Genomic DNA, 54795 nt, shown 5'->3' with positions numbered 1-54795 from the left:
GACGGGGCCACCAATGCCACGGCCACCGTGGCCGCGGGAACAAAGCCCATTGCCGCGGCGGTGAACCCGGTGACCAACAAAATATTTGTGGCCAATAATGGCAGCGACAACGTGACCGTGATAGACGGGGCCGATAACGACACCACCACCGTGCCTTCGGGGTCTAACCCCAGGGACGTGGCCGTGAACCCGGTGACCAATAAGATTTATGTGATAAATGACACAAATAATAACTTAACTATTGTTGATGGAATCACAAACGATACTAACGTCGTGATCGTCGGAAACTATCCCGTAGCCGTAGCGGTAAACCCGGTGACCAACAAGATCTATGTGGCAAATTATAATGGCGGCGACGTGTCGGTGATAGACGAAATTAATAAAACTACTGCATCAGTGTTCGCTGGAACCAATCCTTATGCCATAGCGGTGAATCTGGTCACCAACAAGATCTACGTGGCCAATTATTACGGAAACAACGTGACAGTGATCGACGGGGCCACCAATGCCACCACTACCGTGACAGCGGGAACAACCCCCGTGGCCGTAGCGGTGAATCCGGTAACAAACAAGATATACGTAGCCAACTGGGGCAGTAATAACGTTACTGTTATTGATGGAGCAGACAACAGCACTATCAATGTGATTGCGGGAACCAATCCCGGAGCCGTGGCGGTGAACCGAGTAACCGACAAAATTTATGTGCCTAATCAAAATAGCGCAAATGTGACAGTGATAGACGGTATCACCAACCTTACGGCAACGGTGCCGACTGGCAGCAGCCCCAAAGCTGTGGCGGTGAATCCCATGACCAACAAGATATATGTGGCAAATTACGGCACACACAATACGACAGTGATAGACGGAGCCACGAACGCAACAACAATGGTTTCCACGGGATTAGCACCCGGGGCCATAGCGGTGAATCCGGTAACTAATAAAATATATGTAGCCAATAACTCAAGCGTTATGATAATAGATGGTGCAACCAACGACACCACTACTGGGGCCATTGGTAACGATCCTTATGCATTGGCGGTGAATCCGGTTACGAACAAGGTTTATATAACAAATTACATCGGTGAAAATGTTACGGTGATAGACGAGGTGCGGGAGTGGAATACCGGTCTTGAAGCCTTCATGGATCACTACCAGAACAACAGGTGTTATTCGAAACAGCCGGACCTGTACGGCACGGCCATGATGAACTGGAATCCGACCTCGTTACCGGTCACCATGGTACTGAATGATTGGATGACCGGGCAGGACAGCCTTTGGAACCTGGGCACGGTCGGTGTGTCCAAGACCGAATTCACACGATGGCAGTACAACTGGGGCGCTGATTCCCTGCTATGGGGCGAGAACTATATCAACATCGTGCCGCTGGAGACCAACAGCGCCACCACCAACAACCTGGGCCTGGGCACGCCCATGGCCGGCAATATGCTGACCTATCCGATCTATTACATGGACAACGTGGCCCCCTCGACTGTCAGCCTTGTTTCCCCGGCCAATGACACCATCGCCCGGGACAGCCTGTTCACCTTCGTCTGGACCGCGGCCACGGACAATTACGGCATGGGCAGCTACCGCTTCAAAATATGGGCCAGCGACACAGTGGACACGATCGTCACCGGCACCAGCATCAGTCTCAAGTTGGATGTATCCGACACCCTGTATCACTGGCAGGTGAGGGCGATCGACCTGTGCGGAAACGAGGAGCCGTATTCGCAGACTCGAAACCTGCAGCTGGATTTACAGGACCCGGAAATTCCAAACCTTGTTTCACCATGGAACAATGCATGGTGTGCGGATAATTCCATGATCTGCACCTGGACCGAAGTGGCCAAGAAGGCATCGTTTGCGCCCAAAGGCGCGCCGGTAGAATACGTGATCCAATTGGACACTGTTAGTACATTCATATCCCCGATGATCGAGGACACCACAGCCATCTTGCTGGATACTTTTAACCTGACCGAAGGCAAATACTACTGGCGGGTGAAGGCGTTCGACCTGGCCGGGAACTACGGGAGCTATTCCGGCTACAGAACCTTTGGGATAGACACCACTGCACCGCTGTTCCAAAGCGTCAAATCCCTGCCCGAAGACCAGTCCTCGCCTTACGGCCCGTATGAAGTGACAGCCAAGGCGTATGACCTATGCGGCGTTAAGAGCGCGTATCTGTTTACCCGTATCAATGCCGGAACCTGGGACAGTACGGCCATGTTCTTTGCGTCCGACAGCCTGCGTGACAGCATTCCGCAGTTAAGCCCGGCCACGGATGAGACATTGGCGGTCAGCTATTACATCAAAGCCACGGACATGCTGGATCACCAGAGCATCAGTTCTACCTATAGCTTCAAGGCCATCGGGCCATTGGGTGTGGCCGGTAACCCCGGAGCATCGGTGCCAGCGGTCTTTGCCCTCAACGGTGCCTATCCCAACCCATCAAGAGGCCAGACCACCTTCAAATACCAACTGCCTAAGGCCACCAATGTCAGCCTGACAGTGTACAATGTAGCCGGTCAGACGGTCAAGCGCTTTAATCTGGGGACCAAACCAGCCGGGTATCACGCCATCAATTGGAACGGCAGCCAGGTTGCAGCCGGAGTGTATATCTACAGGCTTCAGGCCGGGGAATATTCAGCCACCAAGAAGCTGATGCTGCTGAAGTAAAAGCATTAAAATATCTCAAAGCGGGTTGGTTAAATACCAACCCGCTTTTTTAACTAAATTATGTCATTTATCCCTTGCAAAATAAAATCAATTCTGTTAGAATACTTTTTTAGGTTTCCTTGAAAATAAGACAATAACCAATATTATAAATTCCACAAAATCAGGAGGTTTTAACATGCCCGAAATAAGGGTGGACGAGAACCGCTGCAAGGGCTGCGAGCTTTGCACCAAGGCCTGTCCCAAGGAGTGCATCGCCATGTCCCAGACCTTCAGCGTTACCGGCTATTACCCGGCCAAGCTGGCCAAACAGGACTGCTGCATCGGCTGCGGGCTGTGCGCCCAGATCTGTCCCGACCTGGCCATTGAGGTCTGGAAGTAATAAGGCTAAGGAAGGGCAATTCACGTGTCCTACGAAGTAAGCAAAAAGCAAACGTAGTAGGATGAATTGCCCCAACAGTATCGCTACAAAAACATTTTTTACAGGAGAAAAAATATAATGGGTGAAAAAATCTTAATGAAGGGCAACGAAGCCATGGCCGAAGGCGCGGTCCGGGCCGGGTGCCGGTTCTTTTCCGGATACCCCATTACTCCGCAGAACGAAGTGCCGGAGTACATGTCCTGGCGCCTGCCCGAGGTGGGCGGGGCCTTCATTCAGGCCGAGTCCGAAGTGGCGGCCATCAACATGATCTACGGGGCGGCGGCCACCGGAATCCGCAGCATGACCTCGTCCTCATCCCCGGGCATCAGCCTTAAGCAGGAGGGGATCTCCTACTGCGCCGGGGCCGACCTGCCGTTCTTCTTCGCCAACGTGGTGCGGGGCGGCCCGGGGCTGGGCAACATCGCGGCCTCCCAGGGCGACTACCACCAGTCGGTGCGGGGCGGCGGCCACGGCGATTACCGGACCATAGTGCTGGCCCCCAACTCGGTGGACGAGATGGGCAACTTCCCCATGAAGTGCTTTGAACTGGCCGAGAAGTACCGGATGCCGGCCATGATTTTGGCCGACGGCATTTTGGGCCAGATGATGGAGCCGGTGGAATTCAAGTTCGAAACAGTGGATCCCAAGTCGCGCAAGGAAAAGGGCTGGGAGCTGGGCGTGGCCTCCGGACGCGGTAAAAGGATCGTCAAGTCCTATGATCTGCGGGAGAACGAGCTGGAGAAGATCAACTTCATCCGGATGAAGAAATACCAGGAGATCGAAGCCAGGGAGGTCTTATACGAGACCCGGAACTGTCAGGATGCCGACCTGGTGATAGTGGCCTACGGCACCTCCTCCAGAATAGCCTCGGCCGCCATGAAGATGGCCCGGGACAAGGGGCTTAAGGTCGGTCTGTTCCGGCCCATTACCCTGTGGCCCTTCCCAAGCCGGGAGCTGGCCAAGATGGCCGAAAAGGTGAAGAACTTCCTGGTGGTGGAGATGAGCATGGGCCAGTTCGTGCAGGACGTGCGCCTGGCCATAAACGGGCAGGCAGTGGTTGATCTGTATGCCAGGCCGGCCGGGATCCCCGCCAGCGAAGAGGTCTTTGCCGAGATCGAAAAAGTTTACAAAAAGATCAAAAAAGCAGGGCCCGTCAAAAAAGCGGCGGCCACACCTCGACCTCGCTCGGTGCAAGCACCTGTTAAAAAATCCAAACCGGCCGCCAAGAAAACTGCAACGAAGTCCAAGACCCCCAAAGCCCGGCCGGTTAAACGTTCAACGCCAAACGTCAAACGTGTCAAGGCTGCTAAAAAGAAGGGAGGGCGTAAATAATGGAACTGCTGAATAAAAAACCGGCCGGCCTGGTCGACATGAAAATGCACTATTGCCCGGGCTGCGGGCACGGCATCGTCCACCGGCTGGTGGCCGAATCCATGGATGAGCTGGGAATAAGGGAAAGAACGGTGGGCGTGGCCCCGGTGGGCTGCTCAGTTTTCGCCGATTCATATTTCAACTGCGACATGATCCAGGGTCCCCACGGCCGCGGCCCGGCCATCGCCACCGGCATCAAGCGCTCCAAGCCGGAGTGCATAGTGTTTTCCTATCAGGGCGACGGCGATCTGGCCTCAATCGGCATGGGCGAGACCATCCACTCGGCGGCCCGTTCCGAGAACATCACCATCATCTTCATCAACAACGCCATCTATGGCATGACCGGCGGCCAGATGGCCCCCACCACTTTGGTGGGACAGAAAGCCTCCACCTGTCCGGCGGGCCGCGACACCAAGGTAAATGGGTTTCCCATCAAGGTCTGCGAGCTTCTGACCCCGCTGGAAGGCGCCATCTACCTGGAGCGGACCTCCATCCACAACGCCCAGCATGTGATTAAAACCAAGAAGGCCATCAAAAAGGCCTTTCAGAACCAGATCGATGGCAAGGGCTTTTCTATGGTGGAGGTGCTCTCTACCTGTCCCACCAACTGGGGGATGACCCCGCTGGACGGGGCCAAATTCGTGGCTGAAAAAATGATGCCCCTGTACCCGCTGGGGGTGTTCCGTTCACCGGAAAAGGAAGGAGGTGCCAACTGATGCATCAGGGAATTAGAATCTCCGGATTCGGCGGCCAGGGAGTGATCTCGGCCGGGATCCTTTTGGCCCAGGCCGGCCTGCTGGAAGACAAGCACGTCTCCTGGTTCCCGGCCTACGGAGCCGAGATGCGCGGCGGCACCGCCAACTGCTCGGTGGTGATCTCCTCCGACGAAGTGGCCACCCCGGTGGTCTCCCGGCCCGAGACGGTTATCGTTATGAACGAGCCCAGCCTGGCCAAGTTCGAGCCGCTGGTGAAGCCGGGCGGGCTGATGATCATCAACAGCTCGCTGGTCAACTCCAAGCCCAAGCGCACCGACATCAAAGTCGTTTATGTGGAGTGCAACAAGATAGCCGAAGAGCTGGGCACCACCAAGATCGCCAACATGGTGGCCCTGGGAGCCTTCTCCGGTGCGACCGGGGCTGTGTCCATCGAGGCCATCGCCAAGGCTCTGACCAAGGTCTTCAAGCGGGCCAAGCCGGAGATCATTGAGCTCAACGTCAAGGCCCTGAAGAAGGGGGCCGAGGCGGCCAGGTAACAATCTGTGAACTGCAACAGGCGAGGCGGAAATTTCAGCCTCGCCTGTTTTTATGATTTTGTAATGAACATCAGATATGCCGTACAAACCTGGATATAAAAAAAACATATACTGGATCGTGGCCGAAGACAGGCTTTATCCCTATCAGTTGCGCCGCCGGCAGGCCGAGGTCCTTGTTCTGGCAGGGAACTGGCAGCGGGCCCGGGGATTGACGGAAGAGAACCTTAAGGCAGCCGCCTTGGGCCGCCGGCCTGACCTGGAGGCAGAGAGCAAGATCTTACTGGCCAGGATACTGGCCGACCAGGGACAGTATCAGGCCGCTCTGCCGCTGGCCCTGGAGGCCCTGGAACATCAGATGTCAGCGGAAAACATCCGGGGACAGTGCGAGGCCCTGCTGGCTCTGGCCGAAGCCTACAAACAATTGGGGGAATATCAGGAGGTTATGGGCCACTGCCAAAAAGCGGTTGAGCTGGCCCAGGCCGAAGGGAACGCTGATCTGCTGGCCCGGGCCTTGCGTAACATAGGCATCATCTCCCTGCGCCAGGGCAAATATTCCGCGGCCAAGGAATACTTTGAGAAGGATCTGGCCATCAGTCAGTACCTGGGGGATCTGCAAGGCCAGGCCAGGGCCAACGGCAATCTGGGATTGGTCTATGACTATCAGGGAGACAGACAGCAAGCTATATTATGCCAGCAGAAAAAACTCGACATCTGCAGAAGTATCGGGGACAAACAGGGTTTGGCCTATGCCAATATGAGCATGGGGGTGGTCTATTTCAATCTATCCCAGATGGATGAGGCCCGGCCGTTATTCCAAAGGTCCCTGGAACTGTCGAAGGAACTGGGAGACATCAGGAACATAAGTCTGGCCTGCGGCAATTTGAGCGCCATTTACAACGAAACCGGTGATTATAAAAAGGCCTTGGAATATTCCCGGCAGCAGCTTTTGGGCGCCGAGCAGACAAAGGACAAATACAACCAGCTTTTTGCCCTGGGCAGCCTGGGTGCGATCTATAAAAGGATGAAGCAGGTGATCAGGGCCGAAGAATGTTTTGATCGGGCCATAAATCTATGCCGGGAGACCGGGCAACAGCACGACCTGGCCATCAACCTTTACGACAAAGCCGTTCTCTGTTACTCCCAGGGGATCAACTCCGAAGCGGAAAAACTTAACGGCGAAGCGTTGGAGATAGCCACGGCCATCAACGCCAGGAATGTCCTGTTTCCGGCCCGGCTGCTAATGGCCAAACTGGAGGCAAAAAAGGAACCGGAAAAAGGGCTGGCACAGCTGCAGTCGATGCTCAAACAAAGCCAGGATTACGAGGAGATGGCGCCTTTAAACCTGGAACTGTTCAAATTGACCGGCGAACAGGCATATAAAAAAACGGCGCTTTCGCTGTTTAATCTGCTCAACAGCAAAAGCGCCAGGATGGAATACCGGGAGGCCTTGGATGAATTAAGGGAGAGGTAAATCAGTTCTTGCCATGTTTCGTCCCTTTGTTCTTGTTGGATTTGCTCACTGCGGCGGGTTTGCCGCCCTCTTTTCTGTTCCAATGCTTCTCTTTCTCCCATTGCTTCCAGCTATTCTTGACCTGGGAGTGCTTTAAAGACGGATGACCGGGCGGCAGATTGCGCCAGCTCGAAGGAAGTTTCAGCATCCCCGGCGGCACCCGGCCGGGCTTGACGAACGTCCAGGGCCCGTTGAACCCGTTGGCCCGGTGCCAGCGCCCCTTATATGGCCGCCACCAGTAGCCCTGGTAAAAGAAGATGTCTTCGGAGCTTTCGGTTATAAAGTAGATGTAGGTCCCGGGTATAACCGTCATCAACGGATCCGAAGAAATCCTGACGACCGGGATCCCGACGTTGATGTTGACATTCACCTCGGCCAGGGCCAGGCTCCAGAGGCCCGAAGCCAGCAGCAGCCCCAGCAGCAAGTATTTTTTCATGCAGTTCTCCTTTTCTGAAAAAACATTGATTTGATGATACCTGAAATATCCGGTTCTGTCAAGATGATTTTGTGAAAACCCGATTGACAGACCCTGGTCAAATCTGATAAATTCATTATTATGAACCTACCAAACAAACTGACCCTGGGCCGGGCGCTGGTCAGCCCGGTGTTCATGGCTTTGCTGCTGTACGACAACGTCTACAGCCGGTATGCGGCGCTGGCGGTATTTTTGCTGGCCTCGCTGACCGACCTGCTGGACGGCTACCTGGCCCGGCGCAACGGCCAGCAGACCGGCTTCGGCAAGATCATGGATCCCATCGCCGACAAGCTGCTGATAGCTGTGGCCCTGGTGGCCTTTGTGGCCCTGAAGCTGTCCAGCGTCTGGATGGTGATGGTGATCATCGTCCGGGAGTTCCTGATCATGGGCCTAAGGACCGTGGTGGCCTACCGGGGACACATCATGGAATCAAGTATTTTGGCCAAGCTTAAGACCTCCAGCCAGATGCTGGCGGTGCTGGCGGTGCTGGTTTTCATCTGTTACCGGGATACCCTGGCCGCCGGCGGGACATATATTCCTGAATACCAGCTGGCGAATTATATTTCGGCGCTTGACGGATTGATCTTTTTGGCCATGCTGCTGACGGTGGTCTCGGGGCTGGATTACCTGATAAAAAGCCGGTGGCTTATTTTGGGTTTGTTCAAAGGAAATATGTAACTTCTGAACTTTTACAAAAGCCAAAGTTCAGCATAACCTAAATGCCAAACGTTAAACCCCAAACAAATATAAATGATCCAAATGTCTGAATCTCTAAACAATTTAGTATTTTGAAATTTGCGAATTTGTTTTTGTTTAGTGTTTCGGTATTTGAATTTCGAATTTGCCAAAGTTCAATAATATGAAAAATACAAAAAGCAATTATTTTGTCAAAGCTCTGGCCTCGGCCGGATTTACCGGACATTGTCCCATTGCCCCCGGCACCGCCGGAAGCCTGGTGGGGCTTGTCATCTGGTGGTTCGGGGCGGACCTGAACATCTGGCTGCAGCTTTCCTTCATCATCACGCTTTTCTTTCTGGGGGTCTGGGCCGCCACCCTGGCCGAGAAGGACTGGGGGCATGATGCGGGCAGGATAGTGATCGACGAAGTGCTGGGAATGTGGGTGACGCTGTGGTTGGTTCCCAAGGGCTTTGCGCTCTATGCCATAGGCTTTATGCTGTTCCGGGCATTCGATATCATCAAACCATTGGGGGCCAGACAGTCTCAAAAGCTGCCCGGCGGCTGGGGCGTGATGGTGGATGACCTGTTGGCCGGGATTTATGCCAACGTTGTCCTGCAGGTTGTTTTTAGGGTATTCCACCTTGGCCATTTGATTAAATAAAACTGGTTATGAACCATGAATGAAATAAACCTGTATTCCTTTGGCGATAATGTTAAAGTATTTTTCAATCAGAAAAAAGTATCATTACCGAGGTGGTATAGTGATGATTGTGTGGCGCATTGGGAATCGTTACTGAACAAGGGTAAAAAGTATTTCAGAGGTGACATATTTACGATCAGTGATATAAAACATGTCAGCCAAAGTATCACGATGTCTGTCGAGCTGACGGATTATGCCCATTTTTTGTACACGATCAATAAAAATGTATACGAAGAGCACGATTGCAGAGTGATTTATACCTCGGTATTGGTAGAAACAGCAGATGGCAAATTCGTGATCGGCATAATGGGCGAGGACACATTTGCTCCGAAGAAACTGCAATTGTTCGGCGGCGGCATAGATAAAGGTGATATTCAAAACAATGAGATCGATCTGGCGCATAGTGCAAAAAAGGAAATAGCCGAAGAACTTGGCATAGATGTGAACGATTACAGAACGGTAAGGCAATTCAGGCCTTATTTGTTTAAAGAAGGGGGCCGGTCAAATTTCTATTCCGCTGTTTTTAAGCTAGATCTACTGCTTAATCAAGATGAAGTGAAGAATAATTATATAAAATATGTCAAGCAGTTGAGCCTGCAAGGAATCAAACCGGAAATAGAATCATTGTTGTTCGTGCCGAGGAAGCTGGATGCCATTGAGAAGCTTGCTTCAGATAAACGTGAAAAAGATGAAAATTTAATCCCGGTGTTAAAGGCATCTGTGGGATCGTTCCCTGTAAAAGAACTTTAAATGTTTCAACCGACGAACGTTATTTTTGTGAAATTGAAAGCCGTCATAATCACCATAGGCAACGAGCTCCTCTCTGGGCTTACAGTTGATACCAATTCCTCCCATCTGGGCCGGGAGCTTGCGGCCATTGGGGTTCCGGTGGTCTGGAGAACGGCAGTTGGCGACAATCCCAGCGACATTATCGAAGCCGTAGACCAGGGACTCAAAGCCGGGGACCTGGTGATCTGCACCGGCGGTTTGGGGCCCACCAGCGACGACATCACGCTGAACGTTCTGGCCAAACACTTCAAGAAGAAACTGTTATTGGACAAGAGCGTTCTTGAATCCTTAAAATTCCGTTTTGCCAAGAGGGGAGTGGAAATGCCGGCCTGCAATATTAAGCAGGCCCTGGTTCCGGAAAAAGCCAAAGTACTCTTCAACTCCCAGGGAACGGCTCCGGGTATCTTGTTCGATCTTAAAAACAAAAAACTGATCCTTTTGCCCGGGGTGCCCCGCGAGGTCAAGGCCATATGGCAGGAGAGCATCAGGATCGTCCTGGAAAGATCGCCCGGACGCCGGTTCATCCTGTCCACAGCCCTGCGCACCACCGGCATCCCGGAGTCGGCCATAGCGGAAAAGCTGACAGCATTGGAAAAGACCTTGAAGCCCGGCGTTCTGGCCTATCTGCCCGGGCAGCTGGGGGTGGACCTGCGTGTCACTTTGCACGGCGCTGATCGTGAATCACTGGACAGGCAGGCCGGAGGGATCATCCGGAAGATGAAGCAGGCATTAAAGCACCATATCTACGGCAGCGAAGGACAAACGCTGGAAGAAGTTTTGGGTCTGATACTGAAAAAGAAAAAACTGACCCTGGGTCTGGCCGAATCCTGCACCGGCGGTCTGATCGGCGACAGGTTCACCAACGTTTCCGGCAGTTCCCAATACTTAATAGGCGGAATTGTGGCATACAGCAACCGGATAAAAGAAAAAATGCTGGGGGTCAAACCGCAAACTCTTTTAAAACACGGGGCGGTCAGCCCAGAGACGGTCAGGGAAATGGCGCTGGGGGCCAGGAAGATATTTAAAAGTGACCTCGGGCTTTCCATCTCGGGGATAGCCGGGCCCGACGGAGGGAGCGCTTTGAAACCGGTGGGTTTGGTCTTCATCGGAATTTCCGGACCAAAAGGGATCAAGGTGATCGAAAAAAGATTTCTGGGCCCCAGACGGCAGATAAAGGAAATGGCGGCCCAGACGGCGCTGAATGAATTAAGGCTGTATCTGGGTAGTGGCAGTAAATGAATCTTATCCGATGCTTCATAGCACTGGAGCTGCCATCGCCGGTCCAAGAACATTTGGCCCACGTAATCACCCGGCTCAAAGAGCCGCAGGCCGACATTAAGTGGGTTGAAGCTAAGAACACACATCTGACACTGAAGTTTCTGGGGGAGATAACATCTGAACAGCTCAACTGTGCCAGAGAGTTTCTCTTAAAACAAAGCGGAAAAAATAGAGCCATTTGCTGCCATGTCGGACAAATGGGCGTTTTTCCATCATGGAGTCGACCTCAGGTGGTATGGCTGGGACTTAAAGACGGGATACAAGAACTCTCAGCTCTGCAAATTGCTGTGGAGAACGGTCTGGCTGATTGCGGTTTTGCCAGGGATCCCAAAAAGTTCAAGCCGCATCTTACTTTGGGAAGGGTGCGTTCCCCAAACAAGATGGACAAACTGGCAGAAAAAATAAGAACCTTACCCTTGAAGGAGATGGAGTTCAGTTTTGGGAAATTGGCTTTGATCAAAAGCACTCTTACTCAAAACGGACCAATTTACCAGCCTTTGGAAACCATTAAATTGTCCTGAAGCCAGCAATCAATAGAACCCCGGGATCAGCTTTTGATCCCGGGGTTTGTTTTTTTATTAATTGTTAAGTTTTTGCTTGAATTTAAAGGAGTTTAAGGTTATGATAGATAAGAGTATATGACTGAGATCTATTTAAAAAAAATATCCAACATCTCCCATTTCTCCGGCTGGCTGAACGAATTGCCGTTCAACATACCGCCCGGGAAACCGGTTGTGCTAAAACCCAATCTGGTCTTTCCCGCTCCGGGAACCAGCGGGGTGGTCAGCGATGCCCGCATGGCCGGGATGCTGATAGTTCACCTGAAAGCGCTGGGGGTGAAGGATATCACCATCGCCGAAGGGCCGGGGCTGGGGGTTGATCCTTTGGAGGCCTTTGAAAAAACAGGCTTTGGAGAATTGTCCCGGAAATACAATGTTCCGCTGATAGACCTTAATCAGGCCCCGCGTTATCCGGTGAAGAAGTGGTACGACGGCGAACTTCAGCTTCCCCTGATGTTCAAGGACGCTTATTACATCAATCTGCCCAAGCTTAAGACCCACATCAACACCCTGGTCACCCTGGGCCTGAAGAACCAGAAGGGCCTGCTTTCCTACGCCGACAAGAAACATTTCCACAAGAGCGGCCTGCACCGGCCGGTGGCCGAGCTTTATAAGCTGATCCGTCCCGACTTCACCATTCTGGACGGATTCACCGCCATCGAGGGCGACGGGCCGCTGTTCGCCGGAAAGAAAGTTGATCTCAAGGTTCTTGTGGCCGGGGACGATCCCTTGGCGGTGGATGCCGCCGGCTGCCGGCTGATGGGAATAGACCCGATGGAGGTGGAGCATATAAAACTGGCCGCTGATATGGGACTGGGCAGCCTGGGATCAAACATCAACGGTGACCGGCTGGAGGACTGCGCCCGCAAATTCAAGCGGCCCGAGATGGAGATGCTGAAAATGCTGGGCCTGCACAATCAAAGGACGCCGTTGGCCTGCAGCCTTTGCGGGGGCGCGGCCCGGGAGGGGCTGGTCTCCTCGGCCCGGGATCCCCGGCGCTGGGCCGCCAGCCTGATGCCGGTGCTGCGCCAGATGGTTTTCGGCCGGGTGGACTTTGTTTACGGCCACCAGGCTTCGATCCCCAGGAACAGCCAAAGGGTGATCGCGGTGGGCGAATGCACCAGGCATTTGCAGGGCCGGCCCGGAGTGGTCTGGGTAGAGGGCTGCCCGCCTTCGCCGGAGATGCTGGTGGAGGCATTTGCCAGACTGGGGAAGAAGTAGGATGTCAAAAGTACTGTTGTTCAATCCTCCCGGCGACAAAACATACCTGCGGGACAGCTACTGCAGCAAGGTTTCCAAGGCGGCCTACCTGACGCCGCCTATCGATCTGTTGGTGGTCAGCGGTTACCTGCACACTAAGCATCAGATCACAGTCCTGGACGCCATGGCCCAAAAACTCCCAGCCGGGCAGGCCCTGGACAAGATAAGGGATATCAACCCGGAATACATCATTTCCCTTTTCGGCCAGGCCTCACTAGAGAACGATCTTGGTTTCTTCGCACTTCTTAAGCGGGAGATGCCGGAAGTAAAACTGCTGGTAAGCGGCGACGCCGGATTTGATGATACTGAAAGACTGTTGAGGAGCAATAGTTTCATTGATGCAGTGATCCTGGATTACAGCTCGCCAGGGTGGCTGGGGTATTTGGAGGGGGCACGTTCTGGCCATCAGGACATTGCCTCCATCAACGGAGGGGCATACTCGGCTCCAAGGAGCCCCCTGAAAAAGGAATATTCCATCGGCGTTCCCCGTCACGAACTATTTCCCTATAAAAAATACCGGATGCCCTTTGCCCGGAAACTTCCCTATGCCGGGGTGGTCACCGATTTCGGCTGTCCCTTCAAGTGCGATTTCTGCCTGATCGGCCAAATGCCATACAAACTCCGCCCTGTTCCCGAGGTCATGGAGGAACTGCTGTATCTCAAGAAACTGGGGATAAAATATTTTTCCTTCGGCGACCAGACCTTCGGGGCGGACCGGGAACGGACGGAGAAACTTCTATCGGAGATGATCTCCAAGCGGATAAACCTGCCCTGGGGCTGCTTTGCCCGGGCCGATCTTTTAACCGAAGAGATTCTGCTGTCGATGAAACGGGCGGGATGCGAATTGCTGATGATGGGAGTGGAATCCGGCGACCAGGAGATGCTGGACCGTTATCATAAGAAAACAACCATTGAAATCATCCGCCGGGCCTTTGCCTTGTGCAAGAAGCACGGGATCAGGACCGTGGCCACGTTCATCATCGGGCTGCCGGGGGAAACAGAAACATCCTTCCAAAAGACCATGGACCTTGCGCTGGAGCTGGATCCCGACTTCGCCTCCTTCAACGTGCCGGTGGCCAAGCCGCTGACCCCGCTGACGGCCGAAGCCAGATCAAGGGGCTGGGTCCAGGGCGGAGAACAGGACCAGTCATCATCATCCAATATTCTGGAAGGCGAAACCGACGGGGCCAGGATCGGGGAGTGGCGCCGCAGAGCGATGCATAAATTCTATTTAAGGCCGGGATATATTTTCAAAAGGCTTAAAGGCATCTCCAACCTCACCGAGCTGAAAATAAACCTGGCCGAAGCTATGACCCTGCTGAAAGGACAGTCTTAGAGCATGAAGACCATGATCATGGTCCCGACCTACAACGAGGCCCAGAACCTGGAGCGGCTGACCAGCCAGATATTCAGCTTTTCTCCCGGGGTGGACATCCTGGTGGTGGACGACAATTCCCCCGACGGCACCGGGAGGATCGCCGATGAACTGGCGGCCCAAAACCCCAGAGTCCACGTGTTGCACCGCACCAAGATCCGGGGACGGGGGCTGGCGGGCATCGCCGGCCTGCGCTATGCCCTGAACTGGGGGGCCGAGGCGGTGGTGGAGATGGACGCTGATTTTTCGCACGACCCAAAATACCTTCCGGCCCTGCTTGACGGCCTGGATCAGGCCGACGTGGTGCTGGGCTCCCGCTTTGTGCCGGGCGGTGCCGATGTGGGACGGGGCTGGATGCGCCATGCCATCACGGTCTTTGCCAACTGGTACATCCGCCGGGTACTGGGCATCAGTATCCGCGACTGCACTTCAGGTTACCGTGCCTTCAAACGGGCAGTGCTGGAAACCGTGGATGTGGACACCCTGATCTCCCGGGGGCCGGCCATCGTGCAGGAACTATTATACAGCAGCCTGCTTTCCGGTTTCAGGGTCAAGGAGATCCCAATAGTGTTCATTGACCGGCAGCGGGGCACATCCACCTTCAATTTTAAGATAATGTACGAAGGTTTTGTGATGATCCCGGTGCTGAGATATCTGGCCCGGACCGAAAAATGGGGCGGCCCTAAATGACGGGAAGACCCCTGCCCGAAAATAAATACTGGAACCAGGTCGCCGATTCAGTTGAAGGATATTATCTGCTTCCAGTGCTGGCCCGGTATAAGACGGGTGAGTATCGGAACCTTTTATCGCGCTGGGGGCTGGGAAAAAAAGGAAGGATACTCTATACCGACCTGTACGAGGCGGCTCTGGGCGACCCCGGACTATTTGTATATCCGGACAGTATCTCGGAAGTTTTCGGAATGGACATTTCTTCCGGGATATGCCGGAAATCGCAGGCCAGACTGACGGAAGCGGGGAAAAATGTTAGGATCATCTGCAGTGATGCCCGTTTCCTGGCTTGCCAGGATGAAACCTTTGATCTGATTGTTTCACCTTCTACCTTTGACCATTTTCCTGAGATTGAAAAAGCCATCAACGAATGTTATCGTGTCTTAAAGCCGGGAGGCCGTTTGGTGCTGGCACTCAACTCCGGCAGTAATCCTTTCTTCAAATTGGGTGTAAGGCTGGCCGAACGTTTTAAGAAAAAAGAATACCAGACCGGCTATTTTTACAGGGCCGGCCAGGTCAGGTCGCTTTTAACCAATGCCGGGTTCGCCAACGGCCGTCAGACAGGGGTCATGCACGTTCCTGTCGGAGCTGTTACCATTATGGAATGGCTGGCCAAACATAACGCTCCGGCCAGTCTGGCAAGAACCTTCATCAGTTTGTTCAGCCTGCTGGGCCGCCTGCCTCATCCCTGGCCTCTTTTCACCGGGTGGTGGATTGCAACCGAGGGGGTCAAGCCCGGCAGGCCGGCTTGATGTGTCCTGCTGATACGATTCAAGGGTTCAAGGATACGATACTGGTGTGGGACCACCGCTCATTCGTCCGGTAAGATCAAAAACAAGATCAGACTGCAAGCATAAATGAGAAGCCTCAAACAGAAATTCGCCATGGCCATCAGCATAATGGTGGTGGTGATCCTGCTGGTAAATGCCATAGCCACGGTGTTCACCAGGAGCAGGTATTTGAAATCAGAGATAGAGGCCAATGTCGGTTCGTTTGCCAGCCTGACGGTTTCCCAGATCGGACAAAGCTTCGAAAGATATTATGGCCGGGATCAAAGCAGATTGCGGGAGCAGGTAATTGGGTTGATCAGGCATAACCAGCATATGGAATCCATACAGATCATCAATACCGAAGGGATGGTGCTTTTTGACTCAGCCCTTCCGGAGGCTCCTTCTAATGAGTGGCCAGCGCCATTCGCAGCCGGCCAACAAACAGCTCAGCGGGCCAAGCTCAGGGAATCATCCCAGCAAAAAGCCAAATTGGCTGGTGACACCGAGGGGCTGGATATAATGGTGCCTTATTATGATGAAGGAGGGGATCACAGGATATCTGTCCGTTATCTATCAAACTACAGGTCACTGGGGCAGTTGATCTACAGCATTTTAGGGCAGGTGATCCTTTTGACACTTCTGTTTGTGGTCGTTGGGATATTACTGGCTTTTCTGACTGCCAAGGCCATCACTGATCCCATAACAAGATTGGCCCTGACCATCAGGCAGGTGGGAAAGGGCAATATCGGCCAGCAGGTGGAGATCAACACAAGGGATGAGCTTGGCGAACTAGCCGATGATTTCAACCTGATGTCTCAGCAGCTCAAGGAAAACATGGAGGCCTTGTCCGAGTCCTACGAAAAACTGTACCAGGCCAACCTCAGTTTAAGGGAACTGGACAAGCTTAAAAGCCAGTTTATAGCCAATGTTTCACATGAACTAAAATCACCCTTGACCGCAATCGTCGGTTATACCGAGTATCTGCTGGATGGTAAAATGGGGCCTATCAGCCAGCCACAGCAAAAGGGTCTGGAGGTGATCCGCCGCAACTTAAAAAAGCTCACTCATCAGATCGTGGAACTGGTGGACATCACCAGCATCGAGGCCGGGCACCTGGCGCTTAATGAGACCGTATTCGAGATCAAACCGCTGCTGGAAGAAGCGGCCGCCAACTACCGGGCCGAGGCTTACAAAAAAAAGTTGAAGATTCTTACTTCTTCTCCGGCCAATATCAGGGTCAGGGCCGACCGCGACCGCATCATCCAGGTGCTGGACAACCTGGTGGAGAACGCCCTGAAATTCAGCCAGTCCGGCAGCATCACTTTATGTGCCGAGGCCTTTTCCCCAAAGGTTTTGATCACGGTCAGCGATACCGGGGCCGGCATCCCGGCCGAATTCCTGCCCCGGATCTTCGACCGCTTTTACCAGGTGGACGGATCATCCACCCGCAAATACGGGGGGGTGGGGCTGGGGCTTTCCATCGTCAAGGCGATAGTGGAAGCTCATGGCGACAAGATCGAGGTCGAAAGCAGGCTGGGTGGAGGAACATCCTTCAGTTTTAAGTTACCGGTACCGGAGTAACAAATTTCTCTTATAATATCAACCACAACCCAAAGGAGGGTTTATGAACGGCAAGAACAATCACAAGGTCAAGATCATGGTGATAGACGATGAAGAGGACATTCTGGACATGGTCAAGCTGATCCTGGAGGAGGCCGGGTATGCCGTGCTGCCGATGCTTTCCGGCCACGAGGCCCTGCAGCTGATCTACCGGGAAAGGCCCAGCCTGATCCTTTTGGACATCATGATGCCCGACCTGGACGGGCTGGAGCTTCTGAAGATACTCAAGATCGAGGAAACGACCGCCGGGATCCCGGTGGTGATGCTGACCGCCAAGGTGGAGGCCCGGGACAAGATGGCGGCCTTAAGGGACAAGGCGGCGGACTACATCTGCAAGCCTTTTCAGCCCCAGGACCTGGTGGACAGGGTAAAAGCCGTGCTGGGAAAGGGGAAATGACCTCCAGACAGTCATTTTGATCCCCGGGCTTTCAGCAATAAAAACGATGGTCTTTTGGTTAATACGCTTCGTTCATCTTGACTTTTACCCCTTAAATCTGCTAAAATTACAAATTGTTATTTGATCCCTTGACCCACCAAACTCGGGACGCTTGTTTCAGGATGAATAACCAAGTGGCAAAAGGGCCTGCCACCGTAGCTCAGTTGGTAGAGCAGCGGTTTTGTAAACCGCTGGTCGGGGGTTCAAGTCCCTTCGGTGGCTCCATTGATACATAGAAGATCCTAACCATTGAAGACGGGAAGGTGAGCGCGAAAATGCAGGGTAATATCTCATCTTCTGAACTTCTCAATTTCTACAAAATTTTGGCATACATTATTGGTGAGGTTCCCGAGTGGTCAAAGGGAACAGACTGTAAATCTGTCGGCGAAGCCTTCGGAGGTTCAAATCCTCCCCTCACCACCACTTTGCAAATTTTCAATTCCTAATTTCTAAATCCTAATTTTAGTGTTTAGGAATTAGGTTTTTGAGTTTAATATATGCGGGTGTAGCACAACGGTTAGTGCTCCTGCCTTCCAAGCAGGATACGACGGTTCAATTCCGTTCACCCGCTCCATTTTTTAAGGCGTTCTGGCGATCCCAAAAGGGTCATCAGGGCGCCTTTATCTTTTTGCCCGACCGGTCCCAAAAACAACCATAAATACGGGTTTTATTTGATTGCAAAACTCAATCCGCTATGATAAAATTAACCTTTTAGTATGCATAACTCCAACTTACATAAAATATTGCCTCTGGTGCAGAGGCCGGGACGTTACACCGATAACGAACTGAATTCCATCCACAAAAACTGGGACCAGGCGCAAGTAAAGATCGCCCTGGCCTATCCCGACCTTTACGAGATCGGGATGTCCGGCCTGGGGCTGGCCATCCTGTATTCGGTGGTCAACCGGCTTCCGCAGGCATTGGCCGACCGCAGCTACCTGCCCTGGCCGGACATGGAAGAGGCCATGCGCAAACAGGGGATCCCGCTGTTCGGATGGGAGACCCGGCGCCAGCTTAAGGAATTCGATGTCCTGGGAATCACCCTGCAGACCGAGCTGTGCTATGCCGGGGTGCTGAACCTGCTGGACCTGGCCGGCCTGCCGCTGTATTCCGACCAGCGGCAAGAGGACCATCCCCTGGTGATCGGGGGCGGCTCCTGCTGCGCCAACCCGGCGCCGCTGTCAAAATATTTTGATGCCTTCGTGATCGGAGACGGCGAGGATGCCATCGTTGACATCTGCGGGCAGTTGCAGGAAGCCAAGGCGAAAAACGAAAGCAGAAGGCAGAAAATCGAAAGGCTCTCCCGCATCTCCGGGGTATATGTCCCAGTCATACATAACAAAACTTCGGTCAGGATACGGGCCAGGCACATCTCCTCATTGGACATCAAGGATGCCGCCCACCCGCCGCTGGTGCCGCTGGTGGAGGTGACCCATGACCGGCTGACGGTGGAGATCGCCCGGGGATGCACCCGGGGCTGCCGTTTCTGCCAGGCCGGGATGGTCTACCGCCCCCGGCTGGTAAGGTCTGAAGACGAGGTGGTGAAGCTGGCCAAAGAGGGCATCGCCAAAAGCGGCTGGGACGAGGTCTCGCTGCTTTCGCTTTCCTCCGGAGATTACCCGGATCTTTTGGGGCTCCTGCAGAAACTTAACGGTTGTTTTTCCAATTCCAAAGTGGCCATCTCCCTGCCGTCCCTAAGGCTGGATTCCTTTGACGGGGAGATGATAGAGGCCCTGAAAAAGGTGAAGAAGACCGGCCTGACCTTTGCCCCCGAGGCCGGCAGCCAGCGTCTGAGGGATGTGATCAACAAGGGGATCAGCCAGGATGAGCTGCTGCGGGTGATAGCCCTGGCCAAAAAAGAGGGCTGGATGCAGGTCAAGCTGTATTTCATGATCGGCCTGCCCACCGAGACCGAAGAGGATCTGAAGGAACTTTGCGACCTCTGCCACCAAGCCTCTAAACTGGGTGTCAGCCTGAAAGTGGCGGTCTCGCCCTTCGTGCCCAAGGCCCAGACCCCGTTCCAGTGGGAGGCCCAGGACAGCTGGGAGACGCTGTGCCGGAAGATAGACCTTCTGTCCCGGGGCCTCAAGTCCCACAAGGTCCAGATGAAATGGCACGACCTGCGATCCTCCAAGCTGGAGGGACTGCTGGCCCGGGGCGGCAGCGAAACCGCGGCCCTGATAGAAAAGGCCTGGCAGAAGGGGGCCAGGCTGGACCAGTGGAGCGAGCATTTCGTCTGGGGCCGGTGGGAGGAGTCCCTGAAAGAACTCGGTCTCAATCTCGACGAACTGTGCCGGGCCAGGACCGCCGAGGAAACATTGCCCTGGGATAACATCGATTACGGGGTCTCCAAGAAATTCCTGCTGCAGGAAAAGCAGAAGGCCTACCAGGAACAGATCACCTCTGACTGCCGGGAGCAGGGCTGCCACGGCTGCGGAGCGGACTGCGGGACGCAGGGAACAGGGATCAGGGAACAGATATCAGGGGGCAGGGGACTGGAGACAGGGGACAGCTTAAAGCATAAAGCTGTCAGCTTGCAGCTTGCAGACGGTTTCGGGCGCAGCGCCAAGAAGATGGCCGGGCCGGCCCCGCTGGCCAGGACCAAGTTTCGCCTGCGTTATACCAAGGGCCCCGAGCTTCGCTTCATCTCCCATCTGGACCTGATGCGGGCCTGGCTGAGGGCCGTCAGCCGGGCGGAGCTGCCGGTGGCCTTCTCCCAGGGCTTTTCCCCGCATCCCAAAATTGCTTTCGGCCCGCCGCTGGCCTTGGGGCTGACCACCAGCGCAGATTACATGGACATTCAGCTGGACCGGCCCCTTTCTGAGGACATCGGACTGCTGCTGAACAAGCACCTGCCGCCGGGGTTGAAGATACTGGAATCCAAGCCGATCTTCGGCAACGCCAAATCCATCACCGAGCTGTGCGATGCCGCCGAATACCGGGTGCAAGGCGATCCGGACTTTGATACCAAAACCGCGGTCCGGAAGGCCAGAGAAATCCTGGACGGCAAAAAGCCCTGGCTGGTCAATGTCCTGCGCAAGGACCAGCACAAGGAACTGGACCTGGCTCCCCAGATACTGGACCTCTCGGACGAGGCCGGTTCTCTTAAGATCAAAATGCGGCTGGTGGAGGGCGGGGTCAAGCTGAACGAGGCCCTGGCGGTGATGCTGGACCTGCAGGAGGGAAAGGTCAAGCAGCTGCTGATCGAGCGGACGGGGATGTACCACATCACGCCCCGGGAGATGCTAAGCCCCATGCGCTTTGTGTAGGGTTGGGCACCGACCTAACCCCCATCCCCTTCCCGATGCGGGAAGGGGTGAAGTGATTGAATCCGGGAAATCATGTTAATCCTGTCAAAAAATCTACAGATATAGTTACAAATTGCGGAACATCAAACTTCTACTAGAATACGACGGCACTTCCTTCGCCGGGTGGCAGGTCCAGCCGGAGCAGCGCACGGTGCAGGGGGTGCTGGAGTCGGCCCTGTCCCAGATGACCGGGGAGAAGGTCTCGCTGATCGGCTCGGGCCGCACCGACGCCGGGGTCCATGCTTCGGGCCAGGTGGCCAATTTCAAAACGGAGAAGGACATTCCCTTAAAAGCCTTCAACGAGGGCCTGAACGCCCTGCTGCCAAAGGACGTGGCGGTGCTTCAGGCCGAAGAGGCCGACCCTGAATTTCATTCCCGCTTCGGAGCCAAGAGCAGGCTGTACCGTTACCAGATCATCACCCGGCGCTCGCCCCTGCTGGAGCGCTATGCCTGGAGGATCCTCTATCCGCTGAACCGGGATGTTTTGCCGGAATTGTGCAATGTAATACTGGGAAAACACGATTTCACCGCCTTCGCCTCGGCCCAGGCTGAAGTGGACAATTTCAATGTGAACGTGACCCGGGCCGGCTGGAAGGATTACGGGGGCGTGCTCAGTTTTGAGATCCTGGCCGACCGCTTTCTGCACAACATGGTCCGGATCCTGGTGGGAACAATGATGGACACAGCCCGGGGGCGCCTTAAGCCGGAGGATATGAAGAGAATACTGGAGTCCAGGGACCGGACCCTGGCCGGCAAGACCGCCCCGGCCTGCGGGCTGTGTTTGGTGAAGGTGGAGTATTGAGGTTGTTTTAAATGAAAAAAGCAATATTTTTATCCAGCTTATTTTGCTTGATCTTGCGAGGTCCTGCAATCGGTCAACAAGCTGGGATTGTCAGTTTTGCAGACAGCTCTCGTCTCAAGACTGATCTTTATGCTGTCACAACGCCGCAATTCAGGAATTACGCAAATGTAAAAGTTCTAAACCAGGTGGCTGAATACATCAGCAGAGAGTTGGCAATGGCAGCTGATACCGTATGCTACCAGACGTATAAGGCAAACGGAGTTGAATATAAAAATGTCATAGGCACCATAGGGCCTAAAGACGCACCAAGGATAATCGTCGGCGCCCATTACGACGTCGCAGGCAACCAGCCTGGAGCTGATGATAACGCCAGCGGAGTGGCGGGATTGCTGGAACTGGCCCGGCTGCTTTCTAAAGATACACTGAAATTCCGGATGGATTTTGTAGCTTATACGCTGGAAGAACCTCCATTCTTTCGTACGGAATACATGGGCAGTTATGTTCATGCCAAGTCCCTTCGGGATTCTAACGTCCAAGTGAAAGGCATGGTCTGCCTTGAGATGATAGGATATTTTAGCGATGCCCCTGGATCACAAACATATCCGCTGGGGCTGCTGAAACTTTTTTACGGCGGGAAAGGCGACTATATAACAGTGGTCGGAAAAACGGGAAGCGGCAAGTTCGCAAAGCAGTTAACGAAGTTGATGAAGAAAAATAGTATTGTTAAAACCAGATCGTTCAAAGGGCCTGTAAAGCTTGCGGGTGTTGATTTCTCAGACCATTTAAATTACTGGAAACTGGGCTTTGATGCGGTAATGATCACAAACACGGCTTTTTACCGGAATCGAAACTATCATGAAAGCACTGATGCATTGGAAACACTTGATATAAAAAGGATGACGGCTGTCGTTGATGAGTTGTATATTAGCCTGAAAGAAATGAATGAATTGAATACAGCAATACACGATAAACTGTTATTTTAGGGCCATGATCAAAAGCATCAAAGGCGGCAAATCCTGGCCGCACAAACATTTTCTCTTTGACCAGCCGATCGAAGCATTGACGGCCCCCAAGTCCCTGGCCATCACATTATGGCATGGGGGGCGGGCAATCGTGGTCAAGGGCGACCAGCTCGAGGCCAATGCGCAGGTGGGCTTCGATAATACCGGACTGCCGGTGTTCACCGGGCTGGCCGGCAGGGTGACCGGCGTGGCTGATTTTCCGGACCTGGTGGCCCGGCCCAAGAACTTTGATTTCCCCCGGACCACGGTGTTCATAGAGACCGAGCCGGAGCAGCCCGCCCGGGAGCCGGCCTTCGAACCCTGCCCCCGGTTCTGGAAACTTTCCCAGGCCGAACTGTCCGACCGGGTCTTTAAGGCCGGGGTGGCCGATCTGCGCAATGATGACCTGGAGAAGTATCTGATCTTCGACGGGCTGGACCTGGAGCCGCCGCTGTCAACCAATGTCCGGCTGCTTAAGGAAAGGCCGGAGCAATTGATCGAAGGCATGCGGATCGTGATGCAGATACACGGCTCCACCCGGGCCAGACTGGTGCTGTCATCCCGGATGAAGGCGCTGAACGCCGATCTCAAGTCTCTGCTGGCCAGCGCGGTCAACATCTCCATCGAAAAGGTCGAACCGAAATATCCCCAGCAGAACGGAAAACTTGTCAGGCAGACCGTCTATGGGAGCCAATCCGCGGCCGTTTACGGGATGGAGGCCCTGCTTAATGTCAGGCAGGCGGTGGTGCTGGGCCAGCCGCTGGCCACCAAGTTCTGCACACTGTGCGATGACACCAAAGGCAAAAAAAGCTTGGCCGAGGTTTACATCGGAGCCAGCGCCGCCGAAACGCTAAACTTAAGGCCCCAGGATTACTCCAGCCTGAAGCTTATAACCGGCGGCCTGCTGAGCGGGACCTGCCATTACAGCATCCAGCTGCCGGTGGACCGGAACACTGCCGGACTGATGTTCTACCGCAACCAGGCTCCCAGGGAAAACCATCCCTGCATCAACTGCGGGCAGTGCCTGTCCATCTGTCCGGCGAGGCTGGCCCCGGCCCGGATATTTCCCCTGGTCCGCGACGGACAGAACCAGGAACTGGCCCGGCAAAAACCGGAGAACTGCCTGGAATGCGGACTCTGCACCTTTATCTGCCCCAGCGGGCTGCTGCTGTCTCATCAGATCAAAGTGGGAAAAATGATACTGGAGGGCAAACTGTGATGCTGAATGTTTCCATGCCTCCCCATATCACCAGCCGCTATCGTCTGAAACCGTTGAATATCCGCAGGCTGGCGGCCATAGCCCCCCTGGTCTTCTCCGCCCTCTATCTTTTCGGGACGGGTTTCCTGTATTGCCTGCTGGCCGGGCTGGCCGGTTCAGTGATCCTGCCGCTGATCGTAAAAAAATGGCGCCGCAATTTTCTGGACCTGGCCGAAGCTTCCTTTACCGCTTCCATAATAGCCCTGCTGATGCCTGCCGGTGTTGATTGGTATTATCCGCTTTTGGCCGGGATCGTTATCTCGGGAGCCAGGGCCCTTCTTTCGGAAAAGGACCGGCTGGCGCCGGTGAATTTCATGGCCCTGACCTTTGCTTTGTTCGTGCTGGCTACCCCGGAAGGCCTGGCTCCGGTCTATCACTGGTCCGCCAACAGCGGAGGCTGGGCCAAGGGGAATTTTTACTTCATGACCGGCTGGCTGCCATTGGCCCTCAGTCTGGTTATGCTCCTGTTGCTGACCGGGAGGCTTTACAAGGTTAGAATCCTGTTGCTGGCATTGCTGTCGGCCGGTGCGGTGTTATCATTGAACAGCCAAATGACCGGCGTCCCCCCGATGGGAACGATCAACCTGGCCGGACTGCAGGCCCTGCTTTTCCTGTCCGGGATACTGGCTAGTGACAATCACCATACGCCGCTTACCGGTTGGGGGCAGACGCTCTACGGGCTTTTGACCGGGACGGTCTTTGCGCTGTTCGCCATGAAAGGCCTGCTTTACCAGGGTCTGATATTCCCGGCGCTGACCGCCAGCCTGTTCACTCCTTTCCTGGACTGCCTGTTCACCGGGGGGTATCGCAGGGCAAAGACATAAAATTGTCGGGCCTGGGGGGTAAATTACAAAGTAAATAAATAGGAAATGGGAAATTGCGACCCTTAGCCCAGCCCTTAAGGGCTGGGCTAAGGAAAAAATCCAGCATTATGAATTGACAACCGCAGGGGAAATTGGTAGAATTAAAATCCATAACTATTTATATAACAACAAATTAAATTATTGTTTACACGGAGGACAAATCAATGGCAGACACAGCGGCAGAAAAATCAAAAGCTTTGGATCTGGCTCTTTCTCAGATAGAAAAGCAGTTCGGAAAAGGCTCGATAATGAAACTGGGCTCCAACTCAGCGGTGGTGCCGGTGGAGGTGATACCAACAGGGTCCATCTCGCTGGACGCGGCCCTGGGTGTGGGCGGAGTGCCCCGGGGCAGGATCGTGGAGATATACGGCCCGGAGGCCTCGGGCAAGACCACCCTGGCGCTGTCCATAGTGGCCCAGGCCCAGAAGCTGGGCGGCACCGCCGCCTACATCGACGCCGAGCACGCCATGGACCCCAAGTACGCCAAGGCTCTGGGCGTGGACATCGACAATCTGCTGGTGGCCCAGCCCGACACCGGCGAGGAGGCTTTGGAGATCACCGAGACCCTGATCCGCTCCAACGCCATGGACGTGATAGTCATTGACTCGGTGGCGGCCCTGGTGCCCAAGGCCGAGATCGAGGGTGACATGGGCGACAGCCACATGGGCCTGCAGGCCCGGCTGATGTCCCAGGCTTTGCGCAAGATCACGGCGGTGGCCAACCGCTCCAAGACCTGCATCATCTTCATCAACCAGATCCGGATGAAGATCGGGGTGATGTTCGGCAACCCCGAGACCACTCCCGGCGGCTTGGCCCTCAAGTTCCATGCCTCGGTGCGGATGGACATCCGCCGGATCGAGGCCATCAAGCAGGGCGAGGTCAACATCGGCAACCGGGTGCGGGTGAAGGTGCTCAAGAACAAGATGGCCTCGCCCTTCCGCAACGCCGAGTTCGAGATCATCTTCGGCCAGGGCATCAGCTACATCGGCGACCTGCTTGACCTGGCGGTGGAGAACAACATCATCGAGAAGAGCGGCACCTGGTTCTCCTTCCGGGGCGAGCGGCTGGGACAGGGCCGGGAGAACGTCCGGGAGATGCTGAAGACCAACGCCGACCTTCTGGCCAGCCTGGACCAGGAGGTCAAGGCCAAGCTGGGGATCGTCCAGGCCGTCAAGTCGGAGGGACCCAAGGAAGCCCGGGAGCCGGCCAAGGAAGAGGAGAAGGAGAAGGGCAAACGGGGGAGAAAGTAACTTCATAATTTAAATTGCAAAATTTAAATTGCAAAACCTGATAACCTGTATACAGTGTCTTTTGCCGGAGAGCGCGCCGGGCATCAGCTTCGATTATTCTGGCGTCTGCAACTACTGCCGGACATACAAGAAGACAGAGCTTAACGGCGAGGAAGCCCTGCTGAGGATAATTGACCGCCAGCGCCATCGGGGCGGCAGGTACCAGTGCCTGGTGCCCTTGAGCGGAGGCCGCGACAGCACCTTTGCTCTGTTGAAAATGTCCTGTGACTACGGACTGAATGTCCTGGCGGTCAATTACCAGAACCCGTTCACAGCGCCCGAAGCCGTCCGGAACATCCGGCAGGCCACCGAAAAGTTGGGGGTGGAGCTGGTGAGCTTCGGTCTAAAGCCGGGTTTGCACCAACTGACTCTTAAAAAGAACCTGGAGGCCTGGCTCAAAAGGCCTTCCGCGGCGCTGGTGCCCATCATCTGCAGCGCCTGCCACAACATGTGGCTGCCGATCATGCGGATCGCCAAAAAACACGGCATCCACTGCATAGTAACCGGGCGCAATCCCTACGAAGAGGTCTCTTTCAAGCGCCGCCTGCTGGGGGTCAGCCCCGATGAGGACATCAGGAACGTCTATCTCAAGAACATCGGGGGGATCGTCAAGGAGGCGGCCAAGAACCTGTCCTATTTTTCGCCCCAAACCCTGCCGGTGATGATCAAGGGGCATTTCTTCGGCAGTCCCTATGCTTTGGGTACCAGTATCTACGGCCGCGGTATCGAGATGGCTGACCTGTTCTTTTACCTGCCCTGGAGCGAGAACGAGGTGATGTCCCGGATCCAGAACGAACTGGGATGGCAAAGTCCCAAAGAGCAGGGCAACACCTGGCGCTTCGACTGCCGGGTCTCGCACCTGCGGGACCTGATGTACTAAAAGACCATTGGCATGACCGAGCGCCAGGAACTTTACGCCCGGCTGATCCGCGAAGGGTTGGTATCCAAGGAAACTATCCAGGATCGGCTGGTCACGGAGAATGCGATCCATTACGATAAGATCGAAGCCCTGCTGGATGAAGCAGGGATCAGGGACAGAACATTGTTAAGTCAAGTTACTTAATACGACGGAGTAGACAAAATGAATTTCTCTTTAGGGGATTTTGTCAGCACTACACTAATTACAATTGGTGGGGTAAGCGCTGTAGTTTTTGGTTTAGCTACTTGGTTGGGTAAAGTATGGGCAGAGAGAATATTAACAACAGAGAAACATAAAATAGAAATGGATTTTGAAAAGGTTAAACAAATTTATTTAAAAGAAATTGAGGAATATAAAACAAATTTGGAAAGGTTAAAGGCATATTTCCCAAAATACTCAGAAAATCAATTTAAGATTTATCAAGAAATCTGGCTTGAGTTATTAAAACTAAAGCGTAGTGCTGATAGTTTGTGGGAACATGCTGATAGAAACGTATTGGAAAAATTCATTAAACAGATTGAGGATACAAAGAATAAATTAGAAGAATATTCGCTACTTATTGAGAATAAGCATTACGATGAACTGTTTAGTATAATAAATGATTTGCAAAATTATAGTGACAATAAAGGACAAATAATTAAAATAAGAACTACAAATCTTATTACATCATTAACAGAGGAAAATACGAAAAATAGTTGGTTCATTAAAGCATTGAATAAAAATCAGATAGAGCGTCTTATTGAAAGTAATAAGGCATTGAAAAATAGATACGAAGTATTAATTAATCAAATACGTGATGAGTTTCGTGAACAAATAAAGGGGTCACAATAAAACAGTAATTGTAATAGGTGTCACCATGCCCATCATAGAAATAAAGGCCCTGCCCCAGAAGCCGGAGGTCAACATCTCCGATACGCTGAAGACCATCTGCGTGCGGCTGGCCGACAAGATGGGGCTGCAGCCCAAGCAGGTCTGGGCCACCTGGACCACCATCGAGCCCGGCTGCTATCTGGAAGGCGAGGTCCAGGCCAGGGTCCAGCCCTACGGCACCCATCCGCCGCTGGTGAACATGCTGGCCTTTGAGGGCAAAAGCGACAGCGAGATAGAGACGGCCATGCTGACCATCGCCGAGGAACTGGCCAAGCATCTGCAGATAGACCCGGAGAACATCTTCATCAAGTACGACGAGACCAGGTCCGGCCGGGTCTTCACCGGCGGGACGACCATCATCAAGACCAAGCACGGGAAATGAGATCTTGTCAATCGTGAAACGTGAATTGTGAATTGTGCTTTGGTGATGGAGCTCTTTGATGTTTAGAAAATATAGTAAAGCAGTGAACTCAACCCCCGGCCCCTTCTCTTTAAAAGAGAAGGGGAACAAGGGGATGAGTTCCAAAGAAAATGTTAACCCCAAGGCCTACGCCCTGCGGCTGATAGAGCTGAAGCCCCGCAGCGTCCATGAGATCAGGGACAAGCTGGCCAAGAAGGGCATAGATAAGGCCGAGATCGAAGCGGTTATCTTGGACATGGAAACCATCGGCCTTTTGGACGACGTGAAATTCGCCCGGGACTGGATCGAGAACCGCCAGCATTTTAGGCCCATGGGGGTCATCCGCCTGCGGCAGGAGCTCTTTGTCAAGGGGATAGACCGGGAGATCGTTGACCAGGCCATCTCTGATTACAAAAGCAACGCGGACGAGTTGCCTGCGGCCCTGAACCTGGCCCGGAGAAAGCTGAAGCTGTACCGCAAGCTTGACGCCGAGGCCGCCAAACGCCGTTTAGCGGGGTTTCTGGCCCGGAGGGGGTACGAGGTTTCGATAGTGTCAAAAGTGCTGAAGGAACTGCTGAAAGAAAATATTTTAGAATGAACAAAATCTATCCTAATGACGCACGTGATTTAATAAAATAGGTAATATGAAGAAAACACTAACTTGCCTAACAATCCTTACATTGTTTGCTGCTGTGGCATACGCTACTAACACATATAAGGGTTTTGAAAAAAATGAATTTGCTTTCAATGTAAAAGAAGTATATGACTTTCGTACTGAGACATATTATTCAGCTAGCTATGCGGTCAGTAATAAATATGAAATGGGTGTTGGCTATGCGAAAAATCCGGGCTACGATAATAGCAGCAATATTTTTGATTCAGATATAAATTTTCACTTTTTCCCTAAGAGAAAATTTGATCTTTATTTGGGAAGTGGTTTGTCGTATTATAGAGTAAAAGGAGTTGGTTATTCGATTGATGATACATTGCATATAAATCCAACAATACATAATTCTGATTACATTGGTGGGTTACTCTCCTTTGGAATAAATTATTGGTTTATTAAAAATATTTCTTTGGGCGTAGAAATTAAAAATCGTTTTCTATCGGGTCTCGATAAAGATAACTATTCGGCTAAAATAATGGGTTGTGGATTTTTAGGCATAAAAGTTGCCTTTTGAATGATGCATACTACCATTTTAGACTGGCTCAATAAAATTACCACAGCGCGTGACGCCGACGCCGATTCTGTCGAGCGCTACACTCCGGGCGAGGAGATCACCAACGCCATCCTGCACGGGGTGGGGCTGGGCCTGGCCCTGGCGGCCCTGGCGGTGCTGGTGGTGATGGCCAGTCTTTCCGGGAACGCCTGGCACATAGTCAGCTTCAGCATCTACGGCGCCACCTTGGTGCTGCTGTATTTGTCTTCCACGCTGTACCACAGCTTTTACGCCGGCAGGGCCAAGCGGCTGTTCAGGGTCTTCGACCACTCGTCCATCTTCCTGCTGATAGCCGGAACCTACACGCCCATCACCCTGATCGCCCTGCGGGGCCGGCTGGGCTGGACGGTATTCGGCGTGGTGTGGGGTATCGCTGTTTTGGGCATAGTGGGCAAGGCCTTCTGGACGCACAAATTCGTGTTCATGTCCACCCTGTTGTACATTGCCATGGGCTGGCTGGTGGTGGCGGTGATAAAACCGGTGCTGGAGAACCTGAACACGGTCAGCCTGGTGTTCCTGGGGGTGGGCGGGTTGTTCTACACGCTGGGAACGGTGTTTTACCTGTGGCGCAAATTGAAATACCACCACGCCGTTTGGCACCTGTTCGTGCTGGCCGGGAGCATCTGTCATTTTTTCACGGTGTTGTTCATGTTGCCGAGGTGAATTGGGTTTTGAATGGTTTCGTAGGGGTAATTCATGAATTACCCCCTACAGGGTAATATTTTGTTTTATTATGTAATGTGTATTTACGATCCGTTTAATTATGTCTATCAACAACCCCAGATTCCACCGCCGGTCCATTCGTCTGCCGGAATACGATTATTCCCAGGAAGGGGTCTATTACATAACCATCTGCGCCCAGGACCGGAAATGTTTGTTCGGGGAAATACGGAACGGCAAAATTGCATTGTCGGAATGCGGCAGGATCGTTGATGATTGGTGGCAACGTATGCCGGAACGGTATTCGGGCGTGATATTGGATGAATATGTGATAATGCCCAACCATATGCATGCGATAATTGTTGTCATTGACGATGCAATCTGTAGGGGCGAGGTCGCCTCGCCCCTGGGGGGTACGGTTGATGGTATAACAAAACCGGGCGATGGGGTTGAAATGCCGGGCGTGGCGATTTCGTCCATGGGGGAATCGGTTGGCGGGATGACAAACCCGGGCGTTGGGATCGAAATACCGGGCGAGGTGACCTCGCCCATGGGTGGTTCGGTTGGTGATGTGATGAACCCGGTTGACGGGATGACAAAACCGGGCGAGGTGACCTCGCCCCTACGGGGGACGGGCAAACACACATTGGGGCAAATATTGGCATTTTACAAATACCAAACGACGAAATCAATTAACGCAATATATAATTCACCGGGCAATAAAATCTGGCAACGTAATTATTGGGAACACGTCATCCGTAACAAAAAATCATTGCACAAAATCCGGGAATACATCCGCAACAATCCATGGCATTGGGCATCGGATGACAAAAACCCGCAACATGTGATGGTTCCATCATACAGGGACAAATAAATATCAAATCATATATCACCATGCAATCATCCAACCAAATACGCCAATCATTCCTGGATTTCTTCAAATCCAAGGGCCACACCATCGTGCCCTCGGCCTCGGTCGTTCCAACCGACGATCCGACCCTGCTGTTCACCAACGCCGGGATGAACCAGTTCAAGAAGATCTTCCTTGGCGCCGAGACCCGCGATTACACGCGGGCGGCCGACAGCCAGAAGGTCTTGCGGGTCTCGGGCAAGCACAACGACCTGGAGGAGGTGGGCAAGGACCATACCCACCACACCTTCTTCGAGATGCTGGGCAACTGGTCCTTTGGCGATTATTACAAGAAGGAGGCCATCGGCTGGGCCTGGGAACTGCTGACCGGGGTCTGGAAACTGCCCCAGGAAAAACTATACGCCACGGTCTACGTCAACGATCAGGAGGCCGAGGGCTTTTGGAAGACCCAGACCGGCATCGACCATTCGCACATCAGCAAGCACGGCGACAAGGACAACTTCTGGGAGATGGGCGAGACCGGACCCTGCGGACCCTGTTCCGAGATCCACATGGACATGGGCCAAGGCACCTGCCCCAAGTCCGGCAAGAACGGGCATGTCTGCGGGATCAACGTGGACGGCTGCGGGCGGTTCGTGGAGATCTGGAACCTGGTGTTCATCCAGTACGACCGGGGCCCGGACGGTACGCTGAAGGACCTGCCCAGCAGGCACGTGGACACCGGAATGGGCTTCGAGCGTCTGGTTAGGGTGCTTCAGGAGAAGGACTCCAACTATTCCACCGACCTGCTGTACCCCATCATCAAACAGACCGAAGAGATATCCGGCAAACGGTACAGTCCCGGACCAGAAGGCATGTCCTTCCGGGTGGTCGCCGACCACATCCGGGCGCTGGTGTTCACCATCGGCGACGGGGTGCTGCCCTCCAACGAGGGCCGGGGCTACGTGATCCGGCGCATCCTGCGGCGGGCGGCCCGGCACGGGCGCCTGCTGGGACTAAAGCAGCCGTTCCTCTACCAGCTGGCCTCCACCGTCATCGGCATCATGGGTCAGGCCTATCCCGACATCAAACAGCGCCACGAGCACATCGCCATGGTCATCAAGACCGAGGAGGAGCGGTTCGGCGAGACACTGGACCTGGGGCTTTCGCTGTTCGAGCAGATCGCGTCAAAACTGAAAACCGCCAAGGACAAGGTGATCTCCGGACCCGACGCCTTCAAACTCTACGACACCTTCGGCTTTCCGCTGGATCTGACCCAGGTGATGGCCGAAGAACAGGGTTTTTCAGTTGACACCGAAGGATTCAAAAAGGCCATGGAGGAACAGCGGGAAAGGGCCCGGGCGGCCCGGGGCGAGGTAAGTTTCACCGCCGCCAAGGAAGTGGATTATCCGGCCTGCATCTTTGTGGGCTATAACAGCCTGGTGCAGAAAACGAAGGTCAACGGTATATACATCAAAGAACTGCCAATCGACCAGGCCGGGAAGGGCCAGACCGTGGACATCACGCTGGAGAACACCCCATTCTATGGCGAGGGCGGCGGCCAGGCCGGCGATATCGGCTTTCTGGAGAATGCCAACTGCCGGATCAAGGTGCTGAACTCTGTAAAAGCCTTCAACGGGTCCACGGTGCATCATGCCGAGGTGGTCTCCGGCTCCATAAAACTCAAGGACGAGGTCACCGCTTCGGTGGACCAGCCGGCCCGCTTAAGCACCGCCCGGCACCACACCGCCACCCATCTTTTGCAGGCGGCCTTGCAGCAGATCGTGGGCAAGCACGTCCAGCAGCAGGGCTCGATGGTCAGCCCGGAGCGCTTGCGCTTCGACTTCACCCATTTCACGGCCCTGGACCGGATGCAGCTGGACGAGGTGGAACACCTGGTCAACCGCAAGATCATGGACAATCTCCCTGTGGCCGACGAGCACATGAAGCTGGCCGAGGCCCAGAAGACAGGAGCCATGGCCTTGTTCGGGGAAAAGTACGGGGAGGAGGTCCGGGTGATCTCCTGCGGCGACTTTTCCAAGGAGCTGTGCGGCGGCACCCACGTCAAGAACAGCGGCGAGCTGGGGCTGTTCAAGATCGTCAAGGAAGAAGCCATCGCCTCCGGGGTGCGCAGGATAGAGGCCGTGGCAGGCGAGGCCGCCTACCGGTTGGTCAAGCAGGACGAACTGCTGGTGGCGGAGATACAGGACAGGCTGAAAGCCAACCGCGATGACATAGTCAAGAAACTGAACGCCCAGATGGAAGAACTGAAGGCGCTGGAGAAATCCAGGAAGGATGCGGCCAGACTGCAACAGGGGAGCCTTATCGAGGGGTTGGTTAAAGAAGTTAAAAAGGTTCAAGAGGTTCAAGTGTTGGTCAAGCTGCTTGATGGTTATTCCCAAGACGACCTGCGGGAGATGGCCGACAAGCTGCGGATCAAACTGCCGGGCGCTGTCATCATCCTGGCCAGCGTGGACGAGGGCAAGTTCGGGTTCACCATCGCGGTGGGCGACGAGCTGGTCAAGGCTAAGAAGTTCACGGCCGGGGACATTGCCAAGAAGATCGCCGCGGCCACCGGCGGCAAGGGCGGAGGGCGTCCCCAGCTGGCCCAGGTAGGCGGCAGGGACGAGGGGAGGCTGAAGGAGCAGATGACGGCAATAGAGGGGCTGTTGTTCTCATAGACTGGATACCAGTGACATTCTGATTAAAGTATTATTTGCCTTGATCGTATCGATGTGGCCCTAAAGTCAAGTTATGGTTTTATGTAGCTTTTAAAGAAGAAGATGAATTTTAAAATTCAAGCAGATGAACTGCCAATAACGGTACAAGAGGCTGTTGGGTTCATAGCGAACCATGCAGTTCTACGAGTTGCTGATGTAAAGTACGACCCTGTGGATAGAACGGTTTCGTTTCCCCTTGATCGCTTTCCAATTAAAGGGAAATCGATTTTCACCGGCACACGTCACACGAAAAATGCAGTGCGATGTCACGTGAGATTCCGCAATGTAATTGAATGTGATATCAATCATAAAGATCAAGAGATGGAAATCGTTCAACTGATTTTTGGTTTCAAGATTACACAGAATGAAATATACCTTTGTTCAGCCGAAGAGAACCAAGGTTTGCCTTGTTTCCAGTTGAGGTGTCAGGTGAACTCCCTTGATATTGAAATAAAAGACGATTGATAAAATACGATTAGAATGATCACCATCCAACAACAAACCTGCGGCCAGTGCGGCCTATGTTCGGGCATGTGCCCGGTGCAGGCCCTGGCACTCCATGCCTGGGGCCTGGAGGTCGACAATAAAAAATGCACCGGTTGCGGGCAGTGCGTTACAGTGTGTCCCACCGGGGCTTTAACCAAAAAGACCTAACCCCCGCCCCCTTCCCGCTGCGGGAAGGGGAGTCATAGGGATTGGGTCAAAGGATTGAAAATGATCTACCAACAACTGCTGAAAACCGCCAAACAAAAGGGCTCCAATTTCCTGGTCCTGCTGGACCCGGACAAGTGCAAGAAACAGGACGCGGCCAAGATCGGCCAGGCCTTGAGCGACGCCGGGGCCGACGGCATCCTGTTCGGCACCAGCCTGCTGATGTCAAATAAGATCGACGATACCATCAAGGCTCTAAAGCAGAATTTCAAGAACCCGGTGATCATATTCCCCGGCAGCGCCTACCAGGTCTCACAGCACGCCGACGCCATCCTGTACCTGTCTTTGGTCTCGGGCCGCAACGCCGAGCTTTTGATCGGCGAGCAGGTCAAGGCCGCTCCCATGCTCAAGGCCTCGGGCCTGGAGGTGATTCCCACCGGCTACATGCTGATAGAATCCGGAAAACTGACCTCGGCGAATTACATGAGCCACACCATGCCCATCCCCCGTGACAAGTCCGATATCGCCATGGCCCACGCCCTGGCCGCCCGGATGCTGGGGATGAAGCTGATCTACATGGACGCCGGCAGCGGGGCCCAGAGCAGCGTTCCAGAAGAAATGATCTCCGGAGTGGCCAAGTATGCCGAACTTCCGGTCGTTGTGGGCGGCGGGATCAAAACGCCCGAAGACGCCGGGGCCAAGGCCCGGGCCGGAGCCGCCGCGGTGGTGGTGGGGAATATTCTGGAGAAGAAGGGGAACATCAAGACGGCGGCGGAGTTCGCCAAAGCAATTCATTATAGGATTAAATAAAGATGTACGACGAAACAATTGCAAAAATAATTGCAAAGCAATACAAAGAAAATCCGTTTGTTGATTTTTCTTCAATTAAGATGAATACGAAAATTGAGGAATTAAATCTAAATTGGCGTGAAAGAGATTTGCCCGAAAACGAACGTACTAAACACGTACATCGGTTGCATCCCTATTTGGGTAAATATATACCACAATTAGTAGAAATATTTTTAAGAAAATATAAACCAAATATTGTGTATGATCCATTTTGTGGTTCCGGTACAACATTAGTTGAAGCGAACGTGTTAGGTGTTGAATCAATAGGCACAGACATCTCGGCTTTTAATGTGCTTCTGTCAAAGGCTAAAACTGACCAATATGATGTCACATTATTTGAAAAGGAAGCGACCGAGTTGATAAAGCTTTTACATGATTATAAAACCAATCAATATAAGTCAAATAGTTTGAATGATATTGTAAACTCTAAAAATGAGTATATTGCAAAATGGTTTGCTCATAACACACAGAAAGAATTATTATATTATTTACATTTAATAAATAAATATAAATACAAGGATTTGTTAAAAGTTATATTATCCAGGTCAGCCCGGTCAGCAAGATTAGTTACGCATTTTGATTTGGATTTCCCTAAAAAACCGCAGACCACACCTTATTATTGCTATAAACATGATAGAACTTGCCAGCCAGTGCAGGAAGCATACAAGTTTTTGGATCGTTATACCATTGATACGATACAAAGAATAAAAGAATTTGATAAAGTTAGGACAAATGCTAAGGTAACTGTATGTCACGATGATTCTAGAACGGTAAAACTCCCCAAAGGAATTGATATGGTGATTACTTCGCCACCATATATAGGATTAATTGATTATCACGAACAACATAAATATGCATATGAGTTGCTGGGGTTAAAAAATAATGAGAAAAGTGAAATTGGGGCAGCAAAAAACGGTCAATCGAATAATGCCAAAATAATGTATATAAAAGGAATAAATGATGTATTATCACACACAAGAAACCATATGAGTAAAGATGGAGTCGCCGTTATTATTATAAATGATAAATATAGTTTGTATAAACCTGAAGATATAGGCTTTAAAGCTATAGGCCGTATTGAAAGACATGTAAATAGAAGAACCGGTAGAAGAAACGGAACATTTTATGAAAGTATACTTATATGGCAAAAAAAGTAAAAGAAGTACAAGAAATGAAAAATGCAATTCAAGCCGTCATTAAAGAAATGATGGACAGAATCATGCACAAAGTATTAGTAGAAGATCCTTTTGTTAGTGAAAAACATAAAGCTGACAAACCGTTGTATGCCGCTTTAGTGCCAGATGAAATATTTAAAGGTTCGCATTTTGAAAGGCGTTTTGTAACACCCTTTGGTAGTGCTTGGGAAAAGTTGGCAATAGTTGCAGCGAATAAAGGCTTGGGTCTTGGTCTGCAAACGCATAGTATAACCGGTAAAGTAAACTCAGAAAGGTTGCGAAGGATACAAGAAGTTCTAAATAAATTGGAGCACTCAGAAAAGGGGAAACAAAAAGTTAGGCCTGATTGGGATAAAGAGTTAGAATATGTCTTGGCTGGGAAAAACAAAAAAATAATACCCACAACGGTTCTTTGTGATGTGTATGCAGAAGATACTATAAAAAACAAAAAATATGCTTTTGAGTTAAAAGCTCCGTTGCCTAATAGCGATCAAACTAAAGTGAGTAAAGAGAAAATTCTAAAATTATATAGCATGTCGCCTATGCAAATAGATGGTGCATTTTATGCTTTACCATATAACCCATATGGCAAAAGAAGCGATTATTCATGGCCCTTTCCTGCAAGGTGGTTTGACATGCAAAATGACGAAGTTGTGTTAATTGGTGATGAGTTTTGGGAAAAGATTGGGGGGGTTGGGACATATAATGCTTTTATACAAGCCGTAAATGAAATTGGGGCAGAATACAAAGATAGAATATATCGTGAATATTTAGGTATAGAACCAATTAAAGAGAATGCTAAAACCGGTCTGTAAGTTTAACTCTCCGTGTTTCCGTGGTAAAGTAATAAATACAAATATAGGAGTCTTCAATGAAGGGAGTCATCTTAGCCGGCGGACTGGGCACCAGGCTGCGCCCGCTAACCAGCATCACCAACAAGCACCTGCTGCCGGTGTACGACAGGCCCATGATCTACTATCCCATCCAGACACTGGTGGAGGCCGGGATCAAGGACATCATGCTGGTGACCGGCGGCAACGCTGCCGGAGATTTCTTAAGGCTTTTGGGCAACGGCGAAGAATTTGGCCTCCAGCACATAAACTACACCTACCAACGGCGCGAGGGAGGGATAGCGGAAGCCCTGGGGCTGTGCCGCCACTTCGTGGGCAATGACAAGGTGGTGGTGATGCTGGGCGACAACATCCTGGACGGATCCATCAAAAAGGCGGTCAGCGATTTTGACAAACAGGAATCGGGAGCCAAGATCTTCCTGAAGACCGTGGATAATCCCAAGGAATACGGGGTGGCCGAGCTCAAAGGCCCGCTGGTTAAGAACATCATAGAGAAACCCAAAAATCCCAAGAGCAATTATGCCGTCATCGGCATCTACATGTATGACGCCCAGGTCTGGAACATCCTGAAAACGCTGAAGCCTTCGGGCCGGGGGGAACTGGAGATCACCGACGTCAACAATGCCTTCATCCAGAAAGGCCACATGACTTACGAGATCATCAAGGGCTGGTGGGGCGACGCCGGGTCATCCATCGAGGACCTGTGGCGGGTCAACCACTACATCGGCCAGAAGGCGGAACGGGCCAAGCGATGATCTTAGTGACCGGGGCCAAGGGGATGCTGGGCACCGACCTCTGCGCCGAGCTCAGCTCCCAGCACCAGGTGACCGGGGTGGACCTGGGCGATTTTGACCTGTCGCACAAGGAGGCGGTGGAGGCCATCGCCGACCTTAACCCCCAACTGGTGGTGCACTGCGCGGCCATGACCAACGTGGACGGCTGCGAGACAGATCCCGACCGGGCCTACCTGGTCAACGGGCTGGGAACCAGGCACGCGGCCCTGGCCTGCCAAAAACTGGACATTCCGATGTTGTACATCAGCACCGACTTCGTGTTCGACGGGACCAAGCGGGAACCTTATTACGAGTGGGACAGCCCCAATCCCCTGGGGCACTACGGCCGATCCAAGCTGGCGGGGGAGGCGGAGGTGCGATCTCTCCTGAACAGGTATTACATCGTCCGCACATCCTGGCTCTACGGCCCCAACGGCAAGAACTTTGTGGCCAGCATCCTTAAAAAGGCCCGGGAGGAAGGCACGGTCAAAGTGGTTGACGACCAGACCGGCTCGCCCACCTACACCCGCGACCTGTGCAATGCCCTGTCAATGCTGGGTCAGAGCAACCTTTACGGGGTCTATCATCTCAGCAATTCCGGCACCTGCAGTTGGCATCAGTTCGCCAAAGCCGCCATGAAGCACGCCGGGGTCAAAACCAATATCATTCCCATCAAGTCTCACGAATATCCCACTCCCACCAAACGGCCGGCCTATTCGGTGCTGAACAATTTCGCCTGGAACAAGGAATTCAAGACGCCTTTAAGGCACTGGGAAGAGGGATTAAAGGATTACATCCGCGAAACCATGCATGTGCAGTGTTAAAAGCTCAATGAACTTTCAAGGGGTAGACAGGATTTACATGATTTACGGGATTCTTTAAAAATCAAGATATATAAAATCCTGTTAATCCTGTCAAAAAATACCATCCTATAGAAAACACCTAAAGTTTATAATTCACCAAAATGAAAATGAATAAGGAAATCCAGGCCGTCAAGGCCGAGCTCTACAAAAGCTCGTTCGCCCTGCAGCAGACCGCGGTACTGCAAGCTGCCAATATCCACAAGACTGCTGAAATGATCCATCGGGCCTTAAAGACCGGAGGAAAACTTTTGATCTGCGGCAACGGGGGCAGCGCCGCCGACAGCCAGCATGTGGCCACCGAGCTGGTGGTCCGCTTTCAGAAGGAAAGGAAAGCCCTGGCCGCTTTGGCGTTGACAACCGACACCTCGCTTTTGACCGCCGAGGCCAACGACCACGGCTTCGACACCATCTTTTCCCGCCAGGTGGAGGCCTTGGGGAAAAAGGGCGACGTGCTTTTAGCCATCAGCACCAGCGGTAATTCCAATAACGTGCTGAAGGCGGTGCAGTCCGCCAGAAAACTGGGCCTGGCAACAATAGGCCTGTCCGGAGGAACCGGGGGGAAACTGAAGAAAGCCTGCCACCTGTGCCTGTTGGCCCCGGGCGACGCCACCTGCCGGATACAGGAATGCCATCTGGCCATGGAGCACGTGATCTGCGACCTGGTGGAAGGCTGGATGGGGAAGAAATAAATCAGCAGAGACTCCGTTTCAACCCGTAGCACGAAATTTAAAATCGTAGCACAAATAATCCCATGAAAAACCGCTGGAAGATATTCCATAATCTCGACATCCGCCTGGCCTCGCTGGTGCTGGCCCTGCTGATGTGGTTTCATGCCGCCACCGAGCGGGAGTATCAGCAGAAGATATACTGCCCGGTGCTGGTGGCCAACATTCCGGCCGGTTTTGTGCTGGCAGCCACGCCCCCCCTGGTACCCTGCCAGATAAGGGCCCGGGGCAAGGACATGCTGGTCTTCAAACTTAATCCCCCAAAAGTACTGGCGGATATGGCCAACCGTCAGGTCAAAAAACTGACCTTCGATCTGTCGCCGGAACTGCTTCGGTACCCCTTCAACCTGAAGGCGGTGGAGGCAGCTTTCGTGATCAACGAGATCACGGTCAACCTGGACCGCCTGGGGCAGAAGGAGGTGCGGGTGCTGCCTGATGTATCCGGCATTCCGGCCAGCGGCTACATCGTCTGCGACAGCACGGCCGCCGAGCCTTCGCTGGTCATCATCTCCGGACCCCAGCGGCTGCTGGAAAAAATTGACAGTGTTTATACCTGGCCGGTGAAAGTGGACGGCAGGTCAGAGAACCAGCGGGTCCGCTGCCGAGTGGCCCCTCCCGACACCCTGCTGTTCAAGGCCGACCCGGAATCAGTCTGGGTGAAACTTTGTTTTGAAAAGACCCAGGAGAGATTGTATAAAAACGTGCCGGTGGCGCTTTTGAACCGGGGCCAGGGGTACCTGGTCAGCTTTTCCCCGGGGACCATCGACCTGGCGGTATCCGGGCCCCAGCAGGTGCTGCAGCAGGCCGAGCCCGGGCAGTTCAAGATCACCCTGGACCTGAAGGGGCTGGCCCCGGGCCATCACCGCCTTCAGGCAGTGATCGAGCTGCCGGACAAGCTGGAGCTGATAGCCGCCGATCCCCGCGACTTTGAGGTGGACATCAAATGAAGATACTGGGCATTGAAACATCCTGCGATGAGACGGCCGCCGCGGTGGTGCTGGACGGCAAAAAGATAATGTCCGACGTCATCTATTCCCAGACGGTGCACCGGCAGTACGGCGGAGTGGTACCGGAGCTGGCTTCGCGCGACCACCTGAAGAAGATCGTTCCGGTGGTCAGGGAGGCTTTGACCCAGGCCGGAATATCTCCCAGCCAAATAGACGCCGTGGCCGCCACCAGCCGGCCCGGCTTAGCCGGAGCCCTGTTAGTGGGCTTTTGTTTTGCCCGGGGACTGGCCCAAAGCCTGGACGTTCCCTTCGTTTCGGTCAACCACGTGGAGGCCCACGCTCAGGCCGCTTTTCTGAATGACCCGGAACTGAAGGCCCCCGCCGTGGCCCTGGTGGTCTCTGGCGGCCATACTTCGCTTTTTTACATCGATGCCGGGTTCCGGTTCTCCCTGATGGGCCAGACCCTGGACGACGCCGCCGGCGAGGCTTTTGACAAAGTAGCCAAACTGCTGGGGCTGGGTTATCCCGGCGGTCCGGCCATCGAACAACGGGCTAAATTGTCATCATCAGACAGGGTCGTTTTCCCCAAAGCCATGCTGGGGTCCCAAAGCCTGGATTTTTCCTTTTCGGGGCTCAAGACGGCGGTCCTGAATTACGTGCTGGATCCCAAGAACGGCGGACGGGAGAATTTATCGGAAGAAATGATCAACGATGTCTGCCGGGGCTTTCAAACGGCGGCCTGTACGGTGCTGGTGGAAAAACTTAAAAGGGCCTGCGACCTGGCCGGCTGCCAAAACGCCGCGGTGGCCGGCGGGGTGGCCGCCAACGGCTTTCTGCGCCAGAGCCTGGCCGAGCTGGAGCGGAGGGAAGGCCTGAAAATAGCGATCCCCGGCATCAGGCTCTGTACCGATAATGCGGCCATGGTGTCGGCCTGCGCTTCCAGGATGCTGGACCAAGGCCAAAAAATATCCGACAATACCGTACAAGCAAGGGTCACATGGCCGAAATATCAAAATACCTGAACTGGCCCAAACTCGTCCTGGCCTCGGGCTCGCCCCGGCGCAAAAGCCTGCTTCAGGGGGTGGGGGCTGATTTCAAGGTTGTCATACCCCTGGTGGATGAGGACGGGATAGAAAATCTTGCGCCTGAGACCGCGGTCAAAAAGCTGGCCCGGGATAAAGCAATAGAGGTCAGGTCCCGCCTTTCCCAGCGGGATAAGAAGCGTCTTATAATAGCCGCCGACACGGTGGTAGCCTATAGGCATCACGTGCTGGGCAAGCCGGAGAACGGGGCCGGGGCGGCAAGGATGCTGAGGATGCTTTCCGGCCGCTGGCACCAGGTCTTTACCGGACTGTGCCTGATCTCCCCGTTTGACGGCAGGATCATCACCGGCTACGAGGTCACCAAGGTCAAATTCCGCCGTTTGTCCCCGGCTTATATCAACAATTACGTGGCCTCGGGCGAGCCGCTGGACAAGGCAGGGGCCTACGGCATCCAGGAACTGGGGGCCCTGATCGTGGAAAAAGTGGACGGCTGTTATTTCAACGTGGTGGGCCTGCCGCTGGTGAAACTGGACAAGATGATAAAACTAATCGGTCTAAGAAAGTAAAAGTGAAAGTTATGCCCAAATTTATTTATGAAAATATACGCATAATAATTACAATAGTTGTTAGTGTAATAATAGCACTCGGATGTAGTAGCACAAAACAAAGTGGTGTAACAGTAGGTCTTTGTAATAACGATACTGTTTCAATTGACTCTGTAACCGTATACGTCTCAGGACAATCATATTTTGTTGGTAATATCAATAAATCTCAGACGAAGGAAGTAATAGTTAATCCTAAATTTGATAGTCATATCGAAATTGGATTAAAAAAAGATGGAAAATCCAAACAGTTGATTGTCGACTGTTATCTTGAACATAATTATTCAGGCAAAATAGCAGTAAGTTTTAACCGAGATACAATTCTATCTGTCCTTGATTCAATAAAACTTTAGATAACAAAAATAAGTGCTATTATGATTAAACCCATTGAATGGAAGAACGAAGGCATCACGTTGATAGACCAGCGGGAGCTGCCGGGGCGGCTCAAATACCTGAACTGCAATACGGTGGAAAAGCTGGCCTGGGCCATCGAGACCCTGGCGGTGCGCGGCGCTCCGCTGATCGGCATCGCCGGGGCCTACGGCCTGGCGCTGGGGATCAGGTCTTCTTCCAGAAACAGCCTGCCAAAGGATTTTGAGGCCGCCTTTCAACGGATCAGGATCACCCGCCCCACTGCCGTCAACCTGTTCTGGGCGCTGGGAAGGATGCGGCAGGTATTTGATGCCCTGAACAAAAAAGGCGCCGCCCTGCCGGAGATCAAAGAAGGGCTGCTGGCTGAAGCGAGAACGATCCAGGCCGAAGACGCCGCCACCTGCGCCCGGATCGGGAAATACGGAAGCGTTTTGATAAAGCCGGGATCCAGCATCCTGACCCACTGCAACAGCGGGGCGTTGGCCACCGGGGGCATCGGAACCGCCCTGGGGGTGATCTTTACCGCCCACAAACTGGGCAGGGTCAAAATGGTCTATGCCGACGAGACCCGGCCCCTGCTGCAGGGTTCCCGGCTGACCGCCTGGGAACTGAAACAGGAGAAGGTCCCGGCCACCCTGATCTGCGACAACATGGCGGCTTTTTTGATGGCCCAGAAAAAGATCGACTGCGTGATAGTGGGGGCCGACCGGATCGCCCGGAACGGCGATTTCGCCAACAAGATAGGGACATACAACGTGGCGGTGGCCGCCAAATACCACGGGCTGCCGTTCTATGTGGCGGCGCCTTTGTCCACCTTTGATTTCAAGATCAGGACCGGGAAGCAGATACCGATTGAACAGAGAAAACCGGAAGAGGTCAGGTCCTTTGGCCAGTCGGTCACCGCCCCGGCGGACATCGGGGTCTACAATCCTTCGTTTGATGTGACTCCCGGGAGTCTGGTGACGGCTTTTATCACCGAAAAGGGAGTAGTAAAACAACCTTTTGTAATAAAAATCCCGCAACTTGAAGGTAAAAAATAGGTACGCGGTTTCATTGTAAAAAAGCTGTTATCTCTGTTTTTTTACTTCGATGGTGGGGTCTGCCGGCCGTAAAAGTCACATGAGACTCGATTTTCTATTGACAAATCCAACGCTTCAGAATATAATATAACTTAGCCTAATTGCTTAATGTTATGATACGTTAGGCAAGTTCTGCCGTTCTTAAAAAACACTCATTTTTCATGGAGAAGCCAAATGGCCGATGAAAATTTAAAATTACCGCCGGAGATCGAACAGCTTACCCAAAAACTGGTGGCAGACCCCAAATCGCGGGTCTTTGCCCAGCTGGCCGATGCCTACCGCAAGGCCGGCATGATAGACGAGGCCATAGAGACCGCCAAAAAGGGTATGGAACATCATCCGGCCTATGCCACTGCACATCTGATCCTGGGGCGCTGCTATCTGGAAAAACAAATGTACGCCTTGGCCCGGGAGGAGTTTGAGGCCACCATCAAAAGCGATCCCCAGAACATGGTGGGCTACAAACTGCTGGCCGGCACTTATGAAAAACAAAATATGTTTGCCGAAGCGGTAAAGTTTTACCAGATGGTGCTGGATCTGGAACCGGGCGATGCAGAGCTAAGCGAGAAAGTGGCCTTACTGAAATCCAAAAAGGATGAAAAGCCCCAGGCCGTTCCGGAGCCTGAGCCCGAACCGGCCCCCCAGCCAGCTCCGGTGGTTGAGATCGTCCGCGGAGAAACCGAGCCTGAGCCGGTCAAGGAAGAACAGGCAATGGCGGCGGAAGAAAAACCGGTGGACCTCAAACCTGAAGAGCCGGCCAAAGAAGCAATCATCTCTCCTGAGCCGATCCCGTTCCCTGATGTTTTGGCGGAAGCCATTCCAAAAACCGAACCGGTCAAGCCGGAGGAACAGGAGGCGAAACCGGTTTTGGAATCTCCGGAGCCGGAAAACAAGTCCGAAGAAGAAAATCCAGCCACAAAAGAGGAATCAATTGTGGCCCCGGAATCTTCATCGCTGGAGACAAAGGAAGAACCCGCCGTCACTGAAGCCAAAGAAGAATCGGTCAAGGCCGAAGAACCGGAGGCCAAGGCGGAAGAAAAGCCGGCAGCCGCAGATGATGCCGGCAAACCGGCGGAAGCCACGGTAACTTTGGCCGAGATATACGTCCAGCAGGGTTTTTATGAAAAAGCCGTCGAGGTCTACCGGGAACTGATCTCCGCAGACCCCGGGAACGATGATTATAAGGCCAGGATGGACGAACTGCTGGAAAAGGCATATCCCGAAGAAAAACCGGAAGAGACGGCCGAAGAGAAAAAAGAGCCTGAGCCACCGGTCAAACAAGAACCGGCTGCCCACTCGATCCCTGCCACTGAGCCTGAATCCAAGAAAGAACCGGTACTGGAAACACCGGCCTCTTCATTGCCAGAAGCGCCGCCGGCGGTAGATATTTTCGGCGGAATGTTCGATAAGTTTGAAAAACCGGAACAGAAGGCCGAAGAGGTGAAGGCTGAAGAACCAAAAGCAGTTCAGCCTGATGATATCCTGGCCGGGACATCTGCTCCGGAGGAACAGTCCAAACCGGTGTCTGAGCCTATGACTGAAAGAGCCGAAGTGCCTGCAACCCCCGAACCCCAGCCGGTGCCCGAACCGGCCAAGGAAGCAGCGGTTGATTTTTCGGCCCTGTTCTCAGACGCCCCAAAAACCTCAGGTGAACAACCTGCTGCAGCCGAGCCGCCCAAACCGGAGACAGAAGGCGAGAAAAAGGCCGAGGGCGAGAACACCGTCAGCAGTTTTCAGTCATGGCTGTCGTCTTTGCAAAAATAGAACTAAAAATTTCCCGGGCAAAATTGGTATTCACTGCTGCATACCGCCTCAGGGCGGTATGCCTTTAAGGGACACCCGGGACCACAAATACCACATTTCACTTTAAACCCCGGAGTTATTATGCCAGATATCAACCGTCAAAGGATCAACGGCATCAGAAAGGCCCTGGCCTCAAACAAGGCGGACGGCATCATCATCACCAACTTGATCAACATCAGGTATCTGGCCGGTTACACCGGCAGTTCGGGCTTGCTTTGGATATCAAAGAAGGAGTCGGTGTTCTTTACCGATTTCCGCTATCAGGAACAGGTAAAACGGGAGGTGAAGGGGGCCAGGTGCGTCATCATCAAAAAAGGGCTCTGGGAGGAGCTTTTCCTTAATCCCGATTTTAAGAAGGCCCAAAGGATCGGATTTGAAAAGAATGATCTGAAATACCACCAGTACGAATTGCTGCAGAAAGAACTGAAGAAGAAAAAACTGCTGCCGTTGACGGGCCTGACCGAGGAACTCCGCAAGGTCAAGGTCGCGGAAGAAATAAGGAACATCTCCCGGGCAGCCGCCATCGCCGACCAGGCTTTCAGCAAGATAGTCAAAATAGTAAAACCGGGAATGACCGAGCTGGAGATAACTTTCAGGCTGGAATCGATCATGAAGACCCTGGGGGCGAGCGCTCCCTCGTTCGACACCATAGTGGGCTCCGGGTCCAACAGCGCCCTGCCCCACGCCCAGCCTTCGGACCGGAAGATCAGGAAGGGCGATTTCATCGTCTTTGATTTCGGGGCCGTCTACCGGGGCTATCATTCCGACATGACCCGGACCGTGTGCATTGGAGAACCAAGTCCCAAGCACTTGAAGGTCTATGACACCGTGCTTAAGGCCCAGCTGGCCGGGCTGAAGGCCGTCAAGGCCGGGGTCAAGGGCAAGGATGCAGACGCTGCCGCCCGGGCGGTCATTGACAAAGCCGGTTATGCCAAGTATTTCGGGCACGGGCTGGGCCACGGGGTGGGCCTTGAAGTGCACGAGGCCCCGGGAGTGGGCAGCAAGTCCGAGAACCTGCTGCCGGTCAATTCGGTGGTGACGGTGGAGCCGGGGGTCTATCTGCCGGGCTGGGGCGGGGTGCGGATCGAGGATCTGGTGGTGGTCACCGCCACGGGCTGCCGGATACTGAGCAGATCGCCCAAGGAACTGATAGTCATCAAGTAGTTACTTTGCCACCAAACGGTGCACTGAGCTTGTCGAAGTGGCACCAAGACACAAATACCATCGAGAGGACATATATCTTGTGTCTCCTTTGGTTGGAGAAGGATATGCTCTGTGGTATTGTGTGAAAAAAAGGCAGTACTTGAATAATTTAATCATCAAATAATATACCCAAACTTTTAGGAGGAGAAATTGGCCAGCACTGCGGATCTTAGAAACGGAATGGTCCTGAATTACGAGGGACAGCTTTTTTACACGGTTGAATTCCAGCACGTCAAGCCGGGCAAGGGCGGGGCTTTTGTCCGCACCAAACTGAAGAACGTCAAGACCGGCGCGGTGATAGAGCGGACCTTCCGCTCCGGCGAATCGATCACCGAGGTCAGGCTGGAGCGCCGCAAGATGCAGTACCTGTATAACAGCGACGATATGTACATGCTGATGGACAGCGAAACCTACGAACAGATCAGCCTGCCCGGAGGACTCTTCAAGGATATCAAGGATTTTCTGAAGGAAAACACAGAAATCCAGGTGCTGATGCACGATGAGAATGCCATAGGGATAGATATTCCGACCTTTGTCATTCTTAAGGTGGCCCATACCGAGCCTGGCTTTAAGGGGGATACCGCTTCCTCGGTCACCAAACCGGCCACTTTGGAGAGCGGGCTGGTGGTCCAGGTGCCGCTGTTCATAAACGAGAACGACCTGCTGAAGATAGACACCAGAACCGGAAAGTATTTAGAGAGGGCCTGAGATGGATCTAAAACAAACCCTGGAGCGGATGGTCAAGGAAAATTCCTCCGATCTCCATTTAAAGGCGGGAATGCCTCCGGTCTTCAGGGTGGACGGGAGCTTGAAACCCCTGAATGAGGCCCCGCTGTCCCCGGAAGAACTGAGGCAGGTGGCCCTGCAGCTGATGCCCAAGGACCAGCAGCAGATATTTGCCGAGGAGAAGGAGCTGGACTTCGCCATCGGGGTGGCCGGTCTGGGAAGGTTCCGGGTGAACGTCTACATGCAGCGTGGCAGCGTAGCCCTGGCCCTGAGGGCCATTCCGGTCTCGGTCAAGAAGATCGACGAGCTGGCTCTGCCGCCCATCATCAAGGAACTGGCCACCAGCCACCGGGGGATGCTGCTGGTGACCGGCACCACCGGTTCCGGAAAATCCACCACCATGGCCGCCATGATAGAGCATGTCAACGAGACCGAGAGCCGGAACATCATCACGGTGGAGGACCCGATTGAGTTCCTGTTCCGCGACAAGAAGTCAATCATCAGCCAGCGGGAGGTGGGCACCGACACCCTGTCCTTCGCCGCCGCCCTGAAGCACGTGCTTCGCCAGGACCCGGACGTGATACTGATAGGGGAGATCCGGGACAAGACCACCCTGGCCACCTCGCTCCAGGCTGCCGACACCGGTCACATGGTTATGAGCACCCTCCATACCCTTAACGCCGCGGAGACCATCAACCGGGTGATCTCCTTCTTCCCGCCACACCAGCACGAGCATGTCCGGGTCCTTTTGGCTGCCACTCTGATAGGCGTGGTATCCCTGCGCCTGCTGCCCCGGGCCGACGGCAAGGGCCGGGTGCCTGCAGTGGAAGTGATGATCAACACTGCCACGGTCAGGGAGCACCTGCTGGATCCGGTCAAGACCCTGATGATCCCCCAGCTGATCTCGGAAGGCAACACCCAGTACGGCATGCAGTCCTTTGACCAATCAATCATGAAGCATTACCGCGACGGGATGATCTCCTACGAGACCGCCCTGCAGAGCGTGACCAACCCGGACGAATTCAAGCTCCGGTTAAGGGGCATCGAGAACGCCTCCGATTCACGGGGGTGGGATTCATTTGACACAACGTCTAGAAAGTAAGATTTGAGCATTAAAATTGATGTGGTCATAGTTCCGTCCGAAATGCCGGAGCAGGGTTTTGCCGGCAAGACGGTGGCGGTGATAGACGTACTGCGGGCTTCCACTTCCATGGTGGCGGCGCTGGAGGCCGGGGCCAAGGAGATAATACCCCTGGCCAGCATAGAGGAAGCCACCCGGTTGGCCGAGACCATGGGCCGGGAGACCGTGGTCCTGTGCGGCGAGCGGGACGGCAATAAGATCAACGGCTTTGATCTGGGCAATTCCCCCCTGGAATTCACTCCGGAGAACGTCAAAGGCAAAAGCCTGTTGATGGCCACCACCAACGGAACGGTGGCCGTGGCCCGGGCCAAGGGGGCGGCGCTGATAGCGGTAGGCTGCCTGATAAACGCCAAGGCCCTGGTTCCGGTGCTGACCGAAACCCAGGCCGAGATAGTGCTGTTATGCTCCGGCAAGCAGGGCCGGGTCTCGCTGGAGGACCTGCTCTGCGCCGGGTACCTGACCAAGCTGATCAAGGACCAGTCTCCCGAGGCCGAGATCAACGACAGTGCCAGGGTGGCCCGGGACATCTACGAAAAACACAAGGGCCACCTTACCAAGGCCGTCAGGGAAAGCGACCACGGCAGTTACCTGGCCGGCCTGGGTTACCTGACTGACATAGAATATGCCACCCAGCCCGACGCCAGCAGCACCGTGCCGGTGATGAAGGACGGGCGGATAGTGTCCTGCCAGGCCGGGGATCCCCGCTAAACAGCGATACAAAAACAGACAGATAAGATAAATGAAATCCGACCAAAAAGAAAAAGAAAAAAAATCTTCCCCGGAATTCAGCCGGGGACAGGAGATATTCGGGGTGGCCGTGCTGATAGCCGGGCTTTTTATGCTGGTCAGCCTGGTTTCTTTTTCCGGCCAGGACGGCCATCTTTGGTCCCAGGGCTGGCCTAGGCAGAATTGGGGAGGCCCGCTGGGGGACATGGCGGCTTTCGGGCTGATAGGCCTGCTGGGCTACGCCGCATTGCTGATGCCTTTCTACGTTTTGGTCTGGGGCTGGTTCTTCCTGCGGCATAAAAAACTCTACCGCCTTCTTTGGAACACCCTGTTAAGCCTGGCCTTTGTCAGCTTTGCGCTGGCCATGATCGCCAGACTAAATGTTCCTTACTACACCGGCGATCTGGCCGAACCGGGCGGGGCCGGAAAATGGGGGATGCTGCTGGCTTCCTTCATCGGCGGGCTTTTCGGGCCGGTGGGTTTTTGGCTGGTGCTGTCCGGGATGTTCATCATACTGCTTTTGGTCGGGACCGAGATCAATTTCCAGCATTGGCTGACTTTGGCTGTGGCCCCGGTTAAAGCCGGTTTGGAGAAGGCCAAAGCAACTCCAAAGGAGATCACCTTTAAAAAGAAACCGGCCGCGGCCGAAAAACCGGAAAAGGAATCCCGGCCCCAGCCTGATGAACCGGAACCTGTCCCGGCGCCGGAAAAACCCAAACCGGAGGCCAAGGCCGCCAAAACCGAGAAGAAAGCCAAGCCCAAAACCCCGGCCCGGGAGGGAACGGTCTCCGAGGATTACCAGCAAAAATTCCTGTCCATTCTATACGACGACCGGGACCAGGTCAAGGCAGACGAGGAGGACAAGTCCACCATTCTGCTGGAGAAACTGAAGGAGTTCGGGATCGAGGGAGAGATCACCGACCGTTATTCCGGCCCGGTGGTCACCAGCTATGAATTCAAGCCGGCCCCGGGGGTCAAGGTCAACCAGATCGCAAACCTTTCCGACGACCTGGCCCTGGCCATGCAGGCCACCCGGATCCGGATCATCGCCCCCATTCCCGGCAAAGGGGTGGTGGGGATAGAGATCCCCAACCAGCACCGCCAGATGGTGATGCTGAAGGAGCTTCTGGCCTCGGACAATTTCAAGGCCCAGGAAGGCTGCCTGGCCTTTGCAATGGGAAAGACCATCACCGGAGAATCGTTTTCGGCCGACCTAAGCAACATGCCGCACCTGCTGATAGCCGGGGCCACCGGCAGCGGTAAAAGCGTCTGCCTGAACACCGTCATCACCAGCCTGCTGTACCGGGCCACCCCGGAGGAACTGCATTTCATCATGATCGATCCCAAGCGGATCGAGCTTTCCATCTACCGGGGCATTCCCCACCTGCAGTTCCAGTACCGGGTCCACGTCAAGGAGGGGGAGGAACCAATCACCCGGACGGTGGAAGGAGTGGTCACCGATTCCGACGAGACCCTCCAGATATTCCGGATGGCGGTCACCGAGATGGACGCCCGATACAAGATGCTGGCCAAGGAGACCTGCCGCAACATCGAGGAATACAACCACAAGTCCGAACGCAAGATGTCCTACCTGGTGATCGTGATCGACGAGCTGGCCGACCTGATGCTCTCCCGCGAGGCCGGGGAGATCGAGAACCGGATCGCCAAACTGGCCCAGATGTCCCGGGCCGTGGGGATCCACCTGATCCTGGCCACCCAGCGGCCCTCGGTGGACGTGATCACCGGGGTGATCAAGGCCAATTTCCCCTCACGGATCGCCTTCCAGGTGGCCTCCCGCACCGATTCCCGCACCATCCTGGACGCCAATGGGGCCGAAAGCCTGCTGGGCCGTGGCGACATGCTGTACATGCCCCCGGGCAAGGCCGAGCCGGAACGCCTTCATGGGCCGTTCATCTCCACCAAGGAGACCAACCAGATCGTGGAGTTTGTCAAGTCTTGGTACGGGGTGGCCGAAGGCCAGCCCGAGAACAGGGAATCATCCGCCGCGCCGGAACAGGAGAACGGATATTCCATGGAGGTGGACCTGCCACCGGAGGAGGGGGCGGATCAGGACGGCCAGGATGAACTTTTTGCCGAGGCCAGATCACTGGTGATCCGGCACCAGCAGGGCTCGGTGTCCCTGCTTCAGCGCCGTTTGAAGATCGGGTATTCCCGGGCGGCCCGGCTGATAGACCAGTTGGAGGCGGCCCAGGTGGTGGGCCCGTTCGACGGCAGCAAGGCCCGCCAGGTCTTAATCAAAAACGAGGAGGACGGTGAATGATCAAAGCCTTTAAACTGGCCGTAGCGCTGGGGCTGGCTTTCAGTTCTCTGGCCCTGGCCCAAAACTGCGATTCACTACTGGAACAGGTCCGGGCCAAGTACCGGAAGATCAACGATCTGAAGGCCCATGTGGTGCAAACGGTATGCAGCGCGGCCTCCGGCACCTGCACCAGGTACGAGGGTGAGCTGGAGCTCAAACGTCCCAACAAACTGCGGCTGGACATCGCCAAGCCCGACAAGCAGGAGATCGTCTGCGACGGCAATACCATCTGGCTCCACCTGATCAACGAAAAACAGGTGATGAAGTCCGACCTTAAAAGCTCCCCCCAGTTCCTGGTCTGGCTCAACCCCTTGGACAAACTCCTTTCCGGCCGGGCCAAGGACGGCTGCCGCAACAACGGGGATTATCTGTTCTTCATGGAGCCGGACGAGCTGAAGGATATCATCAAAGCCGTAAAGATCGTGGTGGACAGGAAAACCCTTCTGATCACAGGGATAGAGGCGGTGGATGTCAACGGCAACAGCGCCGAATACAGTTTCAGCAAGATCAAGACCAATCCCGGGCTCAAGGACGCCCGATTTAACTTTATCATGCCCAAAAACGCGGAGATAATTGAAAACCAATGAGCCAGAGTTCTTTCGACATAATTTCCAAGATCGACCTTCAGGAAATGAAGAATGCGGTCCAGATGGCCCAGAAAGAGATCATCGGGCGTTTTGATTTCAAGGGAACCAACTGCCAGATAGAACTGCTTGACGACAAGCTGGTGATCTCGGCCTCGGATGAGTTCAAGCGCAAAAGCATGCTGGACATCATATTCAGCAAGATGGTCAAACGGGGGATATCCATCAAGGCGCTGGAGCAGAAGGAGCCCCAGCCGGCCGCCAAGAACTACCTGCGCCAGGAGCTGGTGTTCGTGCAGGGGATCCCCATGGACAAGGCCAAGGAGATGGTCAAACGGATCAAGGCCTCGGGCATCAAGGTCCAGGCCCAGATCCAGGACCAGCAGGTGCGGGTAAGCGGCAAGGACAAGGATGACCTGCAGCAGGTGATCGCGCTTTTCCGGCAGGATGACCTGGGGCTGGCCTTGCAGTTCACCAATTACAGGACGACTTAGAAAAAGTATTCCAGAAACATTGAGATGGTGTTCCATTAATAATAGACGCTAAAGGCGTCTATTATGCTTTAGTAAATGATCAAAATGGAGGTTGCATGAAAAACAGCACCTTGTTCTACTGGGTCGGCCAGATACTGATGGTCATCAGCGCCTTCCTTTTTATCTTCAAGTTCCTGCCGGCCTCGGTCAATAATAAAGAACTTATCTTTGCCACCACCTGTATCCTTTGCATGGTCTCCGCCAACATCATGTTCACGCTGATGGTCCACGAAAAGAACAAAGAAAAGGCCGGAGGCAAAGAATGAAGATATTTTTATTCGTTTTTGTTTTGGCCGTTTCGTTAAGCCTTTCCTGTTCCCAAAAGACCGAGCATACCCGGGAAGACCTCGGTCCGGTGGGGACCTACAAAACGCTGAAGGACCGCACCGACACCATCCAAGCCAAGGCCCAGCAGCATTCCAACACACTGGATTCCATCGCCGGGGAATAACCCGCCCACGAAATACACGAAATAGCGCGAAATAAATATCCTTTCACACTAAACGATGCCCTGAGTTTAATCGAAGTGACACCAAGGCATGCCCTGAGCTGCCAGACCGAGCCCCAGCCGAAATCCGAGTCGAAGGAACGCAAAAGATTATTACCTTATATAATTTATTGGTTTTAGCGTTTTTTAGCGTGTTTAGCGGGCAGAATTCCGGGGACCTTTCCCCACGAAATACACGAAACTACGCGAAATCTATTTTAAACTATTTTTCGTGTCCTTTAGTGGGCAAAGGTAAAATCCACGGTATACCCACCTACGAAATACTGCGAACCATCTCTAATCAGAATTTATTTAGAATATTTTAGTGCCTCCTTAGGCTTTGCTCAGGACAAGCTTAAGTGGGCAAAGGTAAATCATGCCGATCATCGTCCTATCCCCCGAAATAGTCAACAAGATCGCCGCCGGCGAGGTGGTGGAGCGCCCGGCCTCGGCCGCCAAGGAGCTGATGGAGAACAGCCTGGACGCCGGGGCCCGCAGCATCGAGGTCGAGGTGAAGGCCGGAGGCCTGGAGCTGCTGCGCGTTTCCGACGACGGGGCCGGCATGACCGGCGAGGAGATGGAACTGGCCCTGCAGCGCCATGCCACCAGCAAGATCAACAGCTACGAAGACCTGCAGGACATCCAAAGTTTCGGCTTCCGGGGCGAAGCCCTGCCCAGCATCGCCTCGGTCTCCCGGTTCACCCTGGTCTCCCGTCCGGCCGGATCGGACAGCGCCTGGCAGATTGAATGCCGGGAGGGCGGAATAATATCCCGGAAACAGCAGGCCGCCCAGCCGGGCACCACCGTGATGGTGGAGGAACTTTTTGCCAGCGTTCCGGCCAGAAGGAAATTCCTGAAGAGCCAGACCACCGAGTCCCGCAAGATCGCGGAACTGTTTTTGTCTTTAGCCCTGGCCAATCCCGGAGCGGGCTTCAAGCTTATCAGCGAAGGCCGGGCAACATACGATCTCAAATCAGCCAGCCAGGACGACCGGATCAGGGAAGTGCTGGGCGGAGAGCTATACCGCACGCTGCTGAAGATCGACTACGGTCAAAAGCCTTTGCGGATATCCGGATATCTCTCCGGGCCCCAAAACCTTTGGCCCAAACGCCGGGAGCAGTACCTCTTCGTCAACGGGCGGCTGGTGTCCGACCGGCTGGCCTCGGCCGCCGTCTACCAGGGATTCGGCCCGGCCCTGGCCGGCAGGCATCCCAGCTATGTGCTTTTCCTGGAAATATCCCCGTCCCTGGTGGACGTCAATGTCCATCCCTCCAAGGTGCAGGTG

General features: G+C 53.8%; 57 protein-coding genes and 3 tRNA genes (1 of these 60 running past the window's edge). 59 read left to right on the top strand and 1 reads right to left on the bottom strand.

Features of this window, described 5'->3' with window-relative positions; all coding sequences use genetic code 11:
• The 6 genes from HZA73_04750 to HZA73_04725 all read left to right on the top strand — a co-directional run.
• Nucleotides 1-2676 (top strand): T9SS type A sorting domain-containing protein (locus tag HZA73_04750; protein ID MBI5805335.1); only part of this gene is annotated, 2676 nt, incomplete at its 5' end.
• A 175-nt stretch (nucleotides 2677-2851) separates the two neighbouring features.
• Complete coding sequence (locus HZA73_04745; GenBank protein ID MBI5805334.1) at nucleotides 2852-3055, top strand: 4Fe-4S binding protein; 204 nt, start codon at nucleotides 2852-2854, stop codon at nucleotides 3053-3055.
• Nucleotides 3056-3172: 117 nt separating this feature from the next.
• Nucleotides 3173-4426: a 3-methyl-2-oxobutanoate dehydrogenase subunit VorB gene (gene vorB, locus HZA73_04740; GenBank protein ID MBI5805333.1), complete on the top strand. Its 1254-nt coding sequence runs from the start codon at nucleotides 3173-3175 to the stop codon at nucleotides 4424-4426.
• On the top strand, nucleotides 4426-5181 hold the full coding sequence (locus HZA73_04735; GenBank protein ID MBI5805332.1) for a 2-oxoglutarate oxidoreductase: 756 nt from the start codon (nucleotides 4426-4428) through the stop codon (nucleotides 5179-5181). Before vorB ends, HZA73_04735 begins: the two co-directional genes overlap by 1 nt.
• Nucleotides 5181-5717, top strand: a complete 537-nt coding sequence (locus HZA73_04730; protein MBI5805331.1) for a 2-oxoacid:acceptor oxidoreductase family protein — start codon at nucleotides 5181-5183, stop codon at nucleotides 5715-5717. Before HZA73_04735 ends, HZA73_04730 begins: the two co-directional genes overlap by 1 nt.
• A gap of 76 nt (nucleotides 5718-5793) precedes the next feature.
• The gene (locus tag HZA73_04725; GenBank protein MBI5805330.1) at nucleotides 5794-7188 is read left to right on the top strand and encodes a tetratricopeptide repeat protein; all 1395 of its coding nucleotides are present in this window, start codon (nucleotides 5794-5796) and stop codon (nucleotides 7186-7188) included.
• A 1-nt stretch (nucleotide 7189) separates the two neighbouring features.
• On the opposite strand, the gene HZA73_04720 is transcribed toward HZA73_04725, so the two are convergent.
• Nucleotides 7190-7663, bottom strand: coding sequence for a hypothetical protein (locus HZA73_04720; GenBank protein MBI5805329.1), 474 nt, complete (start codon nucleotides 7661-7663; stop codon nucleotides 7190-7192).
• 120 nt (nucleotides 7664-7783) lie between these two features.
• On the opposite strand from HZA73_04720, the gene pgsA reads away from it, so the two are divergent.
• The 53 genes from pgsA to mutL form a co-directional block, all read left to right on the top strand.
• Nucleotides 7784-8380, top strand: a complete 597-nt coding sequence (gene pgsA, locus HZA73_04715) for a CDP-diacylglycerol--glycerol-3-phosphate 3-phosphatidyltransferase (GenBank protein ID MBI5805328.1) — start codon at nucleotides 7784-7786, stop codon at nucleotides 8378-8380.
• A gap of 181 nt (nucleotides 8381-8561) precedes the next feature.
• The gene (locus tag HZA73_04710) at nucleotides 8562-9041 is read left to right on the top strand and encodes a phosphatidylglycerophosphatase A (protein ID MBI5805327.1); all 480 of its coding nucleotides are present in this window, start codon (nucleotides 8562-8564) and stop codon (nucleotides 9039-9041) included.
• A 15-nt stretch (nucleotides 9042-9056) separates the two neighbouring features.
• Nucleotides 9057-9830 (top strand): NUDIX hydrolase, encoded by a 774-nt coding sequence (locus tag HZA73_04705; protein MBI5805326.1) that lies wholly within the window; start codon nucleotides 9057-9059, stop codon nucleotides 9828-9830.
• 33 nt (nucleotides 9831-9863) lie between these two features.
• Entirely contained in the window at nucleotides 9864-11108 is a 1245-nt protein-coding gene (locus HZA73_04700) for a competence/damage-inducible protein A (GenBank protein MBI5805325.1), read from the top strand.
• Nucleotides 11105-11668, top strand: a complete 564-nt coding sequence (gene thpR / locus HZA73_04695) for an RNA 2',3'-cyclic phosphodiesterase (protein MBI5805324.1) — start codon at nucleotides 11105-11107, stop codon at nucleotides 11666-11668. The genes HZA73_04700 and thpR overlap by 4 nt, the downstream gene beginning before the upstream one ends.
• 117 nt (nucleotides 11669-11785) lie before the next feature.
• Nucleotides 11786-12928 carry a DUF362 domain-containing protein gene (locus tag HZA73_04690; GenBank protein MBI5805323.1) on the top strand — a complete coding sequence of 381 codons (1143 nt, stop codon included), beginning with the start codon at nucleotides 11786-11788 and terminating at the stop codon, nucleotides 12926-12928.
• 1 nt (nucleotide 12929) lies between these two features.
• Nucleotides 12930-14303: a radical SAM protein gene (locus HZA73_04685; GenBank protein ID MBI5805322.1), complete on the top strand. Its 1374-nt coding sequence runs from the start codon at nucleotides 12930-12932 to the stop codon at nucleotides 14301-14303.
• A gap of 3 nt (nucleotides 14304-14306) precedes the next feature.
• Nucleotides 14307-15032 (top strand): polyprenol monophosphomannose synthase, encoded by a 726-nt coding sequence (locus HZA73_04680; GenBank protein ID MBI5805321.1) that lies wholly within the window; start codon nucleotides 14307-14309, stop codon nucleotides 15030-15032.
• Complete coding sequence (locus HZA73_04675; GenBank protein MBI5805320.1) at nucleotides 15029-15823, top strand: class I SAM-dependent methyltransferase; 795 nt, start codon at nucleotides 15029-15031, stop codon at nucleotides 15821-15823. The genes HZA73_04680 and HZA73_04675 overlap by 4 nt, the downstream gene beginning before the upstream one ends.
• A gap of 105 nt (nucleotides 15824-15928) precedes the next feature.
• On the top strand, nucleotides 15929-17422 hold the full coding sequence (locus tag HZA73_04670; GenBank protein MBI5805319.1) for a HAMP domain-containing histidine kinase: 1494 nt from the start codon (nucleotides 15929-15931) through the stop codon (nucleotides 17420-17422).
• A 43-nt stretch (nucleotides 17423-17465) separates the two neighbouring features.
• Nucleotides 17466-17858, top strand: coding sequence for a response regulator (locus HZA73_04665; GenBank protein MBI5805318.1), 393 nt, complete (start codon nucleotides 17466-17468; stop codon nucleotides 17856-17858).
• 188 nt (nucleotides 17859-18046) lie between these two features.
• Nucleotides 18047-18122: transfer RNA gene (locus HZA73_04660), tRNA-Thr, on the top strand.
• A gap of 113 nt (nucleotides 18123-18235) precedes the next feature.
• Nucleotides 18236-18320, top strand: a tRNA-Tyr gene (locus HZA73_04655).
• A 76-nt stretch (nucleotides 18321-18396) separates the two neighbouring features.
• Nucleotides 18397-18471 (top strand) — tRNA-Gly (locus HZA73_04650).
• A 142-nt stretch (nucleotides 18472-18613) separates the two neighbouring features.
• The gene (locus HZA73_04645; GenBank protein MBI5805317.1) at nucleotides 18614-21166 is read left to right on the top strand and encodes a TIGR03960 family B12-binding radical SAM protein; all 2553 of its coding nucleotides are present in this window, start codon (nucleotides 18614-18616) and stop codon (nucleotides 21164-21166) included.
• 112 nt (nucleotides 21167-21278) lie between these two features.
• Entirely contained in the window at nucleotides 21279-22007 is a 729-nt protein-coding gene (gene truA / locus HZA73_04640; GenBank protein ID MBI5805316.1) for a tRNA pseudouridine(38-40) synthase TruA, read from the top strand.
• An 11-nt stretch (nucleotides 22008-22018) separates the two neighbouring features.
• The gene (locus HZA73_04635) at nucleotides 22019-22990 is read left to right on the top strand and encodes a M28 family peptidase (protein MBI5805315.1); all 972 of its coding nucleotides are present in this window, start codon (nucleotides 22019-22021) and stop codon (nucleotides 22988-22990) included.
• 4 nt (nucleotides 22991-22994) lie between these two features.
• Nucleotides 22995-24227, top strand: a complete 1233-nt coding sequence (locus HZA73_04630; protein ID MBI5805314.1) for a 4Fe-4S dicluster domain-containing protein — start codon at nucleotides 22995-22997, stop codon at nucleotides 24225-24227.
• Nucleotides 24224-25090: an RnfABCDGE type electron transport complex subunit D gene (locus HZA73_04625; GenBank protein ID MBI5805313.1), complete on the top strand. Its 867-nt coding sequence runs from the start codon at nucleotides 24224-24226 to the stop codon at nucleotides 25088-25090. Before HZA73_04630 ends, HZA73_04625 begins: the two co-directional genes overlap by 4 nt.
• A 203-nt stretch (nucleotides 25091-25293) precedes the next feature.
• Nucleotides 25294-26379 carry a recombinase RecA gene (gene recA, locus HZA73_04620; protein ID MBI5805312.1) on the top strand — a complete coding sequence of 362 codons (1086 nt, stop codon included), beginning with the start codon at nucleotides 25294-25296 and terminating at the stop codon, nucleotides 26377-26379.
• Nucleotides 26380-26407: 28 nt separating this feature from the next.
• Nucleotides 26408-27298, top strand: a complete 891-nt coding sequence (locus HZA73_04615) for an ATPase (protein MBI5805311.1) — start codon at nucleotides 26408-26410, stop codon at nucleotides 27296-27298.
• A 12-nt stretch (nucleotides 27299-27310) separates the two neighbouring features.
• Nucleotides 27311-27481 (top strand): hypothetical protein, encoded by a 171-nt coding sequence (locus tag HZA73_04610; protein ID MBI5805310.1) that lies wholly within the window; start codon nucleotides 27311-27313, stop codon nucleotides 27479-27481.
• Between the two features lie 18 nt (nucleotides 27482-27499).
• Nucleotides 27500-28168, top strand: coding sequence for a hypothetical protein (locus tag HZA73_04605; protein ID MBI5805309.1), 669 nt, complete (start codon nucleotides 27500-27502; stop codon nucleotides 28166-28168).
• A 25-nt stretch (nucleotides 28169-28193) separates the two neighbouring features.
• Entirely contained in the window at nucleotides 28194-28589 is a 396-nt protein-coding gene (locus HZA73_04600; GenBank protein MBI5805308.1) for a hypothetical protein, read from the top strand.
• A 133-nt stretch (nucleotides 28590-28722) separates the two neighbouring features.
• Complete coding sequence (locus HZA73_04595) at nucleotides 28723-29205, top strand: regulatory protein RecX (protein ID MBI5805307.1); 483 nt, start codon at nucleotides 28723-28725, stop codon at nucleotides 29203-29205.
• Between the two features lie 46 nt (nucleotides 29206-29251).
• Entirely contained in the window at nucleotides 29252-29788 is a 537-nt protein-coding gene (locus HZA73_04590; GenBank protein MBI5805306.1) for a hypothetical protein, read from the top strand.
• 3 nt (nucleotides 29789-29791) lie between these two features.
• The gene (locus tag HZA73_04585; GenBank protein MBI5805305.1) at nucleotides 29792-30490 is read left to right on the top strand and encodes a hemolysin III family protein; all 699 of its coding nucleotides are present in this window, start codon (nucleotides 29792-29794) and stop codon (nucleotides 30488-30490) included.
• Nucleotides 30491-30590: 100 nt separating this feature from the next.
• The gene (locus HZA73_04580) at nucleotides 30591-31361 is read left to right on the top strand and encodes a hypothetical protein (protein ID MBI5805304.1); all 771 of its coding nucleotides are present in this window, start codon (nucleotides 30591-30593) and stop codon (nucleotides 31359-31361) included.
• A 20-nt stretch (nucleotides 31362-31381) separates the two neighbouring features.
• Nucleotides 31382-34018, top strand: coding sequence for an alanine--tRNA ligase (alaS, locus tag HZA73_04575; GenBank protein ID MBI5805303.1), 2637 nt, complete (start codon nucleotides 31382-31384; stop codon nucleotides 34016-34018).
• A 102-nt stretch (nucleotides 34019-34120) separates the two neighbouring features.
• Complete coding sequence (locus tag HZA73_04570) at nucleotides 34121-34522, top strand: hypothetical protein (protein MBI5805302.1); 402 nt, start codon at nucleotides 34121-34123, stop codon at nucleotides 34520-34522.
• A 15-nt stretch (nucleotides 34523-34537) separates the two neighbouring features.
• The gene (locus HZA73_04565; protein MBI5805301.1) at nucleotides 34538-34711 is read left to right on the top strand and encodes a 4Fe-4S binding protein; all 174 of its coding nucleotides are present in this window, start codon (nucleotides 34538-34540) and stop codon (nucleotides 34709-34711) included.
• A 60-nt stretch (nucleotides 34712-34771) separates the two neighbouring features.
• On the top strand, nucleotides 34772-35518 hold the full coding sequence (locus tag HZA73_04560; protein MBI5805300.1) for a geranylgeranylglyceryl/heptaprenylglyceryl phosphate synthase: 747 nt from the start codon (nucleotides 34772-34774) through the stop codon (nucleotides 35516-35518).
• A gap of 80 nt (nucleotides 35519-35598) precedes the next feature.
• Entirely contained in the window at nucleotides 35599-36714 is a 1116-nt protein-coding gene (locus HZA73_04555; GenBank protein ID MBI5805299.1) for a class I SAM-dependent methyltransferase, read from the top strand.
• The gene (locus tag HZA73_04550) at nucleotides 36699-37547 is read left to right on the top strand and encodes a TdeIII family type II restriction endonuclease (protein MBI5805298.1); all 849 of its coding nucleotides are present in this window, start codon (nucleotides 36699-36701) and stop codon (nucleotides 37545-37547) included. The genes HZA73_04555 and HZA73_04550 overlap by 16 nt, the downstream gene beginning before the upstream one ends.
• 56 nt (nucleotides 37548-37603) lie before the next feature.
• Nucleotides 37604-38338, top strand: coding sequence for an NTP transferase domain-containing protein (locus tag HZA73_04545; protein ID MBI5805297.1), 735 nt, complete (start codon nucleotides 37604-37606; stop codon nucleotides 38336-38338).
• Nucleotides 38335-39180 carry a dTDP-4-dehydrorhamnose reductase gene (rfbD, locus tag HZA73_04540; GenBank protein MBI5805296.1) on the top strand — a complete coding sequence of 282 codons (846 nt, stop codon included), beginning with the start codon at nucleotides 38335-38337 and terminating at the stop codon, nucleotides 39178-39180. Before HZA73_04545 ends, rfbD begins: the two co-directional genes overlap by 4 nt.
• Before the next feature lie 140 nt (nucleotides 39181-39320).
• Nucleotides 39321-39908, top strand: coding sequence for a D-sedoheptulose 7-phosphate isomerase (locus tag HZA73_04535; GenBank protein ID MBI5805295.1), 588 nt, complete (start codon nucleotides 39321-39323; stop codon nucleotides 39906-39908).
• A 62-nt stretch (nucleotides 39909-39970) separates the two neighbouring features.
• Complete coding sequence (locus tag HZA73_04530) at nucleotides 39971-40891, top strand: hypothetical protein (GenBank protein MBI5805294.1); 921 nt, start codon at nucleotides 39971-39973, stop codon at nucleotides 40889-40891.
• Nucleotides 40888-41913 (top strand): tRNA (adenosine(37)-N6)-threonylcarbamoyltransferase complex transferase subunit TsaD, encoded by a 1026-nt coding sequence (tsaD, locus tag HZA73_04525; GenBank protein MBI5805293.1) that lies wholly within the window; start codon nucleotides 40888-40890, stop codon nucleotides 41911-41913. The genes HZA73_04530 and tsaD overlap by 4 nt, the downstream gene beginning before the upstream one ends.
• Nucleotides 41889-42500: a septum formation protein Maf gene (gene maf, locus HZA73_04520; GenBank protein MBI5805292.1), complete on the top strand. Its 612-nt coding sequence runs from the start codon at nucleotides 41889-41891 to the stop codon at nucleotides 42498-42500. The genes tsaD and maf overlap by 25 nt, the downstream gene beginning before the upstream one ends.
• An 11-nt stretch (nucleotides 42501-42511) precedes the next feature.
• Complete coding sequence (locus HZA73_04515) at nucleotides 42512-42889, top strand: hypothetical protein (GenBank protein MBI5805291.1); 378 nt, start codon at nucleotides 42512-42514, stop codon at nucleotides 42887-42889.
• 21 nt (nucleotides 42890-42910) lie between these two features.
• On the top strand, nucleotides 42911-43948 hold the full coding sequence (gene mtnA, locus HZA73_04510; GenBank protein MBI5805290.1) for an S-methyl-5-thioribose-1-phosphate isomerase: 1038 nt from the start codon (nucleotides 42911-42913) through the stop codon (nucleotides 43946-43948).
• Nucleotides 43949-44161: 213 nt separating this feature from the next.
• A complete protein-coding gene (locus tag HZA73_04505) occupies nucleotides 44162-45751 on the top strand; it encodes a tetratricopeptide repeat protein (protein MBI5805289.1) in 1590 nt (529 codons plus the stop codon).
• A 120-nt stretch (nucleotides 45752-45871) separates the two neighbouring features.
• Nucleotides 45872-46954: an aminopeptidase P family protein gene (locus HZA73_04500; protein MBI5805288.1), complete on the top strand. Its 1083-nt coding sequence runs from the start codon at nucleotides 45872-45874 to the stop codon at nucleotides 46952-46954.
• A 189-nt stretch (nucleotides 46955-47143) separates the two neighbouring features.
• The gene (gene efp / locus HZA73_04495; GenBank protein MBI5805287.1) at nucleotides 47144-47701 is read left to right on the top strand and encodes an elongation factor P; all 558 of its coding nucleotides are present in this window, start codon (nucleotides 47144-47146) and stop codon (nucleotides 47699-47701) included.
• Nucleotide 47702: 1 nt separating this feature from the next.
• Entirely contained in the window at nucleotides 47703-48821 is a 1119-nt protein-coding gene (locus HZA73_04490) for a type IV pilus twitching motility protein PilT (protein ID MBI5805286.1), read from the top strand.
• Nucleotides 48822-48824: 3 nt separating this feature from the next.
• Complete coding sequence (locus HZA73_04485; GenBank protein ID MBI5805285.1) at nucleotides 48825-49568, top strand: 2-phosphosulfolactate phosphatase; 744 nt, start codon at nucleotides 48825-48827, stop codon at nucleotides 49566-49568.
• A gap of 31 nt (nucleotides 49569-49599) precedes the next feature.
• Nucleotides 49600-51867 carry a DNA translocase FtsK gene (locus HZA73_04480; GenBank protein ID MBI5805284.1) on the top strand — a complete coding sequence of 756 codons (2268 nt, stop codon included), beginning with the start codon at nucleotides 49600-49602 and terminating at the stop codon, nucleotides 51865-51867.
• Nucleotides 51864-52493: an outer membrane lipoprotein chaperone LolA gene (lolA, locus tag HZA73_04475; protein ID MBI5805283.1), complete on the top strand. Its 630-nt coding sequence runs from the start codon at nucleotides 51864-51866 to the stop codon at nucleotides 52491-52493. The genes HZA73_04480 and lolA overlap by 4 nt, the downstream gene beginning before the upstream one ends.
• Nucleotides 52490-52984 carry a YajQ family cyclic di-GMP-binding protein gene (locus HZA73_04470; GenBank protein MBI5805282.1) on the top strand — a complete coding sequence of 165 codons (495 nt, stop codon included), beginning with the start codon at nucleotides 52490-52492 and terminating at the stop codon, nucleotides 52982-52984. The genes lolA and HZA73_04470 overlap by 4 nt, the downstream gene beginning before the upstream one ends.
• A gap of 95 nt (nucleotides 52985-53079) precedes the next feature.
• A complete protein-coding gene (locus HZA73_04465; protein MBI5805281.1) occupies nucleotides 53080-53289 on the top strand; it encodes a hypothetical protein in 210 nt (69 codons plus the stop codon).
• Nucleotides 53286-53474, top strand: a complete 189-nt coding sequence (locus HZA73_04460) for a hypothetical protein (protein MBI5805280.1) — start codon at nucleotides 53286-53288, stop codon at nucleotides 53472-53474. The genes HZA73_04465 and HZA73_04460 overlap by 4 nt, the downstream gene beginning before the upstream one ends.
• A gap of 412 nt (nucleotides 53475-53886) precedes the next feature.
• Nucleotides 53887-54795, top strand: the 5' portion of a protein-coding gene (gene mutL / locus HZA73_04455; protein MBI5805279.1) for a DNA mismatch repair endonuclease MutL. The gene runs 798 nt beyond the window's last position; only the first 909 of its 1707 coding nucleotides appear in the window; it begins with the start codon at nucleotides 53887-53889; the stop codon falls past the right edge of the window.

This window comes from candidate division TA06 bacterium, assembly GCA_016235665.1.
Taxonomy (GTDB): domain Bacteria; phylum Edwardsbacteria; class AC1; order AC1; family EtOH8; genus UBA5202.
Note: the sequence above shows the minus strand (reverse complement) of the source record. Positions and strands in the feature narration are given on the sequence as shown.

Bases quoted from the DNA above. Each gene is read 5' to 3' on its own strand.
- HZA73_04545 (MBI5805297.1), top strand. From the start codon at position 37,604: ATGAAGGGAGTCATCTTAGCCGGCGGACTGGGCACCAGGCTGCGCCCG.
- HZA73_04680 (MBI5805321.1), top strand. From the start codon at position 14,307: ATGAAGACCATGATCATGGTCCCGACCTACAACGAGGCCCAGAACCTG.
- mtnA (MBI5805290.1), top strand. From the start codon at position 42,911: ATGATTAAACCCATTGAATGGAAGAACGAAGGCATCACGTTGATAGAC.
- HZA73_04515 (MBI5805291.1), top strand. From the start codon at position 42,512: ATGCCCAAATTTATTTATGAAAATATACGCATAATAATTACAATAGTT.
- HZA73_04490 (MBI5805286.1), top strand. From the start codon at position 47,703: ATGGATCTAAAACAAACCCTGGAGCGGATGGTCAAGGAAAATTCCTCC.
- pgsA (MBI5805328.1), top strand. From the start codon at position 7,784: ATGAACCTACCAAACAAACTGACCCTGGGCCGGGCGCTGGTCAGCCCG.
- HZA73_04720 (MBI5805329.1), bottom strand. From the start codon at position 7,663: ATGAAAAAATACTTGCTGCTGGGGCTGCTGCTGGCTTCGGGCCTCTGG.
- tsaD (MBI5805293.1), top strand. From the start codon at position 40,888: ATGAAGATACTGGGCATTGAAACATCCTGCGATGAGACGGCCGCCGCG.
- HZA73_04610 (MBI5805310.1), top strand. From the start codon at position 27,311: ATGACCGAGCGCCAGGAACTTTACGCCCGGCTGATCCGCGAAGGGTTG.
- HZA73_04580 (MBI5805304.1), top strand. From the start codon at position 30,591: ATGTCTATCAACAACCCCAGATTCCACCGCCGGTCCATTCGTCTGCCG.
- alaS (MBI5805303.1), top strand. From the start codon at position 31,382: ATGCAATCATCCAACCAAATACGCCAATCATTCCTGGATTTCTTCAAA.
- thpR (MBI5805324.1), top strand. From the start codon at position 11,105: ATGAATCTTATCCGATGCTTCATAGCACTGGAGCTGCCATCGCCGGTC.
- HZA73_04665 (MBI5805318.1), top strand. From the start codon at position 17,466: ATGAACGGCAAGAACAATCACAAGGTCAAGATCATGGTGATAGACGAT.
- HZA73_04595 (MBI5805307.1), top strand. From the start codon at position 28,723: ATGAGTTCCAAAGAAAATGTTAACCCCAAGGCCTACGCCCTGCGGCTG.
- HZA73_04480 (MBI5805284.1), top strand. From the start codon at position 49,600: ATGAAATCCGACCAAAAAGAAAAAGAAAAAAAATCTTCCCCGGAATTC.
- HZA73_04555 (MBI5805299.1), top strand. From the start codon at position 35,599: ATGAATACGAAAATTGAGGAATTAAATCTAAATTGGCGTGAAAGAGAT.
- HZA73_04685 (MBI5805322.1), top strand. From the start codon at position 12,930: ATGTCAAAAGTACTGTTGTTCAATCCTCCCGGCGACAAAACATACCTG.
- HZA73_04630 (MBI5805314.1), top strand. From the start codon at position 22,995: ATGATCAAAAGCATCAAAGGCGGCAAATCCTGGCCGCACAAACATTTT.
- HZA73_04505 (MBI5805289.1), top strand. From the start codon at position 44,162: ATGGCCGATGAAAATTTAAAATTACCGCCGGAGATCGAACAGCTTACC.
- HZA73_04690 (MBI5805323.1), top strand. From the start codon at position 11,786: ATGACTGAGATCTATTTAAAAAAAATATCCAACATCTCCCATTTCTCC.
- HZA73_04675 (MBI5805320.1), top strand. From the start codon at position 15,029: ATGACGGGAAGACCCCTGCCCGAAAATAAATACTGGAACCAGGTCGCC.
- HZA73_04560 (MBI5805300.1), top strand. From the start codon at position 34,772: ATGATCTACCAACAACTGCTGAAAACCGCCAAACAAAAGGGCTCCAAT.
- HZA73_04500 (MBI5805288.1), top strand. From the start codon at position 45,872: ATGCCAGATATCAACCGTCAAAGGATCAACGGCATCAGAAAGGCCCTG.
- HZA73_04635 (MBI5805315.1), top strand. From the start codon at position 22,019: ATGAAAAAAGCAATATTTTTATCCAGCTTATTTTGCTTGATCTTGCGA.
- rfbD (MBI5805296.1), top strand. From the start codon at position 38,335: ATGATCTTAGTGACCGGGGCCAAGGGGATGCTGGGCACCGACCTCTGC.
- HZA73_04465 (MBI5805281.1), top strand. From the start codon at position 53,080: ATGAAAAACAGCACCTTGTTCTACTGGGTCGGCCAGATACTGATGGTC.
- HZA73_04470 (MBI5805282.1), top strand. From the start codon at position 52,490: ATGAGCCAGAGTTCTTTCGACATAATTTCCAAGATCGACCTTCAGGAA.
- HZA73_04600 (MBI5805308.1), top strand. From the start codon at position 28,194: ATGCCCATCATAGAAATAAAGGCCCTGCCCCAGAAGCCGGAGGTCAAC.
- HZA73_04705 (MBI5805326.1), top strand. From the start codon at position 9,057: ATGAATGAAATAAACCTGTATTCCTTTGGCGATAATGTTAAAGTATTT.
- HZA73_04735 (MBI5805332.1), top strand. From the start codon at position 4,426: ATGGAACTGCTGAATAAAAAACCGGCCGGCCTGGTCGACATGAAAATG.
- maf (MBI5805292.1), top strand. From the start codon at position 41,889: ATGGCCGAAATATCAAAATACCTGAACTGGCCCAAACTCGTCCTGGCC.
- HZA73_04590 (MBI5805306.1), top strand. From the start codon at position 29,252: ATGAAGAAAACACTAACTTGCCTAACAATCCTTACATTGTTTGCTGCT.
- HZA73_04725 (MBI5805330.1), top strand. From the start codon at position 5,794: ATGCCGTACAAACCTGGATATAAAAAAAACATATACTGGATCGTGGCC.
- HZA73_04605 (MBI5805309.1), top strand. From the start codon at position 27,500: ATGAATTTCTCTTTAGGGGATTTTGTCAGCACTACACTAATTACAATT.
- HZA73_04745 (MBI5805334.1), top strand. From the start codon at position 2,852: ATGCCCGAAATAAGGGTGGACGAGAACCGCTGCAAGGGCTGCGAGCTT.
- HZA73_04570 (MBI5805302.1), top strand. From the start codon at position 34,121: ATGAATTTTAAAATTCAAGCAGATGAACTGCCAATAACGGTACAAGAG.
- HZA73_04730 (MBI5805331.1), top strand. From the start codon at position 5,181: ATGCATCAGGGAATTAGAATCTCCGGATTCGGCGGCCAGGGAGTGATC.
- HZA73_04460 (MBI5805280.1), top strand. From the start codon at position 53,286: ATGAAGATATTTTTATTCGTTTTTGTTTTGGCCGTTTCGTTAAGCCTT.
- HZA73_04550 (MBI5805298.1), top strand. From the start codon at position 36,699: ATGGCAAAAAAAGTAAAAGAAGTACAAGAAATGAAAAATGCAATTCAA.
- HZA73_04585 (MBI5805305.1), top strand. From the start codon at position 29,792: ATGCATACTACCATTTTAGACTGGCTCAATAAAATTACCACAGCGCGT.
- HZA73_04645 (MBI5805317.1), top strand. From the start codon at position 18,614: ATGCATAACTCCAACTTACATAAAATATTGCCTCTGGTGCAGAGGCCG.
- recA (MBI5805312.1), top strand. From the start codon at position 25,294: ATGGCAGACACAGCGGCAGAAAAATCAAAAGCTTTGGATCTGGCTCTT.
- HZA73_04710 (MBI5805327.1), top strand. From the start codon at position 8,562: ATGAAAAATACAAAAAGCAATTATTTTGTCAAAGCTCTGGCCTCGGCC.
- lolA (MBI5805283.1), top strand. From the start codon at position 51,864: ATGATCAAAGCCTTTAAACTGGCCGTAGCGCTGGGGCTGGCTTTCAGT.
- HZA73_04670 (MBI5805319.1), top strand. From the start codon at position 15,929: ATGAGAAGCCTCAAACAGAAATTCGCCATGGCCATCAGCATAATGGTG.
- HZA73_04535 (MBI5805295.1), top strand. From the start codon at position 39,321: ATGAAAATGAATAAGGAAATCCAGGCCGTCAAGGCCGAGCTCTACAAA.
- HZA73_04565 (MBI5805301.1), top strand. From the start codon at position 34,538: ATGATCACCATCCAACAACAAACCTGCGGCCAGTGCGGCCTATGTTCG.
- HZA73_04530 (MBI5805294.1), top strand. From the start codon at position 39,971: ATGAAAAACCGCTGGAAGATATTCCATAATCTCGACATCCGCCTGGCC.
- vorB (MBI5805333.1), top strand. From the start codon at position 3,173: ATGGGTGAAAAAATCTTAATGAAGGGCAACGAAGCCATGGCCGAAGGC.